The sequence below is a fragment of the Lentzea terrae genome (assembly GCF_003265345.1).
GTDB lineage: Bacteria > Actinomycetota > Actinomycetes > Mycobacteriales > Pseudonocardiaceae > Lentzea > Lentzea terrae.
Map to the genome: position 1 here is coordinate 135,523 of NZ_QFWW01000001.1, position 55,326 is coordinate 190,848.

At 69.2% G+C, this 55,326-nt stretch carries 61 protein-coding genes and 1 tRNA gene (2 of these 62 cut by a window edge); 30 read left to right on the top strand and 32 right to left on the bottom strand.

What is annotated here, in order from left to right; translation table 11 throughout:
- The 5 genes in view from DI276_RS00535 to DI276_RS00555 are tightly spaced (at most 17 nt apart) and all read left to right on the top strand, a layout consistent with a single transcriptional unit that may run on beyond the window.
- Positions 1–452: the 3' portion of an ABC transporter substrate-binding protein gene (locus DI276_RS00535; RefSeq protein WP_112261251.1), read on the top strand. 1,120 nt of this gene lie to the left of the window's left edge; the window shows 452 of its 1,572 coding nt (coding positions 1,121–1,572); the start codon falls outside the window, past its left edge; the stop codon is at positions 450–452.
- A gap of 17 nt (positions 453–469) precedes the next feature.
- Positions 470–1,423 carry an ABC transporter permease gene (locus DI276_RS00540; protein ID WP_232836352.1) on the top strand — a complete coding sequence of 318 codons (954 nt, stop codon included), beginning with the start codon at positions 470–472 and terminating at the stop codon, positions 1,421–1,423.
- The gene (locus tag DI276_RS00545) at positions 1,416–2,300 is read left to right on the top strand and encodes an ABC transporter permease (RefSeq protein ID WP_112261252.1); all 885 of its coding nucleotides are present in this window, start codon (positions 1,416–1,418) and stop codon (positions 2,298–2,300) included. The genes DI276_RS00540 and DI276_RS00545 overlap by 8 nt, the downstream gene beginning before the upstream one ends.
- A complete protein-coding gene (locus tag DI276_RS00550; protein ID WP_232836353.1) occupies positions 2,294–3,196 on the top strand; it encodes an ABC transporter ATP-binding protein in 903 nt (300 codons plus the stop codon). The genes DI276_RS00545 and DI276_RS00550 overlap by 7 nt, the downstream gene beginning before the upstream one ends.
- The gene (locus tag DI276_RS00555; RefSeq protein WP_232836354.1) at positions 3,178–3,876 is read left to right on the top strand and encodes an ABC transporter ATP-binding protein; all 699 of its coding nucleotides are present in this window, start codon (positions 3,178–3,180) and stop codon (positions 3,874–3,876) included. The genes DI276_RS00550 and DI276_RS00555 overlap by 19 nt, the downstream gene beginning before the upstream one ends.
- Here the strand turns inward: DI276_RS00555 and DI276_RS00560 are convergent.
- The 5 genes from DI276_RS00560 to DI276_RS00580 are packed head-to-tail and all read right to left on the bottom strand — an operon-like array spanning position 3,804 to position 7,080.
- On the bottom strand, positions 3,804–4,193 hold the full coding sequence (locus DI276_RS00560; RefSeq protein ID WP_112261255.1) for a hypothetical protein: 390 nt from the start codon (positions 4,191–4,193) through the stop codon (positions 3,804–3,806). The genes DI276_RS00555 and DI276_RS00560 overlap by 73 nt on opposite strands.
- A gap of 12 nt (positions 4,194–4,205) precedes the next feature.
- Positions 4,206–4,730 carry a class F sortase gene (locus DI276_RS00565; RefSeq protein WP_112261256.1) on the bottom strand — a complete coding sequence of 175 codons (525 nt, stop codon included), beginning with the start codon at positions 4,728–4,730 and terminating at the stop codon, positions 4,206–4,208.
- Positions 4,730–5,473: a DUF4397 domain-containing protein gene (locus DI276_RS00570; protein WP_157984436.1), complete on the bottom strand. Its 744-nt coding sequence runs from the start codon at positions 5,471–5,473 to the stop codon at positions 4,730–4,732. The genes DI276_RS00565 and DI276_RS00570 overlap by 1 nt, the downstream gene beginning before the upstream one ends.
- Positions 5,474–5,516: 43 nt before the next feature.
- Positions 5,517–6,389, bottom strand: a complete 873-nt coding sequence (locus DI276_RS00575; protein WP_232836355.1) for a PfkB family carbohydrate kinase — start codon at positions 6,387–6,389, stop codon at positions 5,517–5,519.
- A 40-nt stretch (positions 6,390–6,429) separates the two neighbouring features.
- Positions 6,430–7,080 (bottom strand): TetR/AcrR family transcriptional regulator, encoded by a 651-nt coding sequence (locus DI276_RS00580; protein WP_112261258.1) that lies wholly within the window; start codon positions 7,078–7,080, stop codon positions 6,430–6,432.
- A 129-nt stretch (positions 7,081–7,209) separates the two neighbouring features.
- On the opposite strand from DI276_RS00580, the gene DI276_RS00585 reads away from it, so the two are divergent.
- A complete protein-coding gene (locus DI276_RS00585) occupies positions 7,210–7,989 on the top strand; it encodes a glucose 1-dehydrogenase (RefSeq protein WP_112261259.1) in 780 nt (259 codons plus the stop codon).
- A complete protein-coding gene (locus tag DI276_RS00590; protein WP_112261260.1) occupies positions 7,986–8,462 on the top strand; it encodes a nitroreductase/quinone reductase family protein in 477 nt (158 codons plus the stop codon). Before DI276_RS00585 ends, DI276_RS00590 begins: the two co-directional genes overlap by 4 nt.
- Positions 8,463–8,509: 47 nt before the next feature.
- On the opposite strand, the gene DI276_RS00595 is transcribed toward DI276_RS00590, so the two are convergent.
- From DI276_RS00595 to DI276_RS51750, 3 genes are all read right to left on the bottom strand, one after another.
- Entirely contained in the window at positions 8,510–9,595 is a 1,086-nt protein-coding gene (locus tag DI276_RS00595; protein WP_112261261.1) for a glycosyltransferase, read from the bottom strand.
- Positions 9,596–9,765: 170 nt separating this feature from the next.
- Positions 9,766–10,164 carry a hypothetical protein gene (locus DI276_RS51745; RefSeq protein WP_232836356.1) on the bottom strand — a complete coding sequence of 133 codons (399 nt, stop codon included), beginning with the start codon at positions 10,162–10,164 and terminating at the stop codon, positions 9,766–9,768.
- An 87-nt stretch (positions 10,165–10,251) separates the two neighbouring features.
- A complete protein-coding gene (locus DI276_RS51750; protein ID WP_232836357.1) occupies positions 10,252–11,112 on the bottom strand; it encodes a hypothetical protein in 861 nt (286 codons plus the stop codon).
- A 4-nt stretch (positions 11,113–11,116) separates the two neighbouring features.
- On the opposite strand from DI276_RS51750, the gene DI276_RS51755 reads away from it, so the two are divergent.
- The gene (locus DI276_RS51755) at positions 11,117–12,499 is read left to right on the top strand and encodes an ATP-grasp domain-containing protein (protein ID WP_232836358.1); all 1,383 of its coding nucleotides are present in this window, start codon (positions 11,117–11,119) and stop codon (positions 12,497–12,499) included.
- Here the strand turns inward: DI276_RS51755 and DI276_RS00610 are convergent.
- Together DI276_RS00610 and DI276_RS00615 are read right to left on the bottom strand one after the other, a co-directional pair.
- Complete coding sequence (locus tag DI276_RS00610; RefSeq protein WP_112261264.1) at positions 12,474–13,223, bottom strand: hypothetical protein; 750 nt, start codon at positions 13,221–13,223, stop codon at positions 12,474–12,476. The two genes, DI276_RS51755 and DI276_RS00610, sit on opposite strands and share 26 nt — an antisense overlap.
- Positions 13,224–13,247: 24 nt before the next feature.
- The gene (locus DI276_RS00615; protein WP_232836359.1) at positions 13,248–14,372 is read right to left on the bottom strand and encodes a GAF domain-containing protein; all 1,125 of its coding nucleotides are present in this window, start codon (positions 14,370–14,372) and stop codon (positions 13,248–13,250) included.
- Positions 14,373–14,490: 118 nt separating this feature from the next.
- Between DI276_RS00615 and adh the strand changes: the two genes are divergently transcribed.
- From adh to DI276_RS00630, 3 genes are read left to right on the top strand one after another with little or no spacing between them, the layout of a single operon-like run.
- Entirely contained in the window at positions 14,491–16,014 is a 1,524-nt protein-coding gene (adh, locus tag DI276_RS00620; protein ID WP_112261266.1) for an aldehyde dehydrogenase, read from the top strand.
- Entirely contained in the window at positions 16,014–16,364 is a 351-nt protein-coding gene (locus DI276_RS00625) for a DUF779 domain-containing protein (RefSeq protein ID WP_112261267.1), read from the top strand. Before adh ends, DI276_RS00625 begins: the two co-directional genes overlap by 1 nt.
- A 16-nt stretch (positions 16,365–16,380) precedes the next feature.
- Positions 16,381–17,235, top strand: a complete 855-nt coding sequence (locus tag DI276_RS00630) for a hypothetical protein (RefSeq protein ID WP_112261268.1) — start codon at positions 16,381–16,383, stop codon at positions 17,233–17,235.
- Here DI276_RS00630 and DI276_RS00635 read toward each other — a convergent pair.
- Entirely contained in the window at positions 17,223–17,804 is a 582-nt protein-coding gene (locus DI276_RS00635; RefSeq protein ID WP_112261269.1) for an acetoacetate decarboxylase family protein, read from the bottom strand. The genes DI276_RS00630 and DI276_RS00635 overlap by 13 nt on opposite strands.
- Before the next feature lie 85 nt (positions 17,805–17,889).
- Here DI276_RS00635 and DI276_RS00640 point away from each other — a divergent pair, with 85 nt between their 5' ends.
- A complete protein-coding gene (locus tag DI276_RS00640; protein WP_112261270.1) occupies positions 17,890–19,161 on the top strand; it encodes an alpha/beta hydrolase in 1,272 nt (423 codons plus the stop codon).
- Here DI276_RS00640 and DI276_RS00645 read toward each other — a convergent pair.
- Entirely contained in the window at positions 19,131–19,958 is an 828-nt protein-coding gene (locus tag DI276_RS00645; RefSeq protein WP_112261706.1) for an alpha/beta fold hydrolase, read from the bottom strand. The two genes, DI276_RS00640 and DI276_RS00645, sit on opposite strands and share 31 nt — an antisense overlap.
- A 59-nt stretch (positions 19,959–20,017) precedes the next feature.
- Between DI276_RS00645 and DI276_RS00650 the strand changes: the two genes are divergently transcribed.
- Entirely contained in the window at positions 20,018–20,401 is a 384-nt protein-coding gene (locus DI276_RS00650) for an SgcJ/EcaC family oxidoreductase (protein ID WP_112261271.1), read from the top strand.
- On the opposite strand, the gene DI276_RS00655 is transcribed toward DI276_RS00650, so the two are convergent.
- The 3 genes from DI276_RS00655 to DI276_RS00665 form a co-directional block, all read right to left on the bottom strand.
- Entirely contained in the window at positions 20,398–21,441 is a 1,044-nt protein-coding gene (locus DI276_RS00655; protein ID WP_112261272.1) for a chitinase, read from the bottom strand. The genes DI276_RS00650 and DI276_RS00655 overlap by 4 nt on opposite strands.
- 210 nt (positions 21,442–21,651) lie before the next feature.
- Positions 21,652–22,584 carry an SDR family NAD(P)-dependent oxidoreductase gene (locus DI276_RS00660; protein WP_112261273.1) on the bottom strand — a complete coding sequence of 311 codons (933 nt, stop codon included), beginning with the start codon at positions 22,582–22,584 and terminating at the stop codon, positions 21,652–21,654.
- Positions 22,581–23,534, bottom strand: a complete 954-nt coding sequence (locus DI276_RS00665; RefSeq protein WP_112261274.1) for an SDR family NAD(P)-dependent oxidoreductase — start codon at positions 23,532–23,534, stop codon at positions 22,581–22,583. Before DI276_RS00665 ends, DI276_RS00660 begins: the two co-directional genes overlap by 4 nt.
- Positions 23,535–23,642: 108 nt before the next feature.
- Between DI276_RS00665 and DI276_RS00670 the strand changes: the two genes are divergently transcribed.
- Complete coding sequence (locus DI276_RS00670; protein ID WP_232836360.1) at positions 23,643–24,194, top strand: TetR/AcrR family transcriptional regulator; 552 nt, start codon at positions 23,643–23,645, stop codon at positions 24,192–24,194.
- Here DI276_RS00670 and DI276_RS00675 read toward each other — a convergent pair.
- Positions 24,130–24,606 carry a GbsR/MarR family transcriptional regulator gene (locus tag DI276_RS00675; RefSeq protein WP_112261276.1) on the bottom strand — a complete coding sequence of 159 codons (477 nt, stop codon included), beginning with the start codon at positions 24,604–24,606 and terminating at the stop codon, positions 24,130–24,132. The two genes, DI276_RS00670 and DI276_RS00675, sit on opposite strands and share 65 nt — an antisense overlap.
- Positions 24,607–24,666: 60 nt before the next feature.
- On the opposite strand from DI276_RS00675, the gene DI276_RS00680 reads away from it, so the two are divergent.
- The 3 genes from DI276_RS00680 to DI276_RS00690 are packed head-to-tail and all read left to right on the top strand — an operon-like array spanning position 24,667 to position 27,832.
- Positions 24,667–25,185: an FAD-dependent oxidoreductase gene (locus tag DI276_RS00680; RefSeq protein ID WP_112261277.1), complete on the top strand. Its 519-nt coding sequence runs from the start codon at positions 24,667–24,669 to the stop codon at positions 25,183–25,185.
- Positions 25,186–25,196: 11 nt separating this feature from the next.
- Positions 25,197–26,711, top strand: coding sequence for an alkaline phosphatase D family protein (locus tag DI276_RS00685; protein ID WP_112261278.1), 1,515 nt, complete (start codon positions 25,197–25,199; stop codon positions 26,709–26,711).
- Positions 26,708–27,832: a hypothetical protein gene (locus DI276_RS00690; RefSeq protein ID WP_232836361.1), complete on the top strand. Its 1,125-nt coding sequence runs from the start codon at positions 26,708–26,710 to the stop codon at positions 27,830–27,832. The genes DI276_RS00685 and DI276_RS00690 overlap by 4 nt, the downstream gene beginning before the upstream one ends.
- Positions 27,833–27,868: 36 nt before the next feature.
- On the opposite strand, the gene DI276_RS00695 is transcribed toward DI276_RS00690, so the two are convergent.
- Entirely contained in the window at positions 27,869–28,903 is a 1,035-nt protein-coding gene (locus tag DI276_RS00695) for an aldo/keto reductase (RefSeq protein WP_112261707.1), read from the bottom strand.
- Positions 28,904–29,027: 124 nt separating this feature from the next.
- Between DI276_RS00695 and DI276_RS00700 the strand changes: the two genes are divergently transcribed.
- Together DI276_RS00700 and DI276_RS00705 are read left to right on the top strand one after the other, a co-directional pair.
- Positions 29,028–29,417, top strand: coding sequence for a MerR family transcriptional regulator (locus DI276_RS00700; RefSeq protein WP_112261708.1), 390 nt, complete (start codon positions 29,028–29,030; stop codon positions 29,415–29,417).
- A 10-nt stretch (positions 29,418–29,427) separates the two neighbouring features.
- A complete protein-coding gene (locus tag DI276_RS00705; protein WP_112261280.1) occupies positions 29,428–30,096 on the top strand; it encodes an MOSC domain-containing protein in 669 nt (222 codons plus the stop codon).
- Between the two features lie 159 nt (positions 30,097–30,255).
- Here DI276_RS00705 and DI276_RS00710 read toward each other — a convergent pair whose 3' ends face one another.
- Positions 30,256–30,663 (bottom strand): protein-tyrosine phosphatase family protein, encoded by a 408-nt coding sequence (locus tag DI276_RS00710; protein ID WP_408610482.1) that lies wholly within the window; start codon positions 30,661–30,663, stop codon positions 30,256–30,258.
- A gap of 124 nt (positions 30,664–30,787) precedes the next feature.
- On the opposite strand from DI276_RS00710, the gene DI276_RS00715 reads away from it, so the two are divergent.
- Genes DI276_RS00715 through DI276_RS00725 form a run of 3 tightly spaced genes read left to right on the top strand, consistent with a single transcriptional unit; the run spans position 30,788 to position 34,183 of the window.
- Complete coding sequence (locus DI276_RS00715) at positions 30,788–30,997, top strand: hypothetical protein (protein ID WP_112261282.1); 210 nt, start codon at positions 30,788–30,790, stop codon at positions 30,995–30,997.
- 7 nt (positions 30,998–31,004) lie between these two features.
- A complete protein-coding gene (locus DI276_RS00720) occupies positions 31,005–33,533 on the top strand; it encodes a histidine kinase (protein WP_112261283.1) in 2,529 nt (842 codons plus the stop codon).
- On the top strand, positions 33,530–34,183 hold the full coding sequence (locus DI276_RS00725; RefSeq protein ID WP_112261284.1) for a response regulator: 654 nt from the start codon (positions 33,530–33,532) through the stop codon (positions 34,181–34,183). The genes DI276_RS00720 and DI276_RS00725 overlap by 4 nt, the downstream gene beginning before the upstream one ends.
- Here the strand turns inward: DI276_RS00725 and DI276_RS00730 are convergent.
- Both DI276_RS00730 and DI276_RS00735 read right to left on the bottom strand, forming a co-directional pair.
- Positions 34,180–34,569 carry a DUF1304 family protein gene (locus DI276_RS00730; protein WP_112261285.1) on the bottom strand — a complete coding sequence of 130 codons (390 nt, stop codon included), beginning with the start codon at positions 34,567–34,569 and terminating at the stop codon, positions 34,180–34,182. The genes DI276_RS00725 and DI276_RS00730 overlap by 4 nt on opposite strands.
- Positions 34,566–34,955, bottom strand: coding sequence for a cupin domain-containing protein (locus DI276_RS00735; RefSeq protein WP_112261709.1), 390 nt, complete (start codon positions 34,953–34,955; stop codon positions 34,566–34,568). Before DI276_RS00735 ends, DI276_RS00730 begins: the two co-directional genes overlap by 4 nt.
- A gap of 89 nt (positions 34,956–35,044) precedes the next feature.
- Here DI276_RS00735 and DI276_RS00740 point away from each other — a divergent pair, with 89 nt between their 5' ends.
- Both DI276_RS00740 and DI276_RS00745 read left to right on the top strand, forming a co-directional pair.
- Positions 35,045–36,049 carry a response regulator transcription factor gene (locus DI276_RS00740; RefSeq protein WP_112261286.1) on the top strand — a complete coding sequence of 335 codons (1,005 nt, stop codon included), beginning with the start codon at positions 35,045–35,047 and terminating at the stop codon, positions 36,047–36,049.
- A gap of 46 nt (positions 36,050–36,095) precedes the next feature.
- Positions 36,096–37,454 carry an FAD-dependent oxidoreductase gene (locus DI276_RS00745; RefSeq protein ID WP_198680382.1) on the top strand — a complete coding sequence of 453 codons (1,359 nt, stop codon included), beginning with the start codon at positions 36,096–36,098 and terminating at the stop codon, positions 37,452–37,454.
- On the opposite strand, the gene DI276_RS00750 is transcribed toward DI276_RS00745, so the two are convergent.
- From DI276_RS00750 to DI276_RS00765, 4 genes are all read right to left on the bottom strand, one after another.
- Positions 37,420–37,890 (bottom strand): hypothetical protein, encoded by a 471-nt coding sequence (locus DI276_RS00750; RefSeq protein ID WP_112261288.1) that lies wholly within the window; start codon positions 37,888–37,890, stop codon positions 37,420–37,422. The two genes, DI276_RS00745 and DI276_RS00750, sit on opposite strands and share 35 nt — an antisense overlap.
- A 28-nt stretch (positions 37,891–37,918) precedes the next feature.
- Complete coding sequence (locus DI276_RS00755; RefSeq protein ID WP_112261289.1) at positions 37,919–38,446, bottom strand: sigma-70 family RNA polymerase sigma factor; 528 nt, start codon at positions 38,444–38,446, stop codon at positions 37,919–37,921.
- A gap of 142 nt (positions 38,447–38,588) precedes the next feature.
- A complete protein-coding gene (locus tag DI276_RS00760) occupies positions 38,589–38,981 on the bottom strand; it encodes a response regulator (RefSeq protein WP_157984438.1) in 393 nt (130 codons plus the stop codon).
- Between the two features lie 110 nt (positions 38,982–39,091).
- Entirely contained in the window at positions 39,092–39,517 is a 426-nt protein-coding gene (locus tag DI276_RS00765) for a VOC family protein (RefSeq protein WP_112261291.1), read from the bottom strand.
- Positions 39,518–39,609: 92 nt separating this feature from the next.
- Here DI276_RS00765 and DI276_RS00770 point away from each other — a divergent pair, with 92 nt between their 5' ends.
- Positions 39,610–40,578: a helix-turn-helix transcriptional regulator gene (locus DI276_RS00770; RefSeq protein ID WP_112261292.1), complete on the top strand. Its 969-nt coding sequence runs from the start codon at positions 39,610–39,612 to the stop codon at positions 40,576–40,578.
- Here DI276_RS00770 and DI276_RS00775 read toward each other — a convergent pair.
- Positions 40,532–41,179 (bottom strand): Clp protease N-terminal domain-containing protein, encoded by a 648-nt coding sequence (locus tag DI276_RS00775; RefSeq protein ID WP_112261293.1) that lies wholly within the window; start codon positions 41,177–41,179, stop codon positions 40,532–40,534. The genes DI276_RS00770 and DI276_RS00775 overlap by 47 nt on opposite strands.
- Positions 41,180–41,271: 92 nt before the next feature.
- Between DI276_RS00775 and DI276_RS00780 the strand changes: the two genes are divergently transcribed.
- From DI276_RS00780 to DI276_RS00795, 4 genes are all read left to right on the top strand, one after another.
- Entirely contained in the window at positions 41,272–42,966 is a 1,695-nt protein-coding gene (locus tag DI276_RS00780) for a serine/threonine-protein kinase (protein ID WP_112261294.1), read from the top strand.
- Positions 42,966–43,697, top strand: coding sequence for an SDR family NAD(P)-dependent oxidoreductase (locus DI276_RS00785; RefSeq protein ID WP_112261295.1), 732 nt, complete (start codon positions 42,966–42,968; stop codon positions 43,695–43,697). Before DI276_RS00780 ends, DI276_RS00785 begins: the two co-directional genes overlap by 1 nt.
- A gap of 114 nt (positions 43,698–43,811) precedes the next feature.
- Positions 43,812–45,143 (top strand): glycosyl hydrolase family 18 protein, encoded by a 1,332-nt coding sequence (locus tag DI276_RS00790; RefSeq protein WP_112261296.1) that lies wholly within the window; start codon positions 43,812–43,814, stop codon positions 45,141–45,143.
- Between the two features lie 50 nt (positions 45,144–45,193).
- Entirely contained in the window at positions 45,194–46,090 is an 897-nt protein-coding gene (locus tag DI276_RS00795; protein ID WP_112261297.1) for a 5'-nucleotidase, read from the top strand.
- On the opposite strand, the gene DI276_RS00800 is transcribed toward DI276_RS00795, so the two are convergent.
- From DI276_RS00800 to DI276_RS49645, 7 genes are all read right to left on the bottom strand, one after another.
- Entirely contained in the window at positions 46,053–46,526 is a 474-nt protein-coding gene (locus DI276_RS00800; RefSeq protein ID WP_198680383.1) for a hypothetical protein, read from the bottom strand. The two genes, DI276_RS00795 and DI276_RS00800, sit on opposite strands and share 38 nt — an antisense overlap.
- Before the next feature lie 2 nt (positions 46,527–46,528).
- Positions 46,529–46,738: a DUF2625 family protein gene (locus DI276_RS50685; RefSeq protein ID WP_112261299.1), complete on the bottom strand. Its 210-nt coding sequence runs from the start codon at positions 46,736–46,738 to the stop codon at positions 46,529–46,531.
- 67 nt (positions 46,739–46,805) lie between these two features.
- Positions 46,806–47,066 (bottom strand): DUF2625 family protein, encoded by a 261-nt coding sequence (locus DI276_RS50690; protein WP_198680384.1) that lies wholly within the window; start codon positions 47,064–47,066, stop codon positions 46,806–46,808.
- A 59-nt stretch (positions 47,067–47,125) separates the two neighbouring features.
- The gene (locus DI276_RS00815) at positions 47,126–52,594 is read right to left on the bottom strand and encodes an ATP-binding protein (RefSeq protein WP_112261301.1); all 5,469 of its coding nucleotides are present in this window, start codon (positions 52,592–52,594) and stop codon (positions 47,126–47,128) included.
- A gap of 160 nt (positions 52,595–52,754) precedes the next feature.
- Positions 52,755–53,972 carry an MFS transporter gene (locus DI276_RS00820; protein WP_112261302.1) on the bottom strand — a complete coding sequence of 406 codons (1,218 nt, stop codon included), beginning with the start codon at positions 53,970–53,972 and terminating at the stop codon, positions 52,755–52,757.
- 10 nt (positions 53,973–53,982) lie between these two features.
- Positions 53,983–54,474 (bottom strand): Gmad2 immunoglobulin-like domain-containing protein, encoded by a 492-nt coding sequence (locus DI276_RS00825; RefSeq protein ID WP_112261303.1) that lies wholly within the window; start codon positions 54,472–54,474, stop codon positions 53,983–53,985.
- Between the two features lie 77 nt (positions 54,475–54,551).
- A tRNA-Tyr gene (locus DI276_RS49645) sits at positions 54,552–54,635 on the bottom strand.
- 92 nt (positions 54,636–54,727) lie between these two features.
- Here DI276_RS49645 and DI276_RS00830 point away from each other — a divergent pair.
- Positions 54,728–55,326: the 5' portion of an ATP-binding protein gene (locus tag DI276_RS00830; protein WP_198680385.1), read on the top strand. It continues 2,002 nt past the right edge of the window; only the first 599 of its 2,601 coding nucleotides appear in the window; the start codon lies at positions 54,728–54,730; its stop codon lies off the right edge, out of view.

A 55,326-nucleotide genomic window follows, 5' to 3' on the forward strand; every position in this document is an offset into this window, starting at 1 on the left:
TGGCCGCGGCCTCCGACATCGCGAAGCTCGGCATCGACGCACCGGTCGAAGCCACGACGTTCGAACTCATGCTGCAACGTCAGAAAGAAGCCGCGGCGATCTGGGGCGGCGGCGACCCGTACGACCCGGACACGGCCGCGTACACGTTGCTGCACTCGCGCTACGCGGGCCAGCCGGGCTACGTGAACATGACGCACTACCGCAACTCCACTGTGGACACCGCGCTGGACACCGGGCGGCGCAGCCTCGACCCGGCGGCCCGCAAGCAGGCCTACGCCGACTTCCAAAAGGCCTACGTCGCCGACCCCGGCTGGGCGTTCCTGGTGTTCCTCGACCACACCTACGTGTTGCGCGACAAGTGGAACGGCCAGCAGACCCAGGTCGAGCCGCACGACCACGGCCTGGTGCACGCCGTGTGGTGGAACCTCGAGCGCTGGACCCCGAAGCAGTGATCCGCGCAATCGGCAGGGTGACCCTGCGCCGCCTCGCCTTCGCCGTCCCGGTGCTGCTCGTCGTCAGCTTCGCCCTGTTCGCCCTGGCCAAGGCTTCGCCGTTCGACCCGGTCGAGCGCTACTTCGGTGTCCGCATCATCGGCGCCTCCCCGGAACGCGTGGCCCAGCTGCGCGCGAACTGGGGTGTCGACGAACCGGTCGTCGCCCAGTACTGGGCCTGGTTGCGGCACGCGGTGACGGGCGATCTCGGCGACTCCCTGTCGTTGCAGCAGCCCGTGTCGGCCGTCATCGGCGACCGTCTCGGGTGGACGGTGCTGCTGGTCTTCGTCGGGTTCACGCTGGCGCTGGTGCTGGGACTGGTGCTGGGCACGCTGGCGGCGTGGCGGCACGGGTCGTGGCCGGACCGGTTGATCACGGGCAGCTGTTACGCGCTGGAAGCCGCGCCGGTGTTCTGGCTGGGGCTCGCGGTGCTGTACGTGTTCGCGTTGCAGCTGCGCTGGTTGCCCGGCGGCGGGGTGACGACCGGCGCCGAGCCGGTGTCCGTCGGCGGCGTGGCCGTGCACATGGTGCTGCCGGTGGCGGTGCTGGCGATCTCCCAGGCGCCGTGGTTCGTGCTGTTCGTGCGGCAGAACCTGCTGGAGTCGTTCACCCAGGACCACGTCATCGGCGCACGCGCACGCGGCCTGCCGGACCGCCTGGTGGTCTCCGGGCACGCGTTGCGCACCTCGTTGTTGCCGTTCCTCACGTTGCTGGGCGCCAGGTTGCCGGAGCTGATCACCGGTGCGCTGCTGGTGGAGACGGTGTTCTCCTGGCCGGGCATCGCACGGGCGACCGTGGAGGCGGCGTTGAACGTCGACTTCGCCCTGCTCGGCGCGCTGACCGTGCTGGCGACCGGGGTCGTACTGCTGGGCAACCTGCTCGCCGACGTCCTGTACGCGCTGGCCGACCCGAGGGTGGCGCTCGATGGCTGACCTGACCTGGCGGCCGGTGCCGCACTCCCGCCTCACCGCGGCCGGCCCACCCCGTTCGTCGCGCCGCCGCTCGGTGATGTCCACGACGGTCCTCGCGGTCATCGCACTGGCCGTCGTGATCGTCCCACTGGTCGTCGACCTCGACCAGCAGTACGTGGACCTCGCGATCGCCAACCGGCCACCATCTTTCGCCCACCTCTTCGGCACCGACGAACTGGGCCGGGACGTGCTGCTCCGCTGCGTCTACGCCCTGCGCGTCTCGCTCACCGTGGGCGTCGTGGCGGCCGTGATCTCGGCCGTGGCCGGCACGGCGGTCGGCGCGCTGGCGGGCTCGATCGGCGGCTGGTTCGACCGGATCCTGATGCGCCTGGTCGACGCCGTCGCCTCCGTCCCGCACCTGTTGCTGGGCATCGTGATCGTCGCGATCCTGCGCCCGAGCCTGACCGCCGTGATCATCTCGATCGCGCTGACCCACTGGCTCACCGCGGCCAGGATCGTGCGCTCGGAGGTGTTGTCGCTGCGCGCCCGGCCGTTCATCGACGCGGCGATCGTCGGCGGCGCGAGCAGGAGCCGTGTGCTGATGAAGCATCTGCTGCCGAACGTCGCCCCGCAGGTGCTGCTGGCGACCACGTTGATGGTGCCGCACGCGGTGTGGCACGAGACGGCGTTGTCGTTCCTGGGCCTGGGTTTGCCCCCGCACGCGGCGAGCATCGGCAACATGATCAACGACGCCCAGCGGTCGCTCCTGTCCGGTGGCTGGTGGATGTCGCTCGCGCCCGGCGCACTGCTGATCATCACGACGCTGGCGGTGTCGGGGCTCAGCGGCGTGTGGCGGGACCGGCTGAACCCCAAGCGGCGCACGGAGCTGACGTGGTGAACCTGGAGATCGACCGGCTGTCGGTGCGGTTCGCGTTGCCAGGCGCGACCGTCAACGCCGTCAGCGACGTGTCGTTGCGGATCCGGCCCGGCGAGTGCGTGGCACTGGTCGGCGAGAGCGGGTGCGGCAAGACCGTGCTGGCCAGCGCCCTGCTCGGCTTCCTGCCGGGCAACGCGGAAACGCGGGGCAGTGCGCGGCTCGGGGACACCGAGCTGCTCACCGCCACCGACCACGAGCTGGCGACGCACGTGCGCGGGCGGCAGATCGGGCTCATCCCGCAGAGTCCGGCGAGCCACCTCACGCCGGTCCGCACGGCGCGCTCACAGCTGGAGGAGGCGGCACGAGTTCTTCAAGGCGACGCGGACGTTGCCGCACAGCGGACCGGCCTGAAGCCCGAGCACCTCGACCGTTATCCGCACGAGCTGTCGGGCGGAATGGCCCAACGGGTGGCCAACGCGCTGGCACTGGTCGGCGAGCCGTGGTTGCTGATCGCGGACGAGCCCACCACGGGCCTGGACCGGGAGCTCGTCGACGGGTTGCTGGACGAGTTCCGCAGGATGGTGGACGACGGGCGCGCCGTGCTGCTGATCACCCACGACCTCGCTGCGGCACAACGGATCGCGGACCGAATCGCGGTGATGTACGCGGGGCGGATCGTGGAGATCGGGCCAGCGGCTGGGGTGCTCGGCGACGCCCGGCACCCGTACAGCCGCGGGCTCGTGGACGCGTTGCCGGATCGGGCGTTCCGGCCGATCCCCGGCCGGCCTCCCCTGCTCACGAACCTGCCGGACGGCTGTGCGTTCGCGCCCCGGTGCGACCAGGCCACCGCGATCTGCGAGGAGCGCCCCGTGCTGACCGACGACCCGCACGCCGTCGCGTGCCACCAGCCGTGCTGACCGCGCAGCACGTCACCGCCGGCTACCGCGACCCGGTGATCACCGACGTCAGCCTCTCCGTCCGGCCGGGGCAGACCGTCGGACTCGCCGGACCGAGCGGATCCGGGAAGTCCACTTTGGCCCGCGTGCTCGCGTTGCTGCACAAGCCTTTCCGCGGCGTGGTCAGCATCGACGGCGAAGCGGTCACGAAGTTCCGGTTCGGTGCGCTCCAACGGACGCGGATCGGCGTGCTGTTCCAGCAGCCGCGGCTCTCGGTCGACCCGCGGTTCACCTTGCGGAGGGCCATCGCGGAACCGTTGCGGGGCAACCAGGAACGGGTCGAGGAGCTGGCGGACGCGGTCATGCTCACCGCGGACCTGCTGGACCGCAGGCCGCACGAGGTCAGCGACGGGCAGCTGCAGCGGGCCTGTCTCGCCAGAGCCCTCGCGCTGCGGCCCCGGTACCTGATCTGCGACGAGATGACCACGATGCTGGACGCCTCGACGACGGCCGCGCTGGTGGGGGTGATCCGCGCCTACCAGGAGGAGACCGGCGCGGGCGTGCTGGCGATCTCGCACGACAGCACGTTGCTCGGCAGATGGGCCGACGAGACGGTCCGGCTTCAGCCTCACCCCGTCTCGGGCACGGGCCAGCGAGACCTCGCCGACGCCCCGACGAGGAACAGCCCGACGACCAGCTGAACGGCCCCGTAGGCGCCTGTCTTCAGGTGCTCCCGCGCCACACCCTCGACGGCTGCCTGCGACACGAGGTACCCGATCCCCAGCGTGGCGACCAGTGTGAGGATCATGCCGAGCCCGCCCAGCCTGAGCTGCAGGATGAAGTCCTTCGTGTACATCTTGCCGCCGCACCAGACGCCGAAGGCGAGCGGACCGGGGATGAGGCCCCACTCGTCGATGTCCCTCGGCGACTGCTCCTGCGCGGCGCCGACGTAGAGGAGCCACGCCCCGAACACCGACGTGAGCACGGCCAAGAACCCGAGCGCGATTCGCTTGACCACGCAGCCCCCGTTTCAGACTTTCAGCACCGCTTCCACGATGACGTTGTTGCGGTAGCTCCCGGCCGCCCGGTCGAAGTCGCCGCCGCACGTCACCAGCCGCAGCTCGGACAACGGCGTCGGCCCGTAGACGACGGCACTCGGGAACGCGGTCTTCTCGGTGGAGTAGGTGTGGTGCACGACGAACGTGAGCTCGCTGCCGTCCTCGCGCTCCACCAGCACCTCGGCGCCCGGTTGCAGCTCGGGCAGCCGGAAGAACACGCCGGGCCCGGTCTTCGAGTCGACGTGACCCGCGATCACGGCAGGTCCGGCGTCACCCGGCGCGACGCCCTTGGCGTACCAGCCGGCCTTGTCCGTGCGGGTCGGCGGTTCGAGCGCCCCGGCGGAGTCGACCTTCAGGGCCTCGAGGGACGTCTCCACGCCGATGGACGGGATCCGCACGGTCACCGGCTCCGGCACCTCGTCGGCACCCGGATCCTTGACGATGTAGATCAGCGCGACGACGATCGCCGCGCCCATCACGAGCTTGGCCTTGCTCATCAGCCGAACCGGAAGAGCCTGCCGCGCACCGAGTACATCGCGATGCCCACGATGAGCGCGATGACCAGCGCGGTGATCCAGTCCCAGCCGCCCGCCATGCCGCCGAAGCCGGTCTCCTGACCGCCGCCGGGGACGACCTCCGCGCCCTTGGCGTCGGTGCGCAGCTCGATGCGGCGGGCGCTCACCAGCAGCGTGTAGACCGCGCCGGGCTCGAGCGTCGCCTCCAGCCGGGTCGAGTCCTTGCCGCGCGGCAGGACCTGCAGCGGGTCGGAGCCGGGCAGCATCACCGCGTAGCCCGTCGTGGTGTTCGCCTGGACGTTGCGGTGCACGAACACGCTGCCGCGCAGGAGGTCCATCTCGGCGTCACCGGCGTTGATCACGCGCAGGCGCGCCTGGCCGTTGGGCGGCAGGGTGACGTCGTCCTCCAGCACCTTCATCGCCGAGGCGATGTCGACGACCGTGTACGCCTTGCCGGCGCCCGCCTGCACCAGCACGGACCTCAGCACCGGCGAACCGGGGTCCGCTCCGGCGGTGCGGAACTCGACGACGTGGTCGCCGGGACCGATGCGGCGGTAGTCGTAGAGCTGGGCGTAGTCGAGGGTGCCGAGCTTGACGCCGTCGAGGGTGGCGTCGACGCGGGCCTGGTCCATCGAGAAGTGGCCGAGGCGCAGGTACGTGCCGGACGCGGCGTGCGCGGGCACGGCCGACAGGAGGAGCAACAGCACGACAGCGAGCACTCGCACGCAGACCTCCCCTCACCGGACGGAACAACGATAACGCGCCTGATCACCGTCGGGTGAGTCCAGTGAGGTCAGGCCGCCCGCCAGGACGCGTGACGGTGTCCCCGGAAGCCTTCACCGCGAGCCGCGCGGCGTCCTGTGGGCCGTCGCCACGCGCGAGAGCGAAGGTCAACGCCGCCACGAACGCGTCGCCGCCTCCGGTCGTGTCGACCACTTCCACGTCCCCCAGTGGCACCACCAGTTCACCGTCGTCCCACACGAACACGTTGCCGACGTCGTCCACGGCGAACGCGACGAATCCGGGTCCGTGTTCCATCACCTCACGCGCCGCGCCGATCGCGTCGTCGGCGCTGGTGATCTTCCGGCCGGACAGCAGCTCGGCCTCCTGGTGGTCGGCCCGCACGACGTCCGCGCACGCCAGCAGTTCGTCTCGCAGCCGTTCCGGGGACCCGTCGAGGACCACCCGCCCCTCGGCCGCCCGTGCCGCCTTCAACGCGACCTCCGGCGGTTGCTGCAGTTGTAGAACGACGGCGCCAGCGCCGGCGACGATGTCCGGCGTCATGTCTGACTCTCTGAGCAGCACGCCGTCCGGGAGATCTTCGAGGTAACGCCAGCCGTCGGCCACGACGTTGACGATCAGGCCGGTCGCGCAGCCCTGCCGCCGCACGACCGCCTCGGTGGCGATCCCGTCCGCGGCCGCCCGCGCGATCAGCCGTTCGCCGACGTCGTCGTCCCCGACCACGCCCACGAGCCGCACCGGCGCACCCAGCTGGGCCAGGCCGACCGCGATGTTCGCGCCCTTGCCGCCGAGCATCTCGCGGCGCTCCCGCACCGGCGCCGTGCCACCGGGACCTGGCACCTCGTCCACGACGAGGACCAGGTCCCGCGCTATCTGCCCCACCACGACGATCTCGTCCACGGCGGAGGGCTACCCGGTTCGCCTCAGATGAAGTCCCAGTTCACCTCGACCCGGCCTGCGACGACCCCGGTCCAGTCGCGGCGTACCGGGCGGCCATGGTGCGGACGGCCTCGTCGACCACCTGAGCGACGCGTTCGGCGCTCACCTCCCAGCCCGGCACCAGGAGTGTCGGCCAGAAGAGGTAGTTGGAGATCATGCCCAGGAACTGGGTGGCTGCGAGATCCACGTCGTCGACCCGCACCGTTCCCGCCTCGTGCTCGGCCAGCAGGTAGCCGCGTACGGACTCGAAGTAGGGCATCTTCCCGTGCGTGAACTGCGCATTGGCGAGTTCGGGGAATCGCGGCAGCTCGGCGATGACGATGCGGAAGAGGTCGGTCATCTGGGCACGGCCCAGCAGCTCGGCGTAGCGGCGACCGATGATGCCGAGCCCGTCGACGATGTTGCCCGCCGGCGGAGGAGCCTCGTCGTCAGCGGTTGACCATGACTCGGTGACCATGGCGTCGAACAGGGCGGCTTTGCTCGGAAACTGCTTGAACAAGGTGGCCCGCGAAACGCCCGAGCGCTCTGCGATCCGCGCCAGCGACGTCCGGTCGTAGCCCAGCTCCAGGAACAGCGCGGTCGCGGCCGTCAAGATCAGCGCGCGCTTCTCCTGGGCGATGCGCTGGTGATACGTCGTCACGACCCTGCTCATGGGCCGAGCATACGAGATGAGTGGCTTGACTCACCACTGCCGTCGACCTAGTGTCGAGGTGGTGAGTCGCTCGGCTCACCACTGGCCGCCGTTCATCGGTCAGTCACCCGGGTACCGAAGGAACATCTGATGCCCCGCTTCGACGACCAGACCGTGCTCGTGACCGGCGGGTCCGGTGGCCAGGGCTCGAGCCACGTGCGCGCCTTTCACGCGGAAGGAGCGAACGTGGTGATCGGCGACATCGACGCCGAACGCGGCGCCGCTCTCGCCGACGAGCTCGGGACCCGCGCTCGCTTCACCCACCTCGACGTCACCGACGAGAGCTCGTGGTCCGCCGCTGTGCTGACCGCCGAGAACGCCTTCGGCGCCCTGAACGTGCTCGTCAACAACGCGGGCGTGCAGAACCCGCCGGCGCCGATCGAGAAGACGGACCAAGCCACGTGGTCGCGCATCCTCGACATCAACCTCACCGGAACCTTCCTCGGCATCAAGGTCGCCGCCCCCGCTCTGCGCCGCGCAGCAGGGGGAGCCATCGTCAACATCGCCTCGACCATGGGCCTGGGCGGTACGGCGCACTACGCGCCGTACGTCGCCAGTAAGTGGGCCGTGCGAGGTCTCACCCAAACCGCAGCGCTCGAGCTCGGCCGCGACCACATCCGTGTGAACACCATCCATCCCGGCGTGATCGCGACCTCTTTCATCAATGAACCAGCAGCCGGCGCCACTGCGGCAATCGCCGACTTCTACTCACCCGAGCCGTTCGCCATCCCCCGGCTCGGAGAGCCGGCCGACGTCACCCGGCTTCTCCTGTTCCTCACGTCATCAGACGCGTCGTTCATCACGGGGTCGGAGTACGTCATCGACGGTGGACTCCTCCTCGGGCCCGCCCTTCAGCCCGAAACCGCATGAGCACCCCGGACACGACCGAGTCGAACGACCCCGCACGGGACGCGTCGTTGTCGCACCTGCCCGATCACATCCGGCGAGCCATCGAGATCACCCCCGCCGCGGGCACCAGGGACCGGATCATCGACATCACGACGCTGGGGCGCCGCACCGGCCGGCCACATCGCATCGAGATCTTCTTCTACCGAGCCGCCGGCGCCACTTACCTGTGCAGCGGCGCCGGCGGTGCCGCGACCGACTGGCATGCGAACCTTCTCGCCAATCCCACCTTCACCTTCCACCTCAAGAACGGGATCCGCGCAGATCTGCCTGCGCGGGCCACGCCGGTCACCGACCCGGCTGAACGTCAGGCCGTGCTGGCGGAGATCGTCGCGGATCTCAACCAGCCCCACGACCCCGGCACCATCCGGCCGACTCGGCTCGAAGACTGGGCCGACAGCCGGCTGATGCGCATCAGCTTCCGTCATCGGCCGTGACCGGGAGGCGTACACGCGGGACAAGGCGGAGTTCGCCGAGCGGGTCCTCAGCCGACCAGGCCCTCCAGCCGCCGCGCCACCGACGAGGCATCGGGCATCTGAGCGATCTCCGCGGCCACCTCGCGGGCCGCCGCCAGCAAGCAGGAATCCGTGAGCAGCCGGGAGATCAGCGAGGGCGAGACGTCCACGCCGCGAGCCGAGACACCAGCCCCGCGCGAGTCGACCGCCGCAGCCGTGGCGAACCGGTCGGAGCCGTCGGGCAGCACCAGTTGCGGCACCCCGCGGGCCAGAGCTGCCAGCGCGGTGCCGGAACCGCCGTGGTGGATCACCGCGTCGGAGGTGCGGACCAGCGCGTCCCACGGCACCCAGCCGCACGCCGTCACGTTGGGCGGCAAGCCACCCAGCGAGCTGATGTCCAGGTCTCCCATGACCAGCACGAACTCGGCCGGGACGGAGGCGGCCGCGGTCACCACGCGGTCCAGGGTCGAGAGGCCGCCCACCTCCGGCGGCACGGTTCCCAGCGTCACGGCGACGCGTGGGCCGGAACGCGGAGGCACCACGCCGGTTCCGGTGTAGGCGCCGGGACGCAGGGGCCAGCCGCGGGAGAGGCCGCCGACCATTGACGGTGGCGCGACGTCCAGGGACAGGACCTCGCCCATCGGCACCGTCATGTGCTTGGTCATGACGGTGTGCAGCGGCGCGATGTCGGTGAAGCCGAGGTCGTGGCGCACGGCCGGCACGCCGAGCAAGGTCGCGGCATAAGCGGCTGCGGGGAACAGGTAGTCGTAGACGACCACGTCCGGGCGCCACGACGAGGCGAAGGCCGCCATGCTCTCGGCCACCAGATCGTTGACCAGGGCGGCCAGGGCGACGAAGGCCTCGCGGTCCGCCGAGTTGGTCTCGACGGTGCGGGCCAGTTCGGCGGGCAGCCGGGCGGCACCGAGCGAGCGGATCGTGCTGCGCCAGTCGACGCCCGGTGCCGGGCAGGCGAACGGCAGGTCAGCCGCCAGGGACTCGGCGCCGTCCAGGGAGACGACGACGACCTCGTGGCCGGCGCGGCGCAGGGTCTGGGCGAGCGGGATCAACGGGAAGAGATGGCCGGCGGCGGGAACACCGCCGAACAAGACGCGCATGACAGGGATTGTCACTTCTTGACCAGGACGGGACAAGGAAAGTAGCCAGCTGAGACGTGCTGGCCGCAAACCACGCGAAGCCGGTATCTTTCGGCGCGTGCAGGAACCCGCACTGGTCGGCGAACGGCTCACCCTACGGCATTCACGCAACTGTCCGGAACATTGGGCGGCTATCGATTCGTAAACTCGTGCTCGACCGGGAGACCGGACTGATCCACTTCCTGGACAGCCGAGAGAACCTCTTTCACGTCAAGTACGTCGCGGCCCACATCCTGCACCTGCCGGCCGGCGAGCTGGAACGCCGGCTCGATGAGCTGACCCACGAGGTCTACCAGCGGAAAGACCGGCGGTTCTGCCTCGGCACCCTGGCGTCGCACCAGCAGAAGTTCTTCTCGCTCGAGACGGTCGAGGCGGACACGATGACCGCCGAAATGCTCAGGCACTTCTACGACGAGGTGCGCGCAAACGTCGACCGAAGCGTGCCGATCCTGCTGAAGTCGGCCAATCACCTGCAGGAAAGCCACGTCGCGAACATTCCCACAGACGAGCTGCCGCGCATCTTCAGTCATGAGCTGTTCTCAAGTAATGCGTTCGTACCGCTCAACCCCGGAACAGCCGAAGGAACGCTCAGAATCTTCCGGACAGCCGAGGAATACTCACAAAGTCGGCTCGCCTGGCACGACATCATCGTCATGGCCAAGGTGCCGGATGACATTTCGCGCTTGACAGGGGTTGTCAACGCCGAGCACATCACGCCGCTGTCGCACATGAACGTCCTGGCGAGCGGCTGGGGCGTCCCGAACGCCATCCAGCTCGGCGCGCTCGACACGCTCGCCCACCTCAACGGCCGCTGGGTCCGCTACACCGTCGACCCGAACGCCACGGAGATCGGCATCGAGCCGATCGAGCAGCCCCGCACCGACAAACCGGCCTGGCTCGCCACCCGCGTCACGATGGACGAGCCGGACCTGGGCAAGGACCAGATCGCCAACCTGGAAGACCTCAGGTGGCGCGACAGCACCCGGTACGGCACGAAAGCCGCGAACCTCGGCGAGCTCAACGAGGTCGCCAGGAACGGGTCGTCCCGCTGGCTCGGCTTCTACCGCATCCCGCGGCCACCGCGCGAGAACCTCCTGCCCTACCTCCACCGGCTGCTCGGCACCGACGACCTCGACGAGGGTGCGAAAGCGCTGTTCCGGCAGCACATCCGCATCCCGCGCGGCATCGCGCTGCCGTTCTCGCTGCACCAGCGGTTCCTGGAGGCGAGCCCGCGCATCCAGCAGGCCATCGGCAAGCTCAAGCTCGCCCTCGAGCTCGACGCCGGGCAGACCGACGCCCAGTGCGTCGAGCTCCAGCACCTCATCCGCGGCGCGAAGTTCCCGGACGCGCTGTTGCACGAGATCGACGAGGCGATCATCAAGAACCTCACCGGCGTCCGCACGTTCGTCGTCCGCAGCTCGTCCAACGCCGAGGACCGTCGAGTCGCTGATCGACCGGGCGGTGTGAGCGCTGGTCATCTTCGTGCTCGGCGGCTACCTGGCCCGCGGCGCCATGACCGAGTTCCTGGTCCACGCGGCGACCGCCACAGTGCTGCTGATGGTCGTCGCGGCCAAGGGCGAGCTGCACGTCCTGGCGCTCATGCCGGTACCCGAAGCAGCGCAACAGTTCTGCACCGGCATAGTCGACGCCCAGGACGCGCCGCGCGGCGAAGAACTGGTGGAGTTCGTGGCGCAGCACGCGAAAGCCGTCGGCGCGGACGCGATCCTCTCGCTGTCCGAGTTCGCCGTGCTGCTCGTCGCCCACGTCGCGGACCGCCTCGGTCTCGCCGGCGCGGGCCCGAACCTGGTGCGGGCCCGCGACAAACGCCTGATGCGAGAGACCTGGCAGCAAGCAGGTGTGCCCGTTCCGCGCTTCCGCCGCGTCGAGTCCGAAGTGGACCTCCGCACCGCCCTGAGCGAGCTGACTCCGCCGGTGCTCCTCAAACCGGCCTGGGGCGCGGGTTCAGTGGCACGACTGATCCTCCACGCGCACACCGACGTGCGAGAAACATGGGCCGAGGTCGCGGAAGCCCTCGAACTCGGCAGCCGGGTCGGCATGAACGAGCTGCACGCCCAGGACACCGACGGCGACCTGCTCGTCGAGGAGATCTTCCGCGGCACCACCGAAGGCTGGTACCCCGCCAGTGACATCAACGGAGCCGGGCACGGTGACTACGTGAGCGTCGAGGGAATCGTCGCGAACGGCGTCTACCACCCGCTCTGCCTCACCGCCAGGCTCCCCGCGATCCCGCCGTTCACCGAGGTGGCCAGCACCGCCCCGTGCACGCTGCCCGACCACCTCCAGCGCCGCATCGAGGAGGTCTCCCGGGACGCTGTGAACGCGCTGCAGCTCGGCACCTGCGGCACCCACACCGAGGTCAAACTGGGCGCCAACGGCACGCTCACGCTGATCGAGACCGGCGCCAGGTTCGGCGGCGTGATGATCACCAGGGAGATCGAGGAGGTCTTCGGCATCGACCCGATCGGCATGCTCGTCGACGAGTTCCTCGGCCATGAGGTCTGCTACCCCGCCCAGATGCTCACCACCGCGGGCCGGGCGGCCGCCTCGGTGGCGGTCATCCCGACGAACGCGGCAGGCGAGCCCTGGACCACACAACCGTTGTGGCGCCCCGACGACGTCGACTGGAGCACCATCGTCACACCAGGCACGAGGCTCGAAGAGGTCCCGGCCTTCTCGATGCCGAAGAACCACCCCGTCCCGGTCTACGACCCCAGCGGCGGCTCGCGGAACTGGCTGGGCCTGTTCGTGGTCACCGCACCGGACGCCCGCCAGCTGCACCGCGACTGCCACGCGATCCTGAACGGCCTGGAAGCAGGGCTCAACTCGGTGCGTGCCGATCGGTGACGTCCAGCCCGTCCGGCAGCACCGCGAACAGGTCCACCGGCGTCCGCAGGGACACCATCTCGGTGCGGTGCAAGCGTTTCAGCTGATCGCGGGCAACCGAGACCTGCTGGCTGGGCGCGGACAGCACGAGCACGGGAACCGCGCCGAGCGCGACGTGCCCGCCGACGCGCTCGGCGTTGCCGCGCCCGAACTTGAGCACTTTCCCGTACCGCACCAGGTAGAGCAGGTTCTCCTCGCCGCGCGAGTGCTTGAGCTGCGCCACCTCGCCGGTCTCGGTGTTGCTCCCCCACGTCCCGTGCGACTTCGTCAGCCACCGGAACGCGGTCCACGGCAACCCGTGCAGGTCCGTCGCGAGCACGGTCCAGCCCGGCTGGAAGTACTTCGCCAGCCGGATCTTCACGGTCGTCGCGGCGATGAGCTCCGAGTTCTCCCGCCAGGAACCCGGAAGCTCCAGCCGGCGCGCGATCTTCTGCACGGCCGGGTCCGGCACGGACCTGTCGTCGAGGCACACGAGGCACCGCGTCCGCCAGCCGACGCCGCACGAGCGGGCGACCCCGCACCAGCCGCACTGGTAGATCTGCACGTCCGCGCCACCGGGCCGGTCGTGCACGAGCTTCATCTGGTCCGACACGACCTGCAGGCACGGCGCGCACAAGGCGCACCACGCGACCTCGGTGACCTCTTTGCGCGGCAACCGGGTCATGCAGTTGATGCACTGCTTCACTTTCGCCCTCCCCCGCAGGGAAGCCTATTCCAGCGCCCTTCGCAGGCGCGAGGAGACAAGAGCGTGACGAGGATCGGTGGCCGGAAGCATCAGGTGCAGCCGTTCGAGCACCTCGGCGTCCTCCGCGCTGTCCGCGAACGACAGCAGCGAGTCGACGTCTCCGGCGTCCAGCACCCGTCTGCGCACCGCGGCCGCGAGGTCCGCTCGTTCTTCTCGCACAACGGGTGCGTCCGAACGGGGCAGGAGCTCGCCGCCGTAGTGGCGAGTGGCTCGGCGGGCGTCGCCTGACCGCAGCGCGTTGCGCACGTCCAGGAAATCGCCCTGCACCACCGCGTCCAGCCGGTACGGCCTGGTGAGCAGCACTCCACCGAGCTGTGCCCGCAACCTGTGCAGCTCAGCCCGGACCGTGGTCGGGTTCCCACGTTCACCATAGAGCAACAATGCAAGTTGTTCCGCAGTGAGTCCCTTGGGGTGCAACGCGAGCGCGGTCAGCACCTCCGCGTTGCGCAACGTCAGGACCAGCGGCCGCCCGTCCAGGTCCGCGTGCAGACCGCCCAGGAAGTTCAACGTCAGCACGTGCCCGCGCGGCACGAAGTGCTGCTGCAGATGGTGCTCGGCCAACTGCGCCGCCGCCGACACCAGCTGTACGACGGCCGGGTGCATGGTCTTCAACGGCCCGCTCACGTCGACCACGCCCAGCAGCAACCCGCTGTGGGGGTCGTGGATCGGGCTCGCCGCGCACGTCCAGCCGTGATAGGTCCGCACGAGGTGCTCACGCGAGTGCACGGTCACCGGCTTCCCGGTCGCCAGCGCCGTCCCCATCGCGTTGGTGCCGATGACGTCCTCGCTCCAGCGCGACCCCTCGGTGAGGTGGACGCGTTCGGCGCGGTGCCGCACCCGGTTGTCGCCCTCGCACCACAGGACGTGCCCGCGGGTGTCGGTGACGATCATGATCGTGTCGTCCATCGACAGCGTGTGCTTGAGCAGCGGCACAGTCGTCGCGAGCGGGTGCGTGCCGCGCAGGTCCACGATCTCGTCGGGTGCGTACACGACCGGCGCCTCGTGCCGGTCCGGGTCGACGCGCGCGGCGAGGGACCGCCGCCACGACTCGGCGATCACCGGCCGAGTTGCTTCGCCGAGGTCCCTCACCCCTCCAGGATGACGGGCCTTCTGCCCCAAGCCGTTACTCCTTTCGGATGCAACGTGCGTGAAACGTTGCACTACCTAGCGTCGCCGCACAGTTCGCAACGATGCGGGAGGCGGGACGATGGTCCAGTACGCGGCTCCAGGACAACCCGGCAGTGTGGTCACGTACCGCGACCGGTACGACCACTTCATCGGCGGCGAGTACGTACCGCCCGCCAAGGGCGAGTACTTCGCCAACCCCACCCCGGTCACCGGCGCGGAGTTCACCGAGATCGCCCGCGGCACCGCCGAGGACGTCGAACTCGCTCTGGACGCCGCGCACGGCGCCGCCCGCGCGTGGGGCAAGACGTCGGTGGCCGACCGTGCGAACGTGCTGAACAAGATCGCCGACCGCATCGAGGCCAACCTGGAGGCGCTGGCCGTCGCGGAGACGTGGGAGAACGGCAAGCCGATCCGCGAGACGCTCGCCGCCGACCTGCCGCTCGCGGTCGACCACTTCCGCTACTTCGCGGGCGTGATCCGCGCCCAGGAGGGCGGCATCTCGCAGATCGACGAGGACCTGGTCGCCTACCACTTCCAGGAGCCGCTCGGCGTCGTCGGCCAGATCATCCCGTGGAACTTCCCGATCCTGATGGCGGTCTGGAAGCTCGCGCCGGCACTGGCCGCCGGCAACGCGGTGGTGCTGAAGCCCGCCGAGCAGACCCCGGCGTCGATCCACGTGCTGATGGAGCTCATCGCGGACCTGCTCCCACCGGGCGTCGTGAACGTGGTCAACGGTTTCGGCGTCGAGGCCGGCAAGCCGCTCGCGTCGTCGCGGCGCGTGGCGAAGGTGGCGTTCACCGGCGAGACGACCACCGGCCGGCTGATCATGCAGTACGCCAGCGAGAACATCATCCCGGTGACCCTGGAGCTCGGCGGCAAGTCGCCGAACGTGTTCTTCGCCGACGTGGCTTCGGAACGAGATGCCTTCTACGACAAGGCTCTCGAAGGCTTCACGATGTTCGCACTGAACCAGGGCGAGGTCTGCACGTGCCCGTCGCGCGCGCTGATCCAGTCGTCGATCTACTCGGACTTCCTGAGCGACGCGGTTTCGCGAACTCGTGCGGTGAAGCAGGGCCACCCGCTCGACACCGAGACGATGATCGGCGCGCAGGCGTCCAACGACCAACTCGAGAAGATCCTGTCGTACATCGACATCGGCAAACAGGAAGGCGCCCGCGTGCTCACCGGCGGCGAGCGCGCGGACCTCGGCGGCGAACTGTCCGGCGGCTACTACGTGACGCCGACGGTCTTCGAGGGCGACAACAAGATGCGGATCTTCCAGGAGGAGATCTTCGGCCCGGTCGTCGCCGTGACGTCCTTCGACTCCTACGACGACGCCTTGAAGATCTCGAACGACACCCTCTACGGCCTGGGCGCCGGCGTCTGGTCCCGCGACGGCTCGGTCGCCTACCGCGCGGGCCGCGACATCCAGGCGGGCCGCGTGTGGGTGAACAACTACCATGCCTACCCGGCGCACGCGGCGTTCGGCGGCTACAAGCAGTCCGGCATCGGCCGCGAGAACCACCGCGTGATGCTCGACCACTACCAGCAGACCAAGAACCTGCTCGTCAGCTACTCCCCGAACGCCCTGGGCTTCTTCTGATGGCCCGCGTGGCACTGACCCCGGAGGCGGCGGAGTTGCTCCGCCGCCTCCGGGCCTCCCACGGCGACCTGATGTTCCACCAGTCCGGCGGCTGCTGCGACGGTTCCGCGCCGATGTGCTACCCGGCCGGGGAGTTCCGGACCGGAACGTCCGACGTGCATCTCGGGGATTTGGAGGTCGACTCGTTCGTCGTTCCCGTGTGGATGTCCGCGGCGCAGTTCGAGTACTGGAGCCACACGCACCTGACGATCGACGTGGTGCCTGGGCGTGGGAGCGGTTTCTCCTTGGAGGCGCCACTTGGAATGCGGTTTTTGGTGCGTTCACGGCTGCTCGAAGTCGGGGATCACTAGGCTCTAGCATCTGCGCATGACCGTCCAATGCGGATGCTGCGGAGCCGAGATCTCGTCGACGAAGCGCATCGACTACCGGTTGAACCGCCCGGAGCCGCTGATCGGCGTGCCCGCGGAGCAGCTCGGCGCCCCGACCGGCGGGCTGCTGGTCGGACCGGACGGCGCGTCGTACCTCCGTTGCCTGCTGCCCGTTCGGCTGACCGGAGGAACGGAGCTGGTGTTCGGCGCCTGGATGCGGATCAGCAAAGTCGACGCGATGTACGCGCACGCGGTCTGGGACAACGACTCCGAGTACGCGAACTTCCGCGTGTCCGGCACGTTCGCGAACTTCATCAGGCCGTGGGACCTGCTCGGCACACCGGTGGAGGCGGCGGTGCTGAACGCCGACGAGCTGCCGTACTACACCTCGCACCCGTTGCTGGAGCGGGAATGGGACCGCGACGAGGTGCTGAGCTGCATCCGGCAGCCGCTGCCGATCCCCGTCCGCGAGACGCTGGCCGAGGTCTGGACCGTCGAGCGGACCGCGGGAATGCGCTGCGTGGTCGAAGGCCGCACCGTGTGCTTCACGGCCCCCGACCGCTGGGTGGGCCTCGACGTCTACGCCGACCGCTCGGGCGGCAGCGTGAGCGACTTCCTCGGCGCGGTGCTGGAGGGCTACCCGGCGAGCGCCGAGCACTCCGTCTCGCACGACGGCCAGGAACTGCGGCACGCGTTCTGGCTCAGCGAAGTCATCGACGGCCACGAGGAGCAGGTGTTCCACGGGCACGTCGTCCGGCCCGGCACCATGCTGTCCGTGCGCATCGTCCACCGCTTCCCCGCCGACCGGGCGTGGGCGCAGCACGTGCTCAACAGCGTGCGTTATGTGGGCTGACCGAACGTCAGCCGCATGTCGTTGATCGCGAAGCTGACGAGCGGTGTGCGCCCGGTCAGGTAGCCGAGCGGGCCGTTCGCGGGGAACATCCAGGCCGCCCTGGTCAGCCGGAGCCGCCCGGACATGACGGCCCTGGCGCGCACGTCCCGGCCGTCCAGGCGTTGCGCGGTCGGGCCGGCGAGCGTCCACCGGCCGGGCAGCGGCACGCCGGTGGTCATCGCGACGGCCGCGATCGACGAGCCCTCGCCGAACCTCGCGAGCTGTTTCGGGATCGCCCACAGCTCGCGGCCGCCCTGCCTCGACGCCTCGCTGTCGACCCAGATCTGCGGCACGCACACGGCTGTCTTGTGCTGGTCCCGCACCGCCGTGGCCACGAGCAGCTCTTCGTAGGTGAGGACGCTGCCCGGTTCGTAGGACACGAACGCCACCGCGACGAAAGCGTTGCCCGCCAACGTGATCACGCGCGCGCCCGCGGGCAGGTGCTCGGTCGGCACCAGCTTTCGCGGCACTCGGAAGACGGAGAGCACGAGGGAGCCCTGCAGGTGCCACGGCTCAGGCGGGTAACGCATGGACCGACCGTACCGAACGTCAGGGAAATCCCAAGTTTGCCCACGTGACCTGGACCACTAGTAGAGCCGGGCTCACGATTCCGCCATGAACGTCCTGCTGGCATTCGCACTGGCCGCGAGCGTTACGACGCCCACGCACCTGCCGCCGACGGCGCCGTGCCCGGAGAAGGTTCCCGCCGGCACCACGTGTTACGAGGGCCGGGACGCCAATGGCGCCTACTACACGATCGCCGTGCCGAAGAAGTGGAACAAGACGCTGGTCGTCCACTCGCACGGCGGCCCTGACCTGGGCGACCCCACGCCCGAACGCACGCGGGACGACCTGAACCGCTGGGCCGTCATGGTCAAGGAGGGCTACGCCTGGGCGGGCACGTCGTACCGGCGCGGCGGCTACGGCACTCGGATGGCGGCGGAGGACACGGACAACCTGCGCAGGATGGTCAGCGCGATGTTCAAGCCGCACAAGGTCTACCTCCACGGCCAGTCGTGGGGCGGCAACGTCGCGGCCAAGACCATCGAGCTCTACCGTGGCTACGACGCGGCCCTGCTGACCAGCGGCGTCCTGGCCGGCGGCTCGCGCGGCTACGACTACCGCGTCGACCTGCGCGTGGTCTACCAGTACTACTGCGGCAACCACCCGCGCCCGTCCGAGGTGCAGTACCCGCTGTGGCAGGGCCTGCGTCCCGGCTCGACCATGACGACGGCCGGTCTGCGCAGCCGCATCGAGGAATGCGTCGGTGTCGCCGGCAGTCGCACGCCTGAGCAGCAGCAGAAGCTCACCGACATCCTCGCGGTCACCAAGATCCCCGAGGAGACGCTGAACTCGCACCTGAACTTCGCGACGTTCACGTTCCGCGACATCGTGCACAACCGCCTGGGCGACCGGAACCCGTGGAGCAACGCCGGTGTCGTCTACAAAGGCTCGCACGACGACGCTGCCCTGAACGCCGGCGTCGAACGGTTCGCCGCGGACCCCGCCGCCCGCGCCGAGCTGGCCTACGACAGCGACCTCACCGGCAAGATCGACATCCCGGTCCTGACGGTGCACGCGATCGGCGACCCCACGGCGTTCGTCGAGCACGAGTCGGCCTACCGCGACACCGTGCTGAAGGCCGGGCGGTGGTGGAACCTCGTGCAGACGTTCACGAACGAGGCCACGCACTCCGCGTTCAGCGACGCCGAGTACGCCGCGGCCATGCAGTCGTTGGCGGCGTGGGAGAAGTTCGGGCTGCGGTCCAACCCCTACCTGATCGCGGCCAGCTGCCCCGTGCACGACCGCACGTACGGCACGGGTTGCTTCTTCAACCCCGGCTACCGGCCCGCACCTTACGAGTCACGGGTGCTGCCGAGGACCTGACGCCGCACGAGTTCGAGCACCGGGCCGGGCGTGTCGAGCTGCACGAGGTGCCCGGCTTCGGGTACTTGGTGCAGCTCGGCCCCCGGGATCGCGGCGGCCAGCTGCACACCCCTGGCGGGCGGGATCCACTCGTCGTCCATGCCCCAGCACACGGTCACCGGGATCTCGATCTCGCCGTACCTGGGCTCGATCTCGTCGGTGTAGCGCTGGTCGGCCTGCGCGATCTGCCGGTAGAACGCCGGCTGCCCCGCCGCGCCGGTCCACGGCGACACCAGCCCGTCGAGCACGTCGGGGGCGATCCCCGGACTGCTGGCCGAGCGCACGTACTCCCGCACCAACGCCTCGTGCAGGTTGCCCGGCAACCGTTCGAAGACCGCGGCGTGCTCCTGCACCAGCCGGAAGAACGGCGACCCCCACGGCGCCACAGCAACCGGGTCGAGCAACCCGAGCGCGGCGTACTCGGCTCCGTGCAACAGATGTGCGCGCAGGGCGACCGCGCCACCGAAGTCGTGGGCCACGACGTGCGGCCTGGCCAGACCCCACTCGGCCAGCAGATCAGCGAAGATCTTTGCTTGAGCGCGTAACGAGACGTCCTGCCCCTGTTTCATCTCGGAACGGCCGTACCCGAGCATGTCCCACACGAACACCTCGTGGTCTTCGGCCAGGTCGGTGGCGATGTTCTGCCACACCAACGAACTGAACGGCGTGCCGTGCAGCAGCACCACCGGCCGTCCCGCGCCGATCCTGGCCCAGCGCACCACACCGTCCGGGGTGACGAACTCCTCGTTCAGATCCATGGATTCGACGTTACCCAAGATCTTGACCTCCACCTTGGTCGAGGTACGACGATCTTGGCATGACGAACACGACCGAGATCGAGAAGCTTGTCGCCACTGTCCAGCACGCGCAGCAGAACGAGCTGCCGGAGGAGTTCATCGACCTGTTCAGAGAGGACGCGATCTGGACCACCGCACACGGCAAGCGGTTGTTCGGACGGGACGAGATCGCCTCCTTCACGCGCAAGGTGCTGCCCGGCGCGGGGAAGGAGGCGCTCGCGACCTACGAGGTGTCGCACGTGCTGTTCATCCGCCCCGACGTGGCGGCCGTGAAGATCCGTCAGCGTCGGATCTCACCTGACGGCGAGTACTTGGACGTCGCGGAGGGGTCGCCGCTCTACGTCCTGTCTCGTGAGGACGGAGAGTGGAAGATCGCCGCCGGGCAGAACACCGTGGTGCTCTAACGACCTTGCAGCGACTTCACCTTGTCGCCGAACGTCCAGTTCTTCGAGCCGTCCCAGTTGATCGACCAGGTCATGAGCCCCTTGAGCTGACCGTTGAAGCTGTTCCACGCCTGACCGACCAAACTGGGGCTCATGTACCCGCCACCGGCCCCAGGCTGCGCGGGCAGACCCGGCACCTGCTTGTCGTAGGGCACCCGGATCGTGGTGCCCTGCACGACCAGGCCCTTGTTCAGGCACTGGGTCTGCACGACGAAGCCCTGCACGGTCCCGGCCTGGTAGCTGTCGCCGGCGCAGCCGTACATGGAACCGTTGTAGTACTGCATGTTGAGCCACCAAAGGCGGCCGTTGTCCGCGTACTTCTTGATGATCGGCAGGTACGCACCCCAGATCGACCCGTAAACGATGCTGCCGCCCGTCACGTACGCGGTCTCCGGCGCCATCGTGAGGCCGAACCCCGCGGGCATCGCGGCCAGTACGCCGTCGATGATGCGGATGAGGTTGGCCTGGGAGGCGGACAGCTGGTTGATGTTGCCGCTGCCGACCAGGCCCGTCTCGATGTCGATGTCGATGCCGTCGAAGTTGAACTTCTTCAGGATCGGCACGACCGTTGCGACGAACCGGTTGGCCACAGTGGCCGAGCTCAGGTCGATGCCCGCCGCGGCGCCACCGATCGACAGCAGAATCGTCGCGCCGGCCGCCTTCGCCGCGCACATCTCGGCGGGCGTGGCGACCTTGACGCCGGCGTCCATGCCGTCCTCCCACAGCACGGTGCCGTCGGGGCGGATGACGGGGAACGCCGCGTTGATGACGTTGTAGCCGTGCTGCTTGATGCGGCTGTCGGTGATGGGGGTCCAGCCGAACGGCGGGTGGACGCCGTTTTGCGCGCCGTCCCAGTTTTCCCAGTAGCCGTGCAGGACCTTGCCTGCTGGGCGCGGCTTTGGTGCGCAGGTTTCGGCTGCCTGGGCTGAGGTCGGTGTGAGGACCGTGCTCAGGAGGAGGAGCAGGGCTGTCAGCGCCTTGGGGAGGAAGCGGGCAGACATTCGCTCACCTTTCGCGTTCAGGCGGCGACCCTTTGTCATTGAAGCATGAAATGGTCCAGACCTCTACCGGGGTTGGGGGCGGGCTGTGGCGTCGAGGTGGCGAGGGCCATCGGGGTGCTGCTGTCGTGCTTGGAAGTTGGGGCGAGAGCGCCGAGAGCCAGCGCGCCACGGGTGGCGTCCCTGGCCCTCGGCGTTGGGGTGGCGTGGCGGTTAGAAGCCGAGAGTGGTTTCGGAGACCTTCCACAGTTGGGCTGCTGCTTCTGGGTCTTGGGCATAGGGGGCCACGCCGCGGAGGTGGGAGTCGCCGGAGACCGGGGGTGCCTCGTTGCAGTCTTCGAAGTAGCGGCCCGAGATGTTGTCCAGGAGGGGCGTGGTGGCTACCACGAGGGTGGTGGCGGCGCCTTGTTCCGGGGTTTTCACGCGGCGGGTGGTGGTGGCGCCGCTTTGGCGGATGCGGGCTTGGAGTTCGTCCTCGGTCAGGTGGCGTTGGAGGTTGGTGGCGATGCTGCCTGGCATCAGGGCGTTCATCGTGATGCCGTAGGAGGCCCAGCGCTTGCCGGCTTCCAGGCCGAAGAGGATGTTTGCCGTTTTGGACTGGCCGTAGGCTTCCCAGCGGTCGTAGGGGCGCTGGTCGTAGTGGAGGTCGTCGAACACGACCGGGCTCATCAGGTGGGCCGACGAGCTCACGTTCACCACGCGGGCGCCTTCGGCTCGTAGCGAGTTGAAGAGGCCCAGCGTCAGCGTGAAGTGGCCGAAGTGGTTGGTGGCCAACTGGAGTTCCCAGCCCTCTGGGGTGCGGGTCAGCGGGGTGGCCATCACGCCCGCGTTGTTGATCAGCAGGTGGAGGGGGCCGTCCCAGTTGCGGACGAAGGCCTTCACCGAGGCTTGCGAGGCCAGGTCGAGGGGCGCTACCGAGATCTTCTTGTTGCCCGTGGCTGCGATCAGGGTCGTGGCCACGCGTTGGGCCGCGTCGATGTCGCGGGCCGCGATGGTCACCTGGGCGCCTGCGGCGGCTAAAGCGCGGACGGTTTCCACGCCGATGCCTGAGGCGCCGCCGGTCACGATGGCGCGGCGGCCCGTCAGGTCTACGCCGTCGACCACTTCGAGGGCGGTCGTTTCGAAGCCGTAGCCGGTGGTGATCATGCCTGTTCCCCGATCTTGAGCGTGTCCTCGGAGACCTTCCACAGCTGGGCGGCGGCTTCCGGGTCGTGTGCGTAGGCGGCCAGGCCGCCCGGCATGCCGGGCTCGTGCGGCAGGGCCTCGTTGCAGTCTTCGAAGTAGAGGCCCGAGCAGCCTTCGACGAGCGGGGAGACGGCCAGCACCAGCGTGGTGGCTGCGCCCTGTTCCGGCGTCTTGAGCTGCATCGGCTTGCCGGAGGCGCCGCGCAGTCGGCGGCGCTCCTCGATCTCCTCCGGCGTGATGTGGCGCTGCAGGGCCGTGAGGATGCCGCCTGGCATCAGGGCGTTCATCGTGATGCCGGCGGACGACCAGCGTTTGCCGGCCTCCACGCCGAAGAGGATGTTCGCGGTCTTGGACTGGCCGTACGCCTGCCAGCGGTCGTACTCGCGGCGTTCGAAGTGGATGTCGTCGAACACGACCGGGCTCGAGAGATGACCGGCCGAGCTGACGTTCACGACGCGGGCGCCCTCGGCTCGCAGCGCGTCGAACAGGCCCAGCGTCAGCGTGAAGTGACCGAAGTGGTTCGTGGCGAACTGGAGCTCCCAGCCCTCCGGCGTGCGGGTCAGCGGGGTGGCCATCACGCCCGCGTTGTTGATCAGCAGGTGCAGCGGGCCTGCCCACGAGCCGACGAAGGCCTTCACCGAGTCCTGCGAGGTCAGCTCCAGCGGAGCGACGAAGATCTGCTTGTTGCCCGTCGCGGCCGACAGCGCGGCGGCGACGCGCTCGCCCGCTTCGACGTTGCGGGCGGCGATGGTGACCTCGGCGCCCGCGGCGGCCAGCGCTCGCACGGTCTCGACACCGATGCCCGACGCCCCACCGGTGACCACGGCGCGACGGCCGGACAGGTCGACGCCCTCGACGACCTCGAGAGCGGTGGTCTCGAAGCCGAACGGGGTGGTGATGCGCTCACTCATCTGAATTCCCCAACCTGTGTCGTACACTGAAACGGAGGTTCCTCCGGTTCGGGTTCCACTGTAACCGGAGGGTCCTCCGTTTAGCAAGTGACCCACAGGAGTGATGAAGTGCGCGCTGACGCCGTTCGCAACCGCGGACTGCTGCTCGAGGTGGCGCTCGACGCGTTCACCCACGAGAAGGACGTGACGCTCGGGGCCATCGCCAAGAAGGCGGGCGTCGGGATCGGCACGCTCTACCGGCACTTCCCCACCCGCGAGTCGCTGATCGAGGCCGTCTACCGCACGGAGCTGGAGAAGCTCTGCGACGCGGCGCCCGAACTGCTGGCCACGCACGAGCCCAAAGAAGCGCTGCGGGAGTGGATGGACCGCTTCATCGCCTACATGGCCACGAAACGCGACCTCAAGGACGCGCTGCAGGCCGTGATCGCACTGGGCGTGAACCCGTTCGAGCACAGCCGCGCCAAGATGACCGAGGCGTTGAGCAGCCTGCTGGCACCGCTCGGGGCGACGACCGAGCCGATGGACGTCATGGCGATGCTCGTCGCCATCGGCCAGAACGGCGACCCTGATCAGGCGAAACGCATGCTCGACCTGGTCATGGACGGGATCCTCCACGGCGCTGCTGCTCAAAGCGCTCCACCAGCATCGGAGCCTCGTTGAGCAGGAACGCGTAGAAGTCCCGCATGTAGGTGAGCCGCTCGTGCGCGAGACCCGGCTCGACCGCCTCGACGCCCTTCTGCACGGCGTTGAGCACGTCGTCCACGACCGAGTGCTGCCGCGAGTACAACGTCGTCCAGGCGTTGTCGCGCATCCGGAAGTGCTCACGCCGGCTGCCGGCCACGTAGATCCGCTCGATCAGGCCCATCTGCGCGACCATCTTGACCGCACCCGACACCGATCCCGCGCTCACCCCGAGCTCGTCGGCGAGATCCCCCGCGGTCAGCGACTCCTGCTCCGTGAACAGGAACGCGGCGATCGTCCGCGCCGCCATCCGCTGCATCCCGGCGCCGACCAGCGTGAGCGCCAGCTGTTCGGCTGCTTCCCTGCGTGGTGTCTCGCCGGTCACAGTCATCCTGTCTTCAGAAATTTCTGAACGTTCGCTAGCCTCAATCCTAGGGGGAAGGGGCTGGCCATGGCCACAGCACTCGTCATAGGCGCCGGGATCGCGGGGCTCGCGACCGCGCTCCGGTTGACCCGCAGCACATGGGACGTCGTGGTGCTCGATCACGGCAAGCACTACGACCCGGTGCCGCTGCGAGGCCCGGACCTGCACGCGGCACGGCGGCTGTCCGCGCTGCCGTACCCGCTCTACTACGAGACCCGCCACAGCACCGTCACCTCACTGCAGCCGGACCGGTTCGGCGTCACGGTCGCGTTCAACGACCACGACGACGAGTGGTTCGACATCGTCGTGTGCGCCCAACCGTGTTGCGAGGCCGACCGATTACCAGGCCTGCGCCTCGAGTCCTGGTCCCGCGACCACGTTGCGCTGCTGTACCGGGCCGTGCAGGACACCGAGATCCCGCTGTGCGCCGCCGAACTGCTGGCGGACGCGTTCGACATCCACACCGACGACCACGCCGCATTCTCTTGGTGGGAAACCACTCTGAAGCCGCACGCAATTAGGCGGGCCTTTACCCGCGTTCGGTAAGCCTGCGGGTCATGACCACGTTACGGAGACGCACCTTCATCGTGGGCGGCCTCGCGGGAGCGAGCGCCGGAGTCCTCGTTCCCCACCTGGCCAACGCGATCGGTTACCCGTTCACCCTCGGCGTCGCGTCCGGCGAGCCCGCCGCCGACGGGTTCGTCATCTGGACCCGCCTCGCCCCCAACCCCCTCAACGCCGACGGTCTCGGCGGCATGCCGAACACCAACACCGCCGTCGAATGGCAGGTCGCCACCGACGAACGCTTCGCGAGCATCGCCCGCACCGGCACGTTCACGACGACCCAGGCGGGCGCGCATTCGGTGCACGTCACCCTCACCGGCCTCGAACCGGGCCGCGAGTACTGGTACCGCTTCCGCACCGGCGGCCACATCTCCCCCGTCGGCCGCGCGCTCACCGCACCGGCCGTCGGCACGCAACCCGAGCTGACCATGCTCTTCGCCTCGTGCTCGCACTACGAGGAGGGCTACTTCACGGCCTACCGCCGGATGGCCGAGGAGCACCCCCACCTGGTCCTGCACCTCGGCGACTACATCTACGAGGGCGCCGCCAGCACCACGCGCGTCCGCCAGTTCACGCCCGCCACCGAGATCAGCACGCTGGCGCACTACCGGGTCCGGCACGCCCAGTACAAGACCGATCCGGACCTGCAGGCCGCGCACGCCGCCGCGCCGTGGCTGGTGGTCTGGGACGACCACGAGGTCGAGAACAACTACGCCGACCTGATCCGCAACGACACGAACCCGGCCGGTGACTTCAAGGCCCGCCGCGCCGCCGCGTACAAGGCGTACTACGAGCACATGCCGCTCCGCAGCGCGCAGGCTCCAAGTGCGGAGAACATGTTGCTGCACCGCAGGGTTCGCTGGGGCAGCCTCGCCACGTTCCACATGCTCGACACCCGCCAGTACCGCGACGACCAGGCGTGCGGTGACGGCACCAAGGTCTGCCCGGCCGCCGACGACCCGGCCCGCTCGCTCACCGGCACGTCGCAGGAGACGTGGCTGATCGACGGCCTCCGCCAGAAGCTCGGCACCTGGGACTTCCTGGGCCAGCAGGTGTTCTTCGCCCAACGCCTCGCGGCCGCGGACGGCTCGAAGAGCATGGACGCGTGGGACGGCTACACCGCCAACCGCACGCGCATCCAGAACGCGTGGGAGACCAACGGCAACAAGGGCACCGTGGTCCTCACCGGCGACGTGCACCGCAGCTGGGCCTCGAACCTGATGCAGAACTACGGGACCCAGAACCGGATCATCGGCACGGAGCTCGTCACCACGTCGATCACGTCCGGCGGTGACGGCAACGCGGCGGACAACAGCCTCAACCCGACGCTGAACCCGCACGTGAAGTACTTCAAGAACCTGCGCGGCTACGTGAGGACCCGCACCAGCTCCGCCGAGATGCGCGTCGACTTCCGCGCCGTCGACAAGGTCACCGTGCGCGACTACCCGGTGAAGACCGTCGGCAGCTACGTCGTCGAGGCCACCAACCCCGGATTGCAGGCGCCGTGAAAACTCTGCTGATCGCCTCACTCCTGCTGGCACCCGCGCCGATCACCTGGTCCACGGTCAACAGCGACTCGACCGGCGACCAGGACAACGCGTCCGTCTCCGCCACCCGCAACGGCTACACGGCCGTGGTGTGGGAGGACGACCGCGACACCACCGCTCCCGAGGACCCGATCCACTCCGACGTCTGGATCCGGCTCTACCGGGAGGGCACCTCCCTCTACGAGAAGAAGCTCTCGACCGGCGGCACCGGGAACTGGCGGCACTGGCAGCCCGACGTGTCGTTGCACGAGAACGGCACCGCTGTCGTCGTGTGGTCGGAAGACCCGGACGGCAACGGTTTCTACAACATCGCGGTCCGCTCGGTGAGCACGACCGGTGCGGTCTCCGGTTCCGGCACGGCCAACGCGAACTCCGACGGACAGCAGCACTTCCCGAGCGTCGCGGCCGATCCGGACACCGGCGGCTTCGCGGTCACGTGGGAGGACAAGCAGGGCACGAACGCGCCGACCGTCCGGGTGAGCGGGTTCGCGTCCATCTCGTCCAAGACCTACGAGGCCCAGGTCAACAACGCGGGCGGCACCCACGCGAAGCCCCAGGTGGCGATGAGCGCCGCGGGCAACGCGATCGTGGCGTGGGAGGCGGACGCGAACGTCGCCCGCAAGATCCTCACCCCGTCCGGTGGCGTGAAGCAGGCGCAAACCGTTGTCGGGCAGGGGAAGCGGCCTGCGGTGGCGGCCAACTTCAACGGCGACTTCGCGGTCGCGTGGGAGCAGGCCGGGGTTCGGTCGCGGTCGTTCAGCGCTGCTGGTGCCGTCCGGGGTGCGGCTGATGCGGTGACGACCGGTGGTGATCCGCAGATCGGGATCGACGACCAGCTCGGCGTCGCGGTGACCACGGCGGAGGCGCAGGACGTCTACACCGTGGTCTACAACCCGGATGGCACCACGACCGGGCGGCCTGCGCGCCAGCTCACGGTGTCGAACGCCACGGGCCGTCAGGACCAGCCTGCGGTGGGTGTCGACCCGTGGGGGCGGATTTCCGTGGTGTACACCGATGACAACGACGGCAACGGGTTCGACCAGGTCTACCTGGGCACGGGTTTGACGACCCAGGCCTGGTAGCTGTGCGGGGGCGTGGCCTGGCCACGCCCCCGGTCTTCAGCGCTGGTCGAGCGGGCGGCGCCGGCGGTGGACGTCCGCCAGCGACACGGGCTTCCACCAGCCCTGCACGTCGTAGGTGTCCTCACCGGGCGGCACGATCTCGTCGATGCGGTCCAGCACGTCGTCGGTCAGCACCAGCGAAGCACCTTCCAGCAACGACTCCAGCTGCTCCATCGTGCGGGGCCCGGTGATCGCCGAGGTCACCGCCGGATGCGTCGTCACGAACGCGATCGCCAGCGCCGGCAGCGACACCCCCATCTCGTCGGCCAGCTTCGCGAACTGCTCCACGGCGTCGAACTTCGCGGCGTTGCGCGGCAACGACTCGTCGAACCGCTCCGGCGCCAGCGTGGCCCGGAAGGCCTCAGCCGACGCGCCGCGCCGGTGCTTGCCCGACAGGAAACCGCCGCCCAGCGGGCTCCACACCAGCACGCCCATGCCGAGGCGCTGGCACGTCGGCAGCACGGACCGTTCGACCCCGCGCGCCAGCATCGAGTACGGCGGCTGCTCGGTGCGGAACCGCATCAGCCCGCGGTTCAGCGACACGTGGTGCGCCTCCACGATCTCCTCCGCGGGGAACGTCGAGCACCCGAACGCCCGGATCTTCCCGTCCCGCACGAGATCGGTGAGCACCGAGAGCGTTTCCTCGACGTCGGTCGTGTAGTCCGGCCGGTGCACCTGGTACAGGTCGATCCAGTCGGTGTCGAGGCGGCGCAGGCTGTCCTCGACGGCCCGGACGATGTAACGGCGTGAGTTGCCGCTGCGGTTGCGGCCTTCGCCCAGCGGGAAGTGCACCTTCGTCGCCAGCACGACATCGTGACGGCGGTCTTTCAGAGCCTTGCCGACGATCTCCTCCGACTCCCCCGCCGAGTACATGTCGGCGGTGTCGACGAAGTTGATGCCGGCGTCGAGGGCGCGGTGGATGATCCGCACGCCCTCGTCGTGGTCTTTGTTGGCGACGTCGCCGAACATCATGGCGCCGAGGCAGTGGTGACTGACCTCGATGCCGGTTCCCCCAAGTACGCGATAACGCATCGTCATGCCGGGAAACCTACGAACTAGAGCCGCCTCTAGGTCAAGATCTAGCTCGTGACGTCCGCAGACATCGCGGCGGCGTCGGCTCGCCCCGGCGCGTGAGCAGGCACATATGCTCGGGCGCATGGGGTTGAGCATCGGGCAGGTGGCCGAACGCACCGGACTGAGCGTGCACGCGCTGCGGTTCTACGAGAAGGAGGGCATCCTCGCCCACCAGGTCCACAGAGGACCGGGCGGGCGGCGGGTGTACACGCAGCAGGACGTCGACTGGCTGCGGATGTGCATCATGCTCCGGATGTCCGGAATGCCCGTGCCGGAGATCCGCCGCTACACCGAGCTGGTCCGCCAAGGGGACGGCAACGAGCTGCAGCGGCTCGACATCCTCAAGGAGCACCAGGAGCGGGTCCGGCAGCAGATGGTGCAGCTGCAGGACTGCCTGGACCTCATCACTCACAAGGTCGGGATTTACCAAGATTACGTAAATTCGATCGCCGCCAAGGCCGTCGGCCAATAGCCTCGGGCGCATGCCCGTCGTGCTCTCGCTGAACATCGCCCAGAAGACGGCCCCGGCCGACTACGCCCGCGCTGGCGTGACCGGTATCGACAAGCGTCCGGTCGACGGGCCGCTGGAGGTCCACCCGCCTGGGCCGCGGGGCAGCGGCGGCAGTGGGGTGGCCGGCGACGCGATCGGCGACTGGACCGTCCACGGGGGCGACTACCAGGCCGTTTACGGGTACGCGCGCGAGGACCTCGACTGGTGGCAGTCCGAGTTGGGCGAGGAGTTCCACAACGGTCAGTTCGGCGAGAACCTGACCACGCAGGGCATCGACCACACGAGTGCGCTCGTCGGTGAGCGCTGGCGGGTCGGCACGGCGACGCTGGAGGTCACCGGACCGCGGATCCCGTGCCGGACGTTTGCCGAGTTCCTCGGGCAGCGCGGCTGGGTCAAGCGGTTCACGCAGGTCGTGCGGCCCGGCGCCTACTTCCGGGTGCTGGAGGCCGGGCTGATCGCGCCGGGTGACGAGATCACCGTGCTGCACCGGCCGGACCACGACGTCACGGTCGAGCTGTTCTTCCGGGCCGTCACGACCGAGGCGGACCTCCTCCCCCGCCTGCTGGAGGCGGGGGATTCGGTGCCGCCCGAGGTGATCGAGCTCGTGCACAAGCGCAATGCGGTCAAGCTTGATTCCTAGTGGCGTGGCCCAGAACGTTGCCAGGCGAATTCGCGGTCAGACGGGTGCATCGTGGTGCCGCCCCCGCGTCTTCATACTGGACGTATGGGGGCGCGGGGGCGGTGCCGCGAGGTGCCCTGCTGAGCGTGAATTACCCGGCCGTCGTTCTGGGCCACGCCACTAGTTGGCCGGAAAACGCCTGACCCAGCGCTTTTGCCACGGCGTTTCGACTGCGCGCCGGTGGTAGTTGGCGCGCGCCCAGGCCACGGCTTCCGCGGCGGGCACACCGGACAACACGGCCAGGCACGAGATGACGGTGCCGGTGCGGCCGACGCCGCCGGTGCACGCCACCTCGACGCGTTCGCCGGCCAGCGCGCGGGCATGCAGGGCGCGGATCAGCCTGATCGCGGCGTCGTGGTCACGCGGCAGGCGGAAGTCCGGCCAGTCGATCCAGTCGTGCGGCCACGGCACGTCGACAGGTCGCGGCTGCAGATACACCCCGTACTCGGGCTGCGGCTCCACGAGCTTGCCGTCCCGCAGGCCACGCCCGGTGACGACGGCCCCGTCAGGCAGTTCGACGGTCTTCACGAACAGTTCCCCCAAACAGTCGCATCAAGCAAATAGCGTGAAATTCTGTCATGTCTGCTTCGCTGAATTCCTCCATTCGTATTACGCTCGCGATTCGGTTCACGCCAGAACTGCGAGGTGACGGGTGCGACGACGCGCCAGGGATGACAGGCGGTTCACCGGGCTGACCATCCTCGTCGCGGCCACCGGTTTGGTGCTCTTCCTACCTCCTCTGCTCACCGCCGCGAACGACGGGGGCACCATCGCGGGCGTGCCGGCGGTCGCGGCCTACCTGTTCGGCGCGTGGGTCGTCGTGATCGCGCTGGTCGCCCTGCTCGTGCGCCGGTCGGGATGAGCCGGACGTGCTCCAGACCTGGTTGATCATCGGGGTGTCGGTCGCCTACCTCGGCGTGCTGTTCGCCATCGCGTTCTACGGCGACCGCCGCGCCGACGCCGGCCGCAGCATCGTCGGCCGCGGCACCATCTACGCGCTCTCGCTGGCCGTCTACGCGACGTCGTGGACGTACTACGGCAGCGTCGGCCGCGCGGCGTCCACGGGCGTGGGCTTCCTGTCGATCTACCTCGGGCCGACGATCATGCTCGCGCTCGGCTGGGTGGTGCTGCGCCGGATCATCCACATCAGCCACCGCCACCGCATCACGAGCCTCGCCGACTTCGTGTCCGCCCGCTACGGCAAGAGCGTGCGGCTGGGCGGCCTCGTCGCGGCGATCGCCGTCGTCGGTGTCGTGCCGTACATCGCCTTGCAGCTCAAAGCCGTCTCCACCACGTTCGAGATCATCCGCCGGGCCCCGGAGATCACGCCGTCGTCCGCGCTCGGACAGGTGCCGCTGCTCGAGGACACCGCGCTCTACGTGGCACTGCTGCTCGCGGGCTTCACGATCCTGTTCGGCACCAGGCATCTCGACGCCACCGAACGCCACGAGGGCATGGTCACCGCCATCGCGTTCGAGTCGGTCGTGAAGCTCGTGGCGTTCGTGGCGGCCGGCATCACCGTGACCTGGGGCCTCTACAACGGTTTCGGCGACCTGTTCAGCCAGGCCTCCCGAGCAGGCCACACCGCGCTGTTCACCCTCGGCGACTCGACCGGCACCTGGGTGTGGCTGAACGTGTTGTCGCTCTTCGCCATCGTGCTGCTGCCCCGGCAGTGGCAGGTCGGCGTCGTGGAGAACGTCGATGAACGCCACGTGAAGCAGGCCATGTGGATGACGCCGCTGTACATGCTGCTGATCAGCCTGTTCGTGCTGCCGATCGCCGCGGCGGGCCTGCTGCGGTTCGGTTCCGGCGCCGAGGCCGACACGTTCGTGCTGACCGTCCCGATGGCCGCGGGCCTGGACGCGTTGGCGCTGCTGGTGTTCGTCGGCGGCCTGAGCGCGGCGACCGGCATGATCATCGTGGAGACCGTCGCGTTGTCCACGATGGTGTCGAACTCGATCGTCGTGCCGATGTTGCTGCGCCGCGGCTACGAAGGCAGCCTGGCGAAACTCGTCCTGCTCACCAGGCGCCTGTCGATCGTCGCGATCATGCTCCTCGGCTATGCGTACTTCCGCCTCGCCGGGGAAAGCGCCGCCCTGGTCTCCATGGGCCTGGTCTCGTTCGCGGCCGTCGCGCAGTTCGCGCCCGCGATCATCGGCGGCCTGTACTGGAAGGGCGGCACCCGCAACGGCGTCATGGCTGGCCTCGTCGGCGGGTTCGCCGTGTGGACGTACACGTTGCTGCTGCCCAACTTCGCCGCCACCGGCTGGGTGCCGCGCGGGTTCCTCGACGACGGCCCGTTCGGCATCGCGGCGCTGCGCCCGGAACATCTGCTCGGCATCACCGGCATGGACAACATCAGCCACGGCATGTTCTGGAGCATGCTCGTCAACGTCGGCTGCTACCTCGGCGTCTCGCTGCTGGGCCGCCCGCAGGCCCGCGAACAGGCGCAGGCCGTCCTCTTCGTCGACGCCCTCGACGACCCGAACCGCCCACGCCTGTGGCGCAACCGCGTGTCGGTCCAAGCCCTGCACGAAGTCCTGGTCCGCTCGCTGGGCCACCGGGCAGCCGACCAAGCGCTCGCCGGCGCCGACTCCACGAAGGACGCTGACGCCGACCTGATGCACCAGGTGGAAACCGTGCTCGCCGGCGCGGTCGGTGCCGCGTCCGCCCGCATGATGCTCACCTCCGTGGCCGGCGAGGAACAGCTCGGTGTGGAAGAGGTCATGGAGATGCTCGACGAGGCCTCCCAGGTCGCCGCGCTGGAAGAACGCCACCGGCTGGCCCGCGAGCTGCACGACTCGGTCTCCCAGGCGCTGTTCTCCATGACCCTGCACACCCGAGCCGTGGAACTGGCGCTGCAGAAGCAGGGCGGCGACCCCGACGGCCCGGTCGCGCGCGGCATCACCGAACTGCGCAGCCTCACCCAGGACGCACTGGCCGAGATGCGCGCCTCGCTGTTCCAGCTGCGCCCCGACGCGCTGCGCGAAGACGGCCTGGCCGAGGCGATCCGCAAGCAGTCGGCCGCCATCGCCTCCCGCGAAGGCGTCGTCATCGCCGTCGAAGCACCCGGCTACCGGCTCTCCCTGGACGACCGCGCGGAAGAAGAACTGTTCCGCGTCGTCCAGGAAGCCGTGCACAACGCCATCAAGCACGCCCACCCCGCCCGCATCGACATCACGCTCTTCGAGGAAGACGGCGTGATCATTGAGGTGGCCGACGACGGTACTGGCTTCGACCCCGCTACGGTCTCCTCCAACGGCATGGGCCTGGTGAGCATGCGGGAGCGGATGAACCGCATCGGCGGCGATCTCGTCATCGACAGCACCCCGGCGGGATCCACCACGATCAGAGCGGTCTTGCCCTCACGAACAGCGCAGGCAGGAGATCAGCGATGAGCACGATCCGGGTGTTCCTCGTCGACGACCACGCGGTGGTGCGACGCGGCATGCGGGCGTTCTTCGAGATGCTGGACGACATCGAGGTCGTCGGCGAGGCGGGCGACGGCCAGGCGGCCCTCGACGAGCTCGCCGTCCGCGCCACCGCGGGCGACCTGCCCGACGTCGTGCTGATGGACCTCCTCATGCCCCGCCTGGACGGCATCGGCGCCACCAAGGCGATCAAGCAGCTCTACCCCCAGGTCGAGGTGGTGGCGCTGACCTCGTTCTCCGAGGCCGAACGCGTCCACGTCGCCCTCGAAGCCGGCGCGGCGGGTTACCTGCTCAAAGACGCCGAGGCCGACCAGGTCGGCGCCGCGGTCCGCGCGGCCATGCGCGGCCAGGTCCACCTCGACCCCGCCGTCGCCCGCACCCTGACCCGATCGCTGGTCGCACCGCAACGCACGGCCACCGCGCTCACCCCTCGCGAGCGCGAAATCCTCGTGCTGGTGGCGCACGGCAAGTCGAACCGCGACATCGCCGAAGCGCTCGTGATCTCCGAACGCACCGCGCGCACCCACGTCTCCAACGTGCTGAACAAGCTCGGCCTCGCCTCACGCACCCAAGCCGCGCTGTGGGCGGTGCGCGAGGGCCTGGTCACCGGCCCCTAAGCGAACAGCAGCACCACCAACGCCGGGGCTCCCTGGGCTGCAACGCCTCCCCACGCGGTGTTGCGCGGCCGCGACATCGCCAGCTGGTCCGCGACCGCCAGCACGATGCTGGACAGCACCATGAACCAGGCCGTGTAGAGCACCAACGTGCGGCCGACCAGCTCCTGGCCGTTCCACAACGCGACCAGCCCGGCGACCGTGCCGCCCGCCAGGAAGAGGTTGTAGAACCCCTGCCCGAACCCCCACAGCCGGATCGCGGGCAGGTGCTCGGCCGGGATCCGGAACACCGAGTAGTGGACCCGGTCGAGCAGGAACGCCTCCCACACGAACACCAGCAGGTGCACCAGGATCGCGACTGCCGCCGCGACCTGAGCCACGGCGCTCACAGCGTGACCCCGTGCCGCGGCAACGCCTCCAGGCCGTTCGCGGAGAGGTCGCGGAAGAACGCACCCATCACGTCACCCACCGCGAAGGCCAGGAACTGCACCGACGGCGTGTGCACGGTGAACGTGTGCGGCGCTCTCGGCGGAATGACGATGGCGTCGCCGGGCGACAGGTCGTGCAGCTCGCCGTCGAGCAGCACGGCCATGCGTCCGTGCAACACGTAGTACGCCTTGGGCCACGGCGTGCGGTGCGGCGGCGCGGCCTCGCCTCGGGGAGCGTCGACCTCGAACAACTCGTACGCGCCGTCGGTGTGCTTGCCGGAGATCCGGACGGTGATCTTTGCGTCGGGCGCGGTGAGCTCCTCGCCCTCGCCAGTGGTCGTCATCATGCCCAGAAGCGTGACCAACCAGCGCAAACAGGTGTATCCCGGAAAACTGGGATGCCCGGACGCCGCGCTCCGAGCGCATACTGCCAACCATGTGGGAGGGTCGGGCGCTGAGCGTGCGCCGCGACGTGACAGCTCTGGCGAGCACCGGGCTGGACGTCGCGGAGCTGCACGCGGCGGCCATCGCGCTGGTGGACCGGGTGGTCCCGTGCGAGCTCACCTGCTGGGCCTCGATGGACCCCGACTCCGGCGCGATCAGCTCGATGACCAGCGGCGCCAACCGCATCCCGCAGCAGTACGAGCCGGTGCTCGCGAGCTGCGAGTACACGCCCGGCGAGCCGCACACGTTCGCGGCGCTGGCCCAGCGCGGCGACACCGTGGCCAAGCTGGAGGACAAGCGGTCCACCCGGCTCAACGAGGTCTGGCGGCCGCTCGGGCTCTCCCACGAGCTGCGCGCGCTGTTCTGGGCCGACGACACCTGCTGGGGCGCGGCGGGCATCGTGCGCACCAGCGACTTCAGCGAGCGCGAGCTGGAGTTCCTGGCCTCGGTGGCACCCGCGATAGGCGCCGCCACCCGCGTCGCCGCACGCACTGGTTCCAGAACCAGACGAACCGGCGAGTCCGCCATCGTCGTCGTGACCAAGGACGGGACCATCCGAGCTGCGACAGCCGCCGCGGCCCAGTGGCGCGACGAGCTGGAGGAGATCGCGCCAGGCCGGTTCGCGGTGATGCTGCGCGCCGCGGCCGCAGGGGCGCGGTCCGGGACCTTCAAAGCCAGGGTCCGGGACGCCCACGGCGGCTGGATCCTCCTCGAAGCGAGCGAACTCGTCAGCGACGAGGCCGGCGATGCCCACGGTGAGGCCGCCGTGACGATCAGCCGGGCGACCGGGCCGGAGCTGATCGGGTTGCTGCTGAAGGCGTACGGCGTGACTGCGCGCGAGCAGGACATCTGCCACGAGGTGCTCGCCGGCCAGTCGACGGCGGAGATCGCGGCACGGCTCACCATCTCGCCGTACACCGTGCAGGACCATCTCAAATCGCTCTTCGCGAAGTTCGACGTGCGCAGCCGCGCGGAACTTGTCGCCAAGCTGTCCTGACAACAGGACCTTCGGGGGATCGATTCGGGATCACTGCTCTGCCAGCATGAGCGCCATGTACTCCGACCGCGCCCTGGTCATCGGCGCCGGCTTCGCGGGACTGCTGGCGGCCAGGGTGTTGTCCGAGTCTTACGGCGACGTCGTGCTCGTGGAACGCGACGAGCTGGCCAGCAATGCCAAACTCGGCGATGTGGAACACCGCGCCGGCGTCCCCCAGGCCCACCACCCGCACGCGCTGCTGGCACGCGGGGCCGACGTGCTGGAAGCGCTGTTCCCCAGGCTCGGCGCGGAACTGAAAGCAGCCGGCGCGGTCCAGGCCGACCTCGGCAGCGACTTCATGAGCCGCGCCCCGGCCGGGTGGGCACCGCGCGACCCGATCGGCCTGAGCGTGCACTCCATGACGCGGGTGACCATCGAGCGGATCATCCGACGACGAGTGCTGAAGCTGCCGAACGTGTCCCTTGTGGACGGTGTCACGATCGACGAACTGCTGTCCGACCGCGGCACCATCACCGGCGTGGCAGGCCGCCGCGACGGCGAACCCTTCACCGACTACGCCGACCTGGTCGTCGACGCGTCCGGCCGCACCAGCAAGCTGGTCTCGTGGCTCGCGGAGCACGGCGTGCACTGCCCGGCCCCGATGATCGTGAACGGCCACCTCGCCTACACCTCACGCCTCTACCACGTGAACCACGACCTCGAGCTCGACTGGAAGACCGCGTACGAGATCACCCACGCCCCCAGCACCAAACGCGGCGGCGCGGTGTCCTCAGTGGACGGTGACCTGTGGTTCGTCACGCTGTTCGGCGCGGGCGGCGACGTGGCACCGACCGACGAGGACGGCTTCCTCTCCTACGCGGCCACCCTCGAGTGCCAGGACATCGCCGAGATCATCAAGACCGCCACCCCGGCGTCACCGATCTACCGCGTCGGCAACCTGCGCAGCCGCTGGAACCGCTTTCACAAGGTCCCGAACTGGCCACGCGGCCTGCTCGCGCTCGGCGACTCGGTCGTCTCGCTCAACCCCGTCTACGGCCACGGCATCACGCTTGCCGCCCTGAACTGCGCCGACCTGCGCGACCTGCTCAAGGAACACGACCTCGCCAAGGATCCGCTCGTGTTCCAGCGCGCGGTCGCCAAAACAGCGCAGATCCCGTGGATGTCCGCGACCACCACCGACCTCGGCTGGAGCCAGAAGAAGCTCTCGCTCAGCACGCGGTTCATGCGGTGGTACGCCCGCCGCCTGTTCGAGGTCATCCCGGGCAACCGGCGCGTCTACCGATCGTTCATCCGCGTCTCGCAGATGGTCGACCACCCCGCGTCGCTCTTCCGTCCGACGGTCTTGTGGCCCGTCTTGACAGGGCACAGTCTCAGCGGATGGCGCCTTCGGGCCAAAGAACGGTGACCGGCACGCCTCGCGACCGCGCATAGGCGACCACGTCAGCCGTGCCGCCAGGGCCACGGCCAGGCTGCCCGTCCCACACCGCCAGCAGCGAGTCCGACTCGTCGACCATCCGCTTGCCCGCCTCCATGTACGCCTGCGGATCAGGCGTGACGAACGGCAGCTGCACCACCTTGCCCGCACGCGCGAGCAACCGGTCGTAGACGGGCCGGTAGTCCTCCGGCAGCGACTCGCGGTATTCGGCGGCGGGCAACACGGCGACCAGGGAGCCACCGGCGTCCAGCACGGCCTGCGCGAACACGGCGTCCGCGCCGTCCGCCAGGCACGAAACCCCCACCACGTCGCCCGTCTCCGCAACTGCCGCACGGATCAGCTGATCGATCTCCTCCTCGAGCTCGGCGGAGAGGCCGCGGTGTCCGGTGATGGCGAGCTGCGTCATCTTGAGATGATATGCGGCCAAAGCGAAATCAGGCGGCAAGGCACAGATCCGAGGTCGCCAGGTGCGTCCTGAGCGAGCGCAAGGCGGAGTGAACGCGGGACTTCACGGTGCCGACGGGAATCCCGAGCACGGCGGACACCTCGTCGGGGCTGCGGCCGTGCAGGTACATGTGCACGACCACCTCACGCCGGTTCGGGGTCAGCTTCGCCATCGCGTCGGCGAGAGTGATCGCGTCGACGACCCGCGAGATCTCGCAGCGTTTCGCCGGCAGGTGGGCCAGGGCGGCGTCACCGGCCTCCACCGGGCGACGGTTGCGGTGCCGGACGCGGTCCACGACGAGGTTCCGGGCGACCGTGACGAGCCACGGTCTGGCTGCCTCCGGGCGGTGCGCGAGCCGCGGCGTTCGCCAGGCGCGCAGGAACGTCTCCTGCAGGAGGTCCTCGGCGAGCTGCGCGTCGCCGTTGGTGAGCGTGCGCAGGTACTTGTGCACCGATCGGCCGTGCATGCGGTAGATGTCCGCCAGTGCTCGGCCGTCCATTGTTTCGGCGGTGGTCATCGCTCGCCTCGCAATCCGGGCATCGGGGTGTGTGGCTAGAACTGTGCTCCCAGCCACACCCCGTCCGGATCGGTCGGCCGACCGAACCTGCCCGCGTAGTTGCGGAACCCCTGACCGGGACCGAAGTCCGGCCGCCCCTACGTCATCCGTCCTGCTCCGGGCAGGCCGACCGCAACGCGCTCACGAGCAGGTCCGAGCAGCCGTCCTTGGCGAGGAACGCGTACGCCCCGGCCGCGATCGCGCTGTCCGCGCACGCGTTGTTCAGACTCATTGCCACCACTGGGATTCCATGTTGCTCGGCGAAAACCCTGAGCAACGACAAGCCATCCCGTTCCGTGGGCATCAGGACGTCAACGATGGCAACCCCTGGCGCGGTCTCCTCGGCGACTCGCACGGCCGCCTCGGGGCTGCCGGCCTCGCCCACGACCTCGAACTCCGGATGCGCCAGCAGAAAAGTGCGCATGGCACTGCGCACCCGCGCGTCGTCGTCGACGATCAGCACGCGGATGGGCCCTCGCCCGCCGGGAACCTTCAACGGGCCCTCCCACAACCAACTGCCACAACCAACTGTCACTTCCAACTGCGGCATCCAGGAAGAAGTAGACGCCCCTGGCACGCCGCAGTTGGAGCGGCGAATGACGGCACTCACCCGAGACGTTTGTCCCGGTTCTCCTGGACAACCGACATGTAGTGAACGTTCGTCATGATCCCGAGGATGTTCCCGAACGGATCGACCACCGATGCGGTCACGTATCCCTCGCCACGCACTCGCGGTTCGTCGTGCGTCTTCGCACCGAGCTCGTGCAACCGAGCCAGCGTCGCCTCCAGGTCGTCCACCGCCCACAACAGGACCGCCCCTGCCGGCCCGTCCGAAGGCGTCACCTCGAACTTCCGCTGCGCGATCCCGAGCTCGGCCAGGTAGTCACCGATCCGGAACTCGACGTACCCCAATGAGCCGTCCGGCGCCCGCCCCTCGAAGTACGCCTCCACGCCCAGAAACTCGGTGTACCAAGCACGCGCCGCCGCCACGTCGTCGGCGTAGTAGGTCACGGTCGACATGCCTCGCAACATCAGAAACCCCTCCAGAAAATTTTCGGTGTCGGGGTTCAGCTTCGGCCGTAAAGTGCTCATCTAGTGAGCACTTTCACCGGAAACATGGAGACATGCGCGCAGACCGTCTTGTAGCCACGTTGCTGCTGATGCAGGCCAGAGGCCGGGTGACCGCCGCTGAGCTGGCCGAAGAGCTGGAAGTGTCGACGGCGACCGCCCGCCGCGACCTGGAAGCCCTGTCCACCGCGGGCGTCCCCGTCTACCCCCAACCGGGCCGAGGCGGCGGCTGGTCGCTCGTCGGCGGCGCCCGCACCGACCTGAGCGGCCTGACCGCGGCCGAGGCAAAGGCGCTGTTCCTGATCGCCGGCCCGGCCGCGAGCGTCGCACCCCAGGTGAAGTCAGCACTGCGAAAACTCGTCAGGGCACTGCCCCAGACCTTCCGCGCCCACGCCGAGGCCGCCGCGGAAGCCACCCTGATCGACACAGCCGGCTGGGGTGACGACACCAAAGATCGCCCGGTGCTGGTCGACGTCCTGCAAGAGGCCGTTGTGCAACAGATCCGCGTCCGCCTGACCTACCAGAAACGAGGCCGGCCACCGACCGGACGCACGGTCGACCCGTGGGGACTCGTCGACAAGGACGGCATCTGGTACTTCCTCGCCGGTACCGAGGACGGCCAGCGGACGTTCCGGATCGACCGGATCCTGGGCGCCGCCCTGACCGGCACCCCGTCGACCAGACCGCCGGACTTCGAGCTGGAGAAGGCCTGGGACTCGGTCGTCACGAAGATGGAGCAACGCCGTTCCGAAACCGCGGCGATCATGTTGGTGCCCACCAGGTTCCTGACGGTCTTCCAGGACATGCACGGCCGCCACTGCACCGTGCTCGACACGCTCCAAGACCACACCCGAGTCGAACTGACCGCCCCACGCCCGTTCGACATCGCCCGCAACATCGCCGGCTGGGGCAACCTGATCACCGTCGAGTCACCTCAGGAGGTGAAGGACGACCTCGCCCGCATCGGCGCCGAACTCGTCAGCCAATACCGGCCTGCTTCTCCAGCCGATCGAGCCGAGCCATGATCATCTCCAGGATCTTTCCGGCGTCCGGCGTCGCCTGCTGCTTCTGGAGGTGCACGATCCCCGCCAGCGCGGTCTGCACCGCCCGGCGGGTGCCCTTGAGGTCCGCGCCGAGCTCGCGGAGCACCTCGCCGCCCTTCCCGTCCGGCTCGGCGATGATGCCGAGCAGCAGGTGTTCGCAGCCCACGTAGTTGTGCCCGAGCGCCATCGCCTCGATCACGGCGAGCTCCAGCGCGTTGACCGCGTCCACCGCGAACCCGGTCCCCTGACCGGCCCCCACCGGAAAGCGCAGCGTCCGCGGGTCGATGTCGATCGCCCGCAGCACGTCCAGGGCCAGGTTGCCGCCCTCGTCGACGAGGGCCTGCGCCAACTCGGCCGTGGTGACCACCGGCGACTCCGACGCGAGCCGCAGCACCGTGCGCATCCGCTGGGTCAGCTGGGAGCCCCGCTCGCCGTCGAGATCGGCGACCGTGAGCCCGCGCACCGAGGTGATCCGCTTGACGGAGACTTCGAGCGCGCGCTGACAGATGGCGGAGACCGGAATGTTGAGGTCTTTGACCGTTTCGGCCAGGTCATCGGGCAGGTACACGTTGATTTTCGGCATAACCCCATATCTACCCCCAATTGGGGTTACAGTCAACGAAGAACGCGGCAACCGGCACACTTGCGGGTGATCAAGGGGACGGGAGCACGGGCGTGGAGGAGAAGAGCAGGCTCATCGGGAGCCGCTACCGGGTGCAGGAGAAGGTCGGCCAGGGCGCCATGGGCGTCGTCTGGCGGGCCTACGACGAGCAACTCGAACGCGTGGTGGCGGCGAAGGAGCTGCTCGCGCTCGACGGCCTCGACGACGCCAAGATCGCTCGCGCCAAGGCCAGGGCCATGCGCGAGGCCCGGCTGGCCGCCCGGCTCGAACACCCCAACGCCATCCGCGTCTACGACGTCGTGGAGGAGGACGGGCAGCCCTGGCTGATCATGGAGTACCTCCCCTCCCGCAGCCTCGCCGCCGTCATCACCGAGCAGGGCTCGCTGCCGCCCCGCGAGGTCGCCCGCATCGGTTGCTACACCGCCGCCGCGCTGGCCGCCGCGCACCGGCACGGCATCCAGCACCGCGACGTGAAGCCCGGCAACGTCCTGATCGGCGACCAGGAAGTCAAGATCACCGACTTCGGGATCTCGAAGGCCACCGACGACGGCACGGCCACCGCGACCGGCACCGTCGGCACGCCCGCCTTCTTCTCCCCCGAGGTCGCCCGCGGCGAGGACGCCGGTCTCCCGTCCGACGTCTTCTCGCTCGGCGCCACGCTCTACAACGCCGTCGAGGGCGGCCCGCCGTTCGGCACCGCCGACAACCACATCGCGATGCTGCACCGCGTGGCCAGCGGGTCGATCATGCCGCCGGCCAACGCCGGTCCGCTGCTGTCGCCCGTGCTGTTCCGGTTGCTGGCCACCGAACCCGAGCGCCGGCCGACCATGGAGGAGGCCGTCCACCTGCTGGCCGCGGTGGTGAACGAGACGCCGCAGGTGTCGGAGGCGACCGTGGTCATCCCGGCCACCGTGGAGCTGCCGGTCGAGGCGCAGCCGGAGGAGAAGGCCAAGCAGGAGGCCAGTGCGGCCGCCGCCGGCCTGGTCGCGGGGGCCGCTGCCGCCGAGGCCGCCAAGCTGACCGCACCCGAGCCCGAGCCCGAGCCGGAACCTGAGCCCGAGCCGGAGCCTGAACCGGAACCCGCGCCCGCAGCACCCGTTGTCGCGGAACCCGTTGTCGCACAACCGGAACCGACGCCCGTCCTGCCGACCCCGCTCCCCGAGCAGCCGAAGCCGGCAGAGAACCGCCGCAAGTTCCCGCTGGTCCCCATCGCGATCGTGCTCCTCGTGCTGGCCGTGGGCGTCGGCTCGTTCCTGTTGTGGCCCAAGGGTGACGGGAAGACGCCGACCAACCCCGCCGCGTCCGGCACGTCGTCCACGCCCACCACGAGCCAGACGCAACCGCAAACCCAGCCGCAGACGCCGACGGAAACCCCGTCGCAGACTCAGACGCAGACGAACCCTCCGGCCAGCAGCGCCCCGAACCCGCCTCCCGCGACGCCGCCGCAGACCGCCCAGCAGGCGATCGAGACCTACTACACGCAGGTCCCCGGGAACCTGGAGGCGGGCTGGGCGACCCTCACCGACGACTTCAAGGCCAGCTTCAGGCAGACTTTCCAGACGTACCAGCAGTTCTGGAGCCAATACACCGCGGTGCGGCTGTCGGACATCACGCCACAGGGCGACAACACCGTGACCGTCACGCTGCAGTACATGCGGGGGTCGAGTGTGGTCACCACCGAGCGCCACAGGTACACACTGGTACAGCAGAACGGGAAGTGGATGATCAACACCCAGGTGCCCGCCTGATGCGCGCCCTCGTCACCGGAGCGTCGCGCGGTATCGGTGCCGCCATCGCCCACGCCCTCGCGAACAACGGCCACCAGGTCGCCGTCCACTACCGCAGCGGCGCGGCCGAGGCCACCGAAGTCGCCAAAAGCCTTGCCGGCGACGGACATGCGACCGTCCACGGCGACCTCGGCGCGAACCAGGCCGAGCAGATCGTCGCCGAGACCGTCGAGAAGCTCGGCGGGCTCGACATCCTGGTCAACAACGCGGGCATCTACTTCCTCCACCAGATCGCCACGACCAGTTTCGAGGAGTGGCAAGACGCCTGGCGCCGCAACCTCGAGGTCAACCTGATCGGCCCCGCCGAGCTCGCCTGGCACGCGGTGCGGCACATGACGGATGGCGGCCGCATCATCAACATCGGCTCGCGGGGCGCCTACCGCGGTGAGCCGGACGCACCCGCGTACGGCGCCGCGAAGGCAGGGCTGCACGCGATGACCCAGTCACTCGCGCAGTCCCTTGCCCCGCAAGGCATCGCGGTCGCCGGTGTGGCGCCGGGCTTCGTGCGCACAGAGATGGTCACCGACCTCATGGCCGGCGCGGAGGGTGACGCCATCCGGGCGCAGAGCCCGTTCAACCGCGTCGCCGAGCCGGAGGAGGTCGCCGCGGCGGTCGCGTGGCTCGCGCAGCCCGAGGCCGTGTGGGCCAGCGGCACGATCATCGACGTGAACGGCGCGTCCTACCTCCGTTGATTCCCCGGACAGCGACCGGAACCAGTTCCGGTCGCTAGTTGATCTTCCGCACAACCGGTCTAGACCACTAACGTCGCTGTGGGCGCACGACGAAAGTGGAAGGCAACCCCTGCAATGCGTTCACTCCGATCTCGCCTCGGTGCCGTCAGCCTCGCGCTGGCCGCAGCCGCAGCGACCATGACGGTCAGCGCGCCCGCCGCGCAGGCCGCGTATCCCCCCGGTTTCAAGAGCGTCGGCTACCAGCCCTCGTGGTCCAGCAACGTCAGCACCATCCCGTACAACAAGCTCACGCACATCAACTACGCGTTCGTGCTGCCGAACGCGAACGGCACGCTCCAGGGCGTCCCGGAACCCGGCAGGCTGCAACAGCTGGTGAGCCTCGGCCACCAGAACGGCGTGAAGGTCTCGCTCGCGGTCGGCGGCTGGAACAACGGCAACGACGACAACTTCGAGATCCTGGCCGCCAACGCGAACAGCCGCACCACGTTCGTGAACGCCCTGATCAACGTCGTCAACCAGTACAACCTCGACGGCGTCGACATGGACTGGGAGTACCCGGACCCCGGCGTCGAGGGCGACAACTTCACCCTGCTGATGCGGCAGCTGGGCGACGCGCTGCACAGCAGGGGCAAGCTGCTCACGGCCGCCGTCGTCAGCGAAGGCCCCGTGGCGAACGGCGTGCAACCGGCGGTGTTCGGCATCGTCGACTGGCTGAACATCATGGCCTACGACGGCGGCAGCCCGCACGCGAACTACGACTGGTCGATCAACAGCGTCAACTTCTGGAAGAACCGCGGCCTGCCGGCGAGCAAAGCCGTGCTCGGCGTGCCGTTCTACAGCCGGCCGACCTACATCTCCTACCGCGACCTCGTCGCGCAGGACCCGGCCAACGCCAACCGCGACTGCTACAACGGCAACTGCTACAACGGTTTGCCGACGATCCGGCGCAAGACGACGTGGGCGCTGTCCAACGCGGGCGGCATCATGAACTGGGAGCTCTCCCAGGACACCACCGGCGGCAACAGTCTGCTCAACGCCATCTGGGAAACCGCGTCCGGCGGCACTCCCCCACCGACCGGCCGCACGATCGTCGGCTACGGCGGCAAGTGCGTCGACGTGGCGGGCGCGAACTCGGCCAACGGCACCGCGGTGCAGCTCTGGACCTGCAACGGCACCAACGCCCAGCAGTGGTCCCGCAACGGCAACACCGTCCGCGCGCTGGGCAAGTGCCTCGACGCGTCCGGTACGGCCAACGGCGCGGTCACGCAGCTGTGGGACTGCACCGGCGCGGGCAACCAGCAGTGGACCGCGGAGGCCAACGGCCAGCTGCGCAACGTGGGCTCGGGAAGATGCCTCGACGCCACCGGCCCGAGTTCGGCCGACGGCACCAGGCTGCAGCTCTGGGACTGTGCCGGCACCGCCAACCAGCGGTGGACATTCTCGTAGGAACCTGTGGACGTGGGCGATGATCGTCGCCCACGTCTACCATCTGGGCTGTGGCCCCCAGCCTGGAGAACCTGCTGGTCGTAGGTGTCGCGTCGAGCGCGCTGTTCGACCTGTCCGCCTCCCACGCCGTGTTCTCCACCGAGGGCGAGGACGCCTACCGCGCGTACCAGGAAGCGCACCTCGACGAGCCGTTCGCGCCCGGCGTCGCGTTCCCGTTCATCCGCCGGCTGCTGCAGCTCAACTCGCTCGGGCCGCTGGTCGAGGTGATCGTGCTGTCGCGCAACTCCCCCGACACCGGGCTGCGCATCCTGCGATCGGCCGCACACCACGGCCTGACGATGACGCGGGCGATCTTCACCGAGGGCCGGGCGCCGCACGAGTTCATGCCAGCGTTGAACATGTCGTTGTTCTTGTCGGCGCACGAGAACGACGTCCGCAAGGCGACCGCGGCCGGGCTGCCCGCCGGCCAGGTGCTCAAGTCGTCCTTTCGGGACGACGACGATCCGGCGCTAAGGATCGCGTTCGACTTCGACGGGGTGCTGGCCGACGACGCGGCCGAGCGGATCTACCAGTCCGGCGGGCTCGACCAGTTCCAGCAGCACGAGGCCACGAACGTGGTGACGCCGCTGGATCCCGGGCCGTTGCGGAACTTCCTCGCCGGGATCAACCGGATTCAGCGGGTGGCTGAGGACCGCGTCCGGGTTTCGGTGGTCACGGCTCGGTCGGCGCCGGCTCATGAGCGAGCCGTCAACAGCCTCAAGGCTTGGGGATTGACGGTGAACGACGCCTTCTTCCTGGGCGGGCTGAAGAAGGGGCCGATCCTGGACGTGCTGAAGCCGCACATCTTCTTCGACGACCAGCGCGGGCACCTGATCGACACCGTGCCGTGCGTGCACATCCCGTTCGGGGTCACGAACGAGAGCGCAGACGGTCGATCTCCGCGGTGAGCTCGGCCCGGAGGTCGTCGTGGTCTGGTCCGAGCGCGGTCGCCGGATCGGACCAGCGCTCGACCGGGTACAGCCACACCGGCCGGCCGACGATCTCCGGTGGCTCCCAGTCGTAGCGCGGCCAGACGTGGGCGTGCAGGTACGGGTCCGTGTTGCCGAGGATCTCCAGGTTGACCCGCCGGAATCCGGCGTCGCGGCGGGCGCAGACCAGTTCGACGGCTTCGCCCAGCAGGTCCATGTCGGCCAGGAACTCCGCACGCCGGTGCCGGGGCAGATCGGTCAGCCGCTGGACGTCCGGGGTGTCCACGAGCAGAACGCAGTAGCCGGGCAGCCACTGGACGTCGCCGATGTTCGCGAAGCCCGCGCTGAGACGGCGCAGCACGGTGGGGTTCTCGTCGCGCAACGACGAGCCGATCCGGTCCCGCTTCCAGTCCATGCTCACACCTCTCCGAGCGGGCCGGGCGCGGCGAGGCCGAACTGCCCGGCGAAGTCGACCTGGAACGACAGCTGGTCGCGCAACGGCACGGCGCTGCGCGTGGTGCCGGCGACGTTCTCCGCGCTCTCCTTGGAGAACAGCGGTGGCCACATGGTGATCACGGAACGCATGCCGAGTGCCGCCACCTCCGTTTGCCAGCCAGGCCAGAACATGTCGGCGCGAAGTAGACGACCTGACCCGGCTCACCAGGCCGGCCGTACGCCGTGCAGTCCATGCCGTTCAACGCGAGCACACCGCCGAGCACGGCTCGGCCCCCGATCCGCCGTACACGCGCAACCAGCCGTGGTGCAGCAACAACCCACCGCTGTTCAATGTCACCGCGCCCAGCAACGACCGCGCGGTCACCTGCAGCTGCAGCAACGTCGCACGACACGCCTCGGAATCCGGCGGCAGCACGACGTGATCCACCTCGGCCAACGCCTCGGTCACGACCGGCCAGCCGGGATCGTCCACATCGACGAGTTCAACGATGGACCGCAACAAATCCCCCAATGCAAAGGAGCCCGGCCGCAAGACCGGGCTCCCTCACAACCTAGCAACTACGAGCGGGCGAGACCGTCCTCGATCGCCTTGATGATCGCCGGACGGAGCTCGGCAGCCGAGATGATCGCGTCCACCGAACCGACCTCGACCGCGCGCTGCACGCTGTGCACCCGGTCGAACTCGGCGGCCATCTCGTTCAGCTTCTCGGTCCGCACTGACTGCCGCGTCGCGGTCAGCTCGGCGGTCAGCGCCGCGCGCTCGGCACCCTGAGCCTCGAACACCGAGGCCTCCAGCTTCTTCACGCGCGGGTCGTTGGCGGTGCGGCCGTCGACCTCGCGGGCGAACACCACGGCCGCGGCGGGGGCGCCGCCGATGACCGAGGCGAAGGAGCCCTCGACCGCGAGCACGGTCATCGACGGGTTCAGGGCCTTCGAGAAGACCACGAACGCGCCGCCGTGGTAGCGCGAGATCACGCAGAACACGATCGGGCCTGCGAAGTTGACGATCGCGCGGCCGATCTCGGCGCCGTACTCGAGCTGCAGCTCGCGCATCGACTCCGGGGAGCCGTCGAAGCCGGACAGGTTCGCCAGCACGACGAGAGGGCGGTTGCCCGAGGCCGCGTTGATCGCGCGGGCCGCCTTCTTCGACGACTTCGGGAACAGCGTGCCCGCCGTGTAGGTGTCCGGGCCGTCAGTGGGCGGGAAGCCGGTGCGGGCCACGCCGCGCGACTCGATGCCCAGCAACGTCACCGGGATGCCGCCGAGGTGCACGTCCTGGACGACGGCGGTGTCGGCGTCGGCCATGCCCGCCCAGCGCTCCAGGACGTCGTGGTCCTGGTCGGACAGCGCGCGCATGACCGTGCGGATGTCGAACGGCTTCTTGCGGTCCGGGTTCGACTCGACCGAGAAGATCTCGCCGACCGTGGTGAACGGGCTGTCGCCGACGACGTGCGGGTAACCGGAGACATCGCGATCAGACGGGTCCGAAGTGGACACTCGGCGCGGCGAGGACTCACCGGGCGCGATGTAGCTGTGCTCGTAGTGTGCCAGCAGCACGTCGAACGCCGCCCGCAGGTTCGGGGCCCAGTACTGCGCCTGGCCGTTCGGGCCCATGACGCGGTCGTAGCCGCCGATGCCGTAGTTGTCCTCCGCCGAGACGCCGCCGGAGAAGTCCAGCGCCTGCTTGCCGGTCAGCACCATGGCCGAGTCCGGCGTCATGACCAGGATGCCCTTGGTGTGCATGAGCATCGTGGCCTCGGCGTTCCAGTACGGCTGGGCGCCGACGTTGATGCCGTTGACCACCACGTTGATCTCGCCACCGGCCTGGGTGAACTCGACGATCCGCTTCAGCGCGGCCGCGACCCAGTCCATGTTCTCGACGCCGGAGCTCATCGAGATCTTGGCGCCGGACGAGAGCGAGAACCACTCCAGCGGAACGGAAAGCGAGGAAGCCAGGTCCAGCGCGTGGATCACCCGCGAGCACTCGGGCTCGGCCAGCGCACCCAGCGACTTGGTCGGGTCGCCGAGCAGCACGACGCGCTTCATGCCCTCGGGGTAGGCCGGCGTGGGCGTCGTCACCACACCGACGACGATGCCCGCCTTGTTGCCACCGCGTGGACGGTCGACCGGCACCAAAGATCCATCGACGAGGTCGTGCTCCACAAAAGAGCCGCCGTCGCCGACGAGCATGTCGACCAGCTCGTACGGGTAGATCGTGCCGCGCGACTGGGCGCGCAGGACGTTCTGGCGGTAGTCGTCGAGCGGCTGGATCGGCTCGGTCGGCGGCTGCACGAACGAGAACGAGACGCCGGCGCCCGCGTCGTTGGCGATCCGCACGCCGATGTCGGTCAGCTCACCGGTCTCGCTGTCCTTGCGGCGCGCGAGGAACAGGACCTCTTCCAGGTCGAGGCCGGTCGTGGTCGGCAGCACGCGCTGAGCCACCGCGTCGAGGTCCTTCGAGGACAGGTCGGTCGGCGGCCACGCATAGAGCACGACCCGGTTGGTGGCCAGGCGGGTCCGGCCACCGGCCTGCGCACGAGCCCGGCGAATGGCGTCCAGGCAGGCGGCGAGCATGTCCTCGGCGGCGGGCAGCGCGACGATCCGGCCCTCGTCGTCCCGCAACGGGGTCAGGTCGCGCACCTGGCCGAGAGCGACGAGACGCTCGTCGGACTTGTTCGACTTGGCCACCGCGCGGAACAGGTAGACGTCCTCGTCCACGGAGGGCAGGCGCTTGAGGTCGAACTCCCGCAACCGCTCCAGCTGCATGCGTTCGGCGATGCGCGGGTGCAGCCCGCGCACCAGCCTCTCCTCGGCGAACCCGTTGGAGGACGGGCGGAACGTGAAGTGGTGGTGCATCGACTCGCCGCGCCGACCGGCCACCGTGGTGGTGATGCGGGTGATCGTCGGCGGCAGCTGGTGCGCGGCGAGCGCGGCACCCAGACCGGCGGCCAGCTCGTCCTGGTCGGACGGACCGTCGGGCCAGTTGACGTAGAGGTCCGCGACGACCGCGCTTCCGTTGCCGTGCTTGACCACCTCGCCGACGGCCTCCGACAGCGCCGGGAACTCCACCGCGGTCGAGACCAGACGAGTCTTCTCCGGTGCGTTCTCCGCGATGAAGAACGCACCCGTGAGACGCGGGTTCTCCAGCGCCTTCTTCGTGTAGTAGCGGCGGGCCAGCACCTCCAGCAACGGGGTGTTGTCCGCGCCGGGCTTGCCGATGCGCTGACCCAGCAGGCGCACCAGCGGTTCCGCGGAGGCCACCATCGCCGCGATCCGCTCCTCGCGGTCCGAAGCCTGGGGCTGCGCGTCGAGGTGGATCAGGTGCTTGCGGACCTCGCTGTGCACGCGGGCGCGGTTGCGGCGCACCAACGGCTGCGCGAACCAGGTGAACACGACGCTGCGGGCCAGGTCGGCCACCGCCGGGTAGCGGACCTGCGTCGCGGCGACGATGTGCTCCAGCACCAGGCCGATCTGGACCTGCTCGGACTCGACCGGCGGCGCCTCCTGCACCCACTGGCGCAGCAGGGTGGTCGCGACGGCCGCGTCGAACACACCGCGGCGCAGCGCCACGAAGATGCGGAAGACGGCCTGCTCCAGCTCGGGCGTGCGGTCGAGCTCGGTGATGCCGTAGTGGCCGATCACGTTCTGCAGGCGGGCGCGGAACCCGGCCGGCAGCGCGGCGCGGTCGGCGTCCAGCGTCTTCAGGTAGGTGTGGAAGTGCTCGCGCGGAGAGTGGATGTGGTTCTCCGGCTTGGTCTCCTCACCGGCGGGGCGGTTGCGCGAGAGGTCGCACAGGTCGGCGAAGATGCCGAGCAGCTGGGCCTCTGCGACGAGCGGCCGCTCCATCAGGTCGTGCCGCGCGCCCATGTAGTTCGACAGCACCCGCTCGGTGTCGGCGGCCGTGGTGTCGAAGCCCAGCAACAGGTTCCGCAGGTCGTCGAGACCGCGGGCGACGAGCTCCTCCGGGTGGACGTCGGTGCGCGGCGCGGGCAGCTCCAGCTCGACCGTCGACTCGGACTTCTGGACCTCGACGGCGTCGGCCGCGTCCTCGATCTCTTCGAGCTTCAGCAACGCGCCACCGGCGGGCACCTGCGTGCCAACGACGACGTTGAGCTCCTTCAACCGCGCCCGGAACGGCGCGCGCAGCACCGTCTCCATCTTCATCGCTTCGAGCACGAGAACGGGCGCACCGGCCTCGACCTCGGCGCCGACCTCCAGCGGGGTCGCGACGACCAGCGCGGGCATCGGCGAGCGGAGCACACCGCCCTCGTCACGGGTGACGCGGTGGGTGACGCCGTCGACCTCGACCTGGTGCACGGGACCGTGCGTGCCGGTGACGACGCGGAACCGCGTGCCGTTGACGGTGATCGTGCCGACGTGGTGGTCGAACCGCTCGACGTCGACGTCACCGGTCAGGACGACATCGGAATCGGCGGCCGCCACACCGACGCGGTACTTCGCGGCACCGACGCGGGCGACGTTCACGACGTAGGGCTGGCCGCGCAGCACGAACTCCAGCTTGCGCGCGCCCTCGTGGTTCGTGCGCGGCTGGCCACCGCGAGCGGACGCCAGCAGCTGGGTGAGGTTGATGTGCTCCTCGTCCTCGTACACCTCGATGCCGGCGGCGGCCAGCGCGATCGCGGAGTGGCGGTGCGAGACCAGGCCACCCTCGGCGCGGACGCGGTCGATCCACGAGGTGTCGGCGGAGCCGTCGATCACGGCGGGCTCGTCGAGCAGGTCCAGCACGAAGCTCTTGTTCGTCGTGCCGCCCTCGATGATCACCGTCGTCTCGGCCATGGCGCGGCGCAGCTTGCCGAGCGCCTCGTCGCGGTCGCGGCCGTACGCGATGATCTTCGCGATCATCGAGTCGAAGTCGGACGGGATCTGCGAGCCCTCGGCCACACCGGTGTCGACGCGGATGCCGGGGCCGGCGGGCAGTTCCAGCCGGACGATCGTGCCGGGGCACGGCGCGAAGTCGCGGTCCGGGTCTTCGGCGTTCAGGCGGGCCTCGACGGCGTGGCCGAGCTCCTGCGGCTTCGCACCTTCGAGCTTGCCGCCACCAGCGACGTGCAGCTGCGCCTTGACCAGGTCGAAGCCCGTGGTGATCTCGGTGATCGGGTGCTCGACCTGCAGGCGGGTGTTGACCTCCAGGAACGCGAAGAGCTTCTCACCGGGGTGGTAGAGGAACTCGACGGTGCACGCGCCGCGGTAGCCCACCGCGTTCGCGAGCCGTTCCGCCGACGCCTTCAGGTCGTCGACCTGCGCGGGCTCCAGCACGCAGGACGCCGACTCCTCGATGATCTTCTGGTTGCGCCGCTGCACCGAGCAGTCGCGGACGCCGAGCGCCCACGCCGTGCCCTGGCCGTCGGCGATGACCTGCACCTCGACGTGCCGGGCGCCGGTGACCAGGCGCTCCAGGAACATCACGCCGGAGCCGAACGCGCGCGCGGCCTCCTGGCTGGTGCGGTCGAAGTTCTCCTCCAGCTCCTCCGGCGAGGTGATCTTGCGGATGCCGCGGCCACCACCACCGGCGGTCGCCTTCAGCATCAACGGGTAGGTGACCTCCTCGGCCACCTTCAGCGCGTGCTCGAGGTTCTCGACGGCGCCGCGCGACCACGGCGCGACGGGAACGCCGACCTCCTCGGCGATCAGCTTCGAGCCGATCTTGTCACCGAGCTTGCGCATGGCCTCGGCGGACGGGCCGACGAACGTGACGCCGACCTTCTCGCACAGCTCGGCGAACTCGGGGATCTCGGCGACGAAGCCCCACCCGACCCACGCGGCGTCGGCCTTCGTCTCGACGAGAGCCTGCTCCAGCACCTTCAGGTCGAGGTACGGACGGTCAGCCGCCAGGCCGAGGTTGTAGGCGAGGTCGGCTTCCCGGACGAAGGGCGCCGACTTGTCGACATCGGTGTACAGGGCGACGGTCTCGATCCGTTCCCCTGACTCGGCGGCGAGCTCACGGACGGCGTGGATCAGCCGCATTGCGGCTTCCCCGCGGTTGACGATCGCTACACGACTGAACAACGACTTGACTCCTCGCGGACGCACAAACCTCAGCGGCAGTCGCCGCTCAATCGATGTACACACTCTCGTCTACTACCCGGTAGGAAAACCGCTAGATCGAAGCGAGTTGAGCAGCGTGCTTTGTATGAAACCAACAAGCAACCAGGTCCTCGGCACAGGATCACTTGAGCCCGTGGCCCAACTCACCACCCGGTTCCGGCTTCATCTGCGACCACCCGACCGCGGCGGCGAACACGAGCGGTAGCGCTGTGATCACCAAAGCGGCTTTCACGGACAGCGCGTCGGCCAGAACTCCCCCGGCGAGCGCGCCGATGGGCTGCCCGACTCCGAAGGTCACCATGCGCCCCACCAGGTTCACCCTGCCCTGCAAGCGGTCCGGAGTCGCCAGCTGACGCACCGTCAACCCGTTGACGATCACGATCGTCGAGGTCAGCCCCCACAACGCCGTGCTGAGCACCGCGAGGCACCACTGGTCCGCCCCCACCAGCAACGTCAGCACGCCCACCCCGGCGGACAGCCCGACCGTCGTGACGTGCCGGGGCGAGCAGACGTCGCTGATCCTGGGCATGACCACGGTCGCGGCGAACGAGCCCGCGGCCAGTGCGCTGAACAGCACCCCGATCCGCGCATCGGTCTCCGGCACGTCGAAAACCCGGTAGGCGTAGACGACGATGAGACCCGTCACCGCGCCGCCCGCGATCGCTTGACCGACACCCAAGGCCGTGAAAAGCCGAACTGTCGGTTCCCTCCACAAAAACTCGAGTCCTTCCCGGATGTCCGCTTTGAGGGAGGTGCGCGGCCGTCTCGTTTGGTTCAGAGGCCGCAGGATCATCCGGACGAACACGGCGGACACGGCGAAGCTGACCGCGTCGAGCGCCATCGTGCCCGCCGGGCCGATGACCGCGATCAGCACGCCGGCGACGGACGGTGCCGCCATGTGCACAGCGGTCGCGGCACTCCAGATCGCGCTGTTGGCGCGCACGAGGTTGGCGCTGCCGACGAGCGCCGGCACGGCCCCGAAGTTGGCCGCGTCGAACCACACGTTCACGCTCGCCACGCCCGCCGCGACCAGCAGGAGGTGCAGCGGGGTCAGCCCGTCGACGGCGGCCGCGACGGGCACGCTCGCCAGGAGCGCGGCGCTGACCAGGTCCGTGACGACCATGACCGTGCGCCGGTGCATGCGGTCGACGAGCGCGCCCGCGGGCAACCCGAACACGAGGTACGGCGCGGCGGTCAGGGCCGCGAGCGCTCCCGTGTGCACGGCGCTGCCGGTGAGCGAGTACATGAGGACGGGCAGCGCGACGCCCGACACCGCGGACCCCGCCGTCGAGACCACCCTGGCGAGCCAGAGCTTCCCGAACTCGCGATCAGCCCACAACGTCCTGGGTTCAGGATTGCGGAACTCTGATCACATCCCCGGGGTGGATCACGTTGGGGTCCGTGATGACGTGCGGGTTCGCGCGGACCAGCCGGGTGTAGAGGTTGCCGGCGCCGTAGAAGTGCGTGGCGATGGCCCACAACGAGTCACCGGGCTTGATCGTGTACTCCTGGTAGACGCGGTAGCCGGGCACGATCCGCGGCCCGTACACGACGGGCACGATGACCTTGTCGAGCTCCTCGCCGTCCTTGGGCGACACCCAGAACACCTCGACGAAGAGCCGGTCGAGCGCGAACGACGCACCGGACACGTCGATGCTGACCTGGAACTGGCCGTGGCCGCCGACCCCGTCGCCCGCCATGAACCCGCCGGTGACCTCGTCGTGGCCCTCGTGGATCCGGTAGTTGAAGTGCGCCTCGAACGCGCCGCCCGCGGTGCCGGCGATCTGGACCTGGCTGCCGACCAGGCCGAGCGGGCGCGGTTGCTGAACATCGATGGACATGTGACCCCCTTCTTCCCTTAGTAGGTCGTGAGGAGGAAGAGGGTCGTTGCCGGGAGTCACCCCAGTGGCGCAACGGCTGGTGGTGGAGGACGGAGTCGAACCGCCTTTGCGCGTGGCTCCCGTTTTACAGACGGGCGGGGCTCCACAGCCCCATCTCCACCATTGTTTCAACGCATTTTCTGCGGCTCTGAGCTGCAGTGATGCCAGTATCTTGACGTTGCGCGCGGGTTCGGTTCAACCGATTATTCGAAACGTGGATCCTGGTGCGAGCGATATCCGGGACGTGCAGGTGGTCGGGCGGAGCCGCGAGCTCGCGATGGTGCGGTCGTGGGTGGCGGCGGAGACGGGCGGGCTGGTGCTGTGCGGCGGCGAGCCCGGCATCGGCAAGACCCGGCTCGCCCAGGAGCTGGCCGGCTACGCGCTCGCGGCAGGTCGTGAGGTCGTGTGGGGGCACTGCGTCGAAACCTCGGGCGCACCAGCGTTCTGGCCGTGGCGGCAGGTCCTGAAGGCGGCGGGCGCCGACCCGGACGCGGTGCTCGCGCACGACGCCGAAGTGCCGCAGGACCGGTTCCGGGTGTTCGACGCGATCGCGTCCGCGCTGGACCGTCCCGGCCTGGTGATCATCGTGGAGGACGTGCACTGGGCGGACCAGGCGTCGTTGCTCGTGCTCGCGCACCTCGCCACCCAGCTGCGCACGGTGCTGATCTTCGCGACGTTCCGGGATCCGTGCCCGGCCGTCGCCGACCTCATGCGGTCGGCCGTCCGGATCGACCTGCACGGGCTGTCGGCGCAGGAGGTCGCCGAGCTGGCCGGACCGGAGCACGCCGCCACGATCATGGACTTGACCAGCGG

Excerpts from the sequence above, each read along its gene's own strand:
- DI276_RS00545 (WP_112261252.1), top strand. The coding sequence starts at position 1,416 with ATGGCTGACCTGACCTGGCGGCCGGTGCCGCACTCCCGCCTCACCGCG.
- DI276_RS00565 (WP_112261256.1), bottom strand. The coding sequence starts at position 4,730 with ATGAGCAAGGCCAAGCTCGTGATGGGCGCGGCGATCGTCGTCGCGCTG.
- DI276_RS00580 (WP_112261258.1), bottom strand. The coding sequence starts at position 7,080 with ATGAGCAGGGTCGTGACGACGTATCACCAGCGCATCGCCCAGGAGAAG.
- DI276_RS00585 (WP_112261259.1), top strand. The coding sequence starts at position 7,210 with ATGCCCCGCTTCGACGACCAGACCGTGCTCGTGACCGGCGGGTCCGGT.
- DI276_RS00590 (WP_112261260.1), top strand. The coding sequence starts at position 7,986 with ATGAGCACCCCGGACACGACCGAGTCGAACGACCCCGCACGGGACGCG.
- DI276_RS00595 (WP_112261261.1), bottom strand. The coding sequence starts at position 9,595 with ATGCGCGTCTTGTTCGGCGGTGTTCCCGCCGCCGGCCATCTCTTCCCG.
- DI276_RS51745 (WP_232836356.1), bottom strand. The coding sequence starts at position 10,164 with ATGACTGAAGATGCGCGGCAGCTCGTCTGTGGGAATGTTCGCGACGTG.
- DI276_RS51750 (WP_232836357.1), bottom strand. The coding sequence starts at position 11,112 with ATGACCAGCGCTCACACCGCCCGGTCGATCAGCGACTCGACGGTCCTC.
- adh (WP_112261266.1), top strand. The coding sequence starts at position 14,491 with ATGGTCCAGTACGCGGCTCCAGGACAACCCGGCAGTGTGGTCACGTAC.
- DI276_RS00625 (WP_112261267.1), top strand. The coding sequence starts at position 16,014 with ATGGCCCGCGTGGCACTGACCCCGGAGGCGGCGGAGTTGCTCCGCCGC.
- DI276_RS00630 (WP_112261268.1), top strand. The coding sequence starts at position 16,381 with ATGACCGTCCAATGCGGATGCTGCGGAGCCGAGATCTCGTCGACGAAG.
- DI276_RS00635 (WP_112261269.1), bottom strand. The coding sequence starts at position 17,804 with ATGCGTTACCCGCCTGAGCCGTGGCACCTGCAGGGCTCCCTCGTGCTC.
- DI276_RS00640 (WP_112261270.1), top strand. The coding sequence starts at position 17,890 with ATGAACGTCCTGCTGGCATTCGCACTGGCCGCGAGCGTTACGACGCCC.
- DI276_RS00645 (WP_112261706.1), bottom strand. The coding sequence starts at position 19,958 with ATGGATCTGAACGAGGAGTTCGTCACCCCGGACGGTGTGGTGCGCTGG.
- DI276_RS00650 (WP_112261271.1), top strand. The coding sequence starts at position 20,018 with ATGACGAACACGACCGAGATCGAGAAGCTTGTCGCCACTGTCCAGCAC.
- DI276_RS00655 (WP_112261272.1), bottom strand. The coding sequence starts at position 21,441 with ATGTCTGCCCGCTTCCTCCCCAAGGCGCTGACAGCCCTGCTCCTCCTC.
- DI276_RS00660 (WP_112261273.1), bottom strand. The coding sequence starts at position 22,584 with ATGATCACCACCGGCTACGGCTTCGAAACGACCGCCCTCGAAGTGGTC.
- DI276_RS00665 (WP_112261274.1), bottom strand. The coding sequence starts at position 23,534 with ATGAGTGAGCGCATCACCACCCCGTTCGGCTTCGAGACCACCGCTCTC.
- DI276_RS00675 (WP_112261276.1), bottom strand. The coding sequence starts at position 24,606 with ATGACTGTGACCGGCGAGACACCACGCAGGGAAGCAGCCGAACAGCTG.
- DI276_RS00680 (WP_112261277.1), top strand. The coding sequence starts at position 24,667 with ATGGCCACAGCACTCGTCATAGGCGCCGGGATCGCGGGGCTCGCGACC.
- DI276_RS00685 (WP_112261278.1), top strand. The coding sequence starts at position 25,197 with ATGACCACGTTACGGAGACGCACCTTCATCGTGGGCGGCCTCGCGGGA.
- DI276_RS00695 (WP_112261707.1), bottom strand. The coding sequence starts at position 28,903 with ATGCGTTATCGCGTACTTGGGGGAACCGGCATCGAGGTCAGTCACCAC.
- DI276_RS00700 (WP_112261708.1), top strand. The coding sequence starts at position 29,028 with ATGGGGTTGAGCATCGGGCAGGTGGCCGAACGCACCGGACTGAGCGTG.
- DI276_RS00705 (WP_112261280.1), top strand. The coding sequence starts at position 29,428 with ATGCCCGTCGTGCTCTCGCTGAACATCGCCCAGAAGACGGCCCCGGCC.
- DI276_RS00725 (WP_112261284.1), top strand. The coding sequence starts at position 33,530 with ATGAGCACGATCCGGGTGTTCCTCGTCGACGACCACGCGGTGGTGCGA.
- DI276_RS00735 (WP_112261709.1), bottom strand. The coding sequence starts at position 34,955 with ATGATGACGACCACTGGCGAGGGCGAGGAGCTCACCGCGCCCGACGCA.
- DI276_RS00740 (WP_112261286.1), top strand. The coding sequence starts at position 35,045 with ATGTGGGAGGGTCGGGCGCTGAGCGTGCGCCGCGACGTGACAGCTCTG.
- DI276_RS00745 (WP_198680382.1), top strand. The coding sequence starts at position 36,096 with ATGAGCGCCATGTACTCCGACCGCGCCCTGGTCATCGGCGCCGGCTTC.
- DI276_RS00750 (WP_112261288.1), bottom strand. The coding sequence starts at position 37,890 with ATGACGCAGCTCGCCATCACCGGACACCGCGGCCTCTCCGCCGAGCTC.
- DI276_RS00755 (WP_112261289.1), bottom strand. The coding sequence starts at position 38,446 with ATGACCACCGCCGAAACAATGGACGGCCGAGCACTGGCGGACATCTAC.
- DI276_RS00765 (WP_112261291.1), bottom strand. The coding sequence starts at position 39,517 with ATGTTGCGAGGCATGTCGACCGTGACCTACTACGCCGACGACGTGGCG.
- DI276_RS00770 (WP_112261292.1), top strand. The coding sequence starts at position 39,610 with ATGCGCGCAGACCGTCTTGTAGCCACGTTGCTGCTGATGCAGGCCAGA.
- DI276_RS00775 (WP_112261293.1), bottom strand. The coding sequence starts at position 41,179 with ATGCCGAAAATCAACGTGTACCTGCCCGATGACCTGGCCGAAACGGTC.
- DI276_RS00785 (WP_112261295.1), top strand. The coding sequence starts at position 42,966 with ATGCGCGCCCTCGTCACCGGAGCGTCGCGCGGTATCGGTGCCGCCATC.
- DI276_RS00790 (WP_112261296.1), top strand. The coding sequence starts at position 43,812 with ATGCGTTCACTCCGATCTCGCCTCGGTGCCGTCAGCCTCGCGCTGGCC.
- DI276_RS00800 (WP_198680383.1), bottom strand. The coding sequence starts at position 46,526 with ATGGACTGGAAGCGGGACCGGATCGGCTCGTCGTTGCGCGACGAGAAC.
- DI276_RS50685 (WP_112261299.1), bottom strand. The coding sequence starts at position 46,738 with ATGTTCTGGCCTGGCTGGCAAACGGAGGTGGCGGCACTCGGCATGCGT.
- DI276_RS00825 (WP_112261303.1), bottom strand. The coding sequence starts at position 54,474 with ATGTCCATCGATGTTCAGCAACCGCGCCCGCTCGGCCTGGTCGGCAGC.